46 protein-coding genes and 2 tRNA genes (2 of these 48 cut by a window edge) are annotated in these 57,671 nt (G+C 74.7%); 8 read left to right on the top strand and 40 right to left on the bottom strand.

What is annotated here, in order from left to right; all coding sequences use genetic code 11:
* From DQ239_RS09940 to DQ239_RS09845, 21 genes are all read right to left on the bottom strand, one after another.
* Positions 1 to 100 carry the 5' end (the start) of a hypothetical protein gene (locus tag DQ239_RS09940; RefSeq protein ID WP_113834240.1) on the bottom strand. It extends 653 nt beyond the left edge of the window, so 100 of the gene's 753 nt are visible here — the first part of the coding sequence; its start codon is at positions 98 to 100; its stop codon lies beyond the left edge, outside the window.
* Positions 97 to 1,317, bottom strand: a complete 1,221-nt coding sequence (locus DQ239_RS09935; RefSeq protein WP_113834239.1) for a glycosyltransferase family 1 protein — start codon at positions 1,315 to 1,317, stop codon at positions 97 to 99. The genes DQ239_RS09940 and DQ239_RS09935 overlap by 4 nt, the downstream gene beginning before the upstream one ends.
* A 76-nt stretch (positions 1,318 to 1,393) precedes the next feature.
* A complete protein-coding gene (locus DQ239_RS09930) occupies positions 1,394 to 2,518 on the bottom strand; it encodes a glycosyltransferase family 2 protein (RefSeq protein WP_113834238.1) in 1,125 nt (374 codons plus the stop codon).
* Positions 2,515 to 3,993: an oligosaccharide flippase family protein gene (locus DQ239_RS09925; RefSeq protein WP_147252066.1), complete on the bottom strand. Its 1,479-nt coding sequence runs from the start codon at positions 3,991 to 3,993 to the stop codon at positions 2,515 to 2,517. The genes DQ239_RS09930 and DQ239_RS09925 overlap by 4 nt, the downstream gene beginning before the upstream one ends.
* On the bottom strand, positions 3,990 to 5,210 hold the full coding sequence (locus tag DQ239_RS20125; protein ID WP_147252064.1) for a glycosyltransferase: 1,221 nt from the start codon (positions 5,208 to 5,210) through the stop codon (positions 3,990 to 3,992). Before DQ239_RS20125 ends, DQ239_RS09925 begins: the two co-directional genes overlap by 4 nt.
* Positions 5,207 to 5,791 carry an acyltransferase gene (locus tag DQ239_RS09920; RefSeq protein ID WP_113834236.1) on the bottom strand — a complete coding sequence of 195 codons (585 nt, stop codon included), beginning with the start codon at positions 5,789 to 5,791 and terminating at the stop codon, positions 5,207 to 5,209. The genes DQ239_RS20125 and DQ239_RS09920 overlap by 4 nt, the downstream gene beginning before the upstream one ends.
* Complete coding sequence (locus DQ239_RS09915) at positions 5,784 to 6,926, bottom strand: DegT/DnrJ/EryC1/StrS family aminotransferase (RefSeq protein ID WP_199582841.1); 1,143 nt, start codon at positions 6,924 to 6,926, stop codon at positions 5,784 to 5,786. The genes DQ239_RS09920 and DQ239_RS09915 overlap by 8 nt, the downstream gene beginning before the upstream one ends.
* Positions 6,923 to 7,639, bottom strand: a complete 717-nt coding sequence (locus DQ239_RS09910) for an acetyltransferase (RefSeq protein ID WP_113834235.1) — start codon at positions 7,637 to 7,639, stop codon at positions 6,923 to 6,925. Before DQ239_RS09910 ends, DQ239_RS09915 begins: the two co-directional genes overlap by 4 nt.
* On the bottom strand, positions 7,636 to 8,799 hold the full coding sequence (locus tag DQ239_RS09905) for a DegT/DnrJ/EryC1/StrS family aminotransferase (protein ID WP_199582839.1): 1,164 nt from the start codon (positions 8,797 to 8,799) through the stop codon (positions 7,636 to 7,638). Before DQ239_RS09905 ends, DQ239_RS09910 begins: the two co-directional genes overlap by 4 nt.
* Before the next feature lie 56 nt (positions 8,800 to 8,855).
* Positions 8,856 to 9,899 carry a Gfo/Idh/MocA family oxidoreductase gene (locus tag DQ239_RS09900; RefSeq protein WP_113834234.1) on the bottom strand — a complete coding sequence of 348 codons (1,044 nt, stop codon included), beginning with the start codon at positions 9,897 to 9,899 and terminating at the stop codon, positions 8,856 to 8,858.
* 114 nt (positions 9,900 to 10,013) lie between these two features.
* A complete protein-coding gene (locus DQ239_RS09895; protein ID WP_199582837.1) occupies positions 10,014 to 17,507 on the bottom strand; it encodes a DUF4082 domain-containing protein in 7,494 nt (2,497 codons plus the stop codon).
* Between the two features lie 32 nt (positions 17,508 to 17,539).
* On the bottom strand, positions 17,540 to 19,087 hold the full coding sequence (locus tag DQ239_RS09890; RefSeq protein ID WP_233489023.1) for a sugar transferase: 1,548 nt from the start codon (positions 19,085 to 19,087) through the stop codon (positions 17,540 to 17,542).
* Between the two features lie 314 nt (positions 19,088 to 19,401).
* Positions 19,402 to 20,430, bottom strand: a complete 1,029-nt coding sequence (locus tag DQ239_RS09885) for a GDP-mannose 4,6-dehydratase (protein ID WP_113834330.1) — start codon at positions 20,428 to 20,430, stop codon at positions 19,402 to 19,404.
* A 71-nt stretch (positions 20,431 to 20,501) separates the two neighbouring features.
* A complete protein-coding gene (locus DQ239_RS09880; RefSeq protein ID WP_113834232.1) occupies positions 20,502 to 21,566 on the bottom strand; it encodes a hypothetical protein in 1,065 nt (354 codons plus the stop codon).
* A complete protein-coding gene (locus DQ239_RS09875; RefSeq protein WP_199582835.1) occupies positions 21,559 to 22,824 on the bottom strand; it encodes an MFS transporter in 1,266 nt (421 codons plus the stop codon). Before DQ239_RS09875 ends, DQ239_RS09880 begins: the two co-directional genes overlap by 8 nt.
* A 112-nt stretch (positions 22,825 to 22,936) precedes the next feature.
* Complete coding sequence (pth, locus tag DQ239_RS09870) at positions 22,937 to 23,584, bottom strand: aminoacyl-tRNA hydrolase (RefSeq protein WP_113834231.1); 648 nt, start codon at positions 23,582 to 23,584, stop codon at positions 22,937 to 22,939.
* A gap of 8 nt (positions 23,585 to 23,592) precedes the next feature.
* Positions 23,593 to 24,288 (bottom strand): 50S ribosomal protein L25/general stress protein Ctc, encoded by a 696-nt coding sequence (locus DQ239_RS09865; RefSeq protein WP_113834230.1) that lies wholly within the window; start codon positions 24,286 to 24,288, stop codon positions 23,593 to 23,595.
* 127 nt (positions 24,289 to 24,415) lie between these two features.
* Positions 24,416 to 25,426 carry an adenylyl-sulfate kinase gene (gene cysC / locus DQ239_RS20890; protein WP_233489022.1) on the bottom strand — a complete coding sequence of 337 codons (1,011 nt, stop codon included), beginning with the start codon at positions 25,424 to 25,426 and terminating at the stop codon, positions 24,416 to 24,418.
* A 17-nt stretch (positions 25,427 to 25,443) separates the two neighbouring features.
* The gene (locus DQ239_RS09855; RefSeq protein ID WP_113834229.1) at positions 25,444 to 26,424 is read right to left on the bottom strand and encodes a ribose-phosphate diphosphokinase; all 981 of its coding nucleotides are present in this window, start codon (positions 26,422 to 26,424) and stop codon (positions 25,444 to 25,446) included.
* Positions 26,425 to 26,437: 13 nt separating this feature from the next.
* A complete protein-coding gene (gene glmU, locus DQ239_RS09850) occupies positions 26,438 to 27,931 on the bottom strand; it encodes a bifunctional UDP-N-acetylglucosamine diphosphorylase/glucosamine-1-phosphate N-acetyltransferase GlmU (RefSeq protein ID WP_233489020.1) in 1,494 nt (497 codons plus the stop codon).
* 51 nt (positions 27,932 to 27,982) lie between these two features.
* Positions 27,983 to 28,055 (bottom strand) — tRNA-Gln (locus DQ239_RS09845).
* A gap of 236 nt (positions 28,056 to 28,291) precedes the next feature.
* Between DQ239_RS09845 and DQ239_RS09840 the strand changes: the two genes are divergently transcribed.
* Both DQ239_RS09840 and DQ239_RS09835 read left to right on the top strand, forming a co-directional pair.
* Complete coding sequence (locus DQ239_RS09840) at positions 28,292 to 29,275, top strand: acyl-CoA desaturase (protein ID WP_113834228.1); 984 nt, start codon at positions 28,292 to 28,294, stop codon at positions 29,273 to 29,275.
* Positions 29,276 to 29,322: 47 nt separating this feature from the next.
* On the top strand, positions 29,323 to 29,931 hold the full coding sequence (locus DQ239_RS09835; RefSeq protein WP_113834227.1) for a TetR/AcrR family transcriptional regulator: 609 nt from the start codon (positions 29,323 to 29,325) through the stop codon (positions 29,929 to 29,931).
* Between the two features lie 7 nt (positions 29,932 to 29,938).
* On the opposite strand, the gene DQ239_RS09830 is transcribed toward DQ239_RS09835, so the two are convergent.
* The 8 genes from DQ239_RS09830 to DQ239_RS09795 form a co-directional block, all read right to left on the bottom strand.
* A complete protein-coding gene (locus DQ239_RS09830) occupies positions 29,939 to 30,862 on the bottom strand; it encodes a 4-(cytidine 5'-diphospho)-2-C-methyl-D-erythritol kinase (protein ID WP_113834226.1) in 924 nt (307 codons plus the stop codon).
* Positions 30,859 to 31,650 carry a 16S rRNA (adenine(1518)-N(6)/adenine(1519)-N(6))-dimethyltransferase RsmA gene (gene rsmA / locus DQ239_RS09825; protein WP_304542660.1) on the bottom strand — a complete coding sequence of 264 codons (792 nt, stop codon included), beginning with the start codon at positions 31,648 to 31,650 and terminating at the stop codon, positions 30,859 to 30,861. Before rsmA ends, DQ239_RS09830 begins: the two co-directional genes overlap by 4 nt.
* An 85-nt stretch (positions 31,651 to 31,735) precedes the next feature.
* On the bottom strand, positions 31,736 to 32,821 hold the full coding sequence (locus tag DQ239_RS09820; protein ID WP_113834224.1) for a resuscitation-promoting factor: 1,086 nt from the start codon (positions 32,819 to 32,821) through the stop codon (positions 31,736 to 31,738).
* Positions 32,822 to 33,123: 302 nt separating this feature from the next.
* Positions 33,124 to 33,963 (bottom strand): hypothetical protein, encoded by an 840-nt coding sequence (locus DQ239_RS09815; protein ID WP_199582833.1) that lies wholly within the window; start codon positions 33,961 to 33,963, stop codon positions 33,124 to 33,126.
* Between the two features lie 55 nt (positions 33,964 to 34,018).
* Positions 34,019 to 34,903, bottom strand: coding sequence for a TatD family hydrolase (locus DQ239_RS09810; protein ID WP_113834223.1), 885 nt, complete (start codon positions 34,901 to 34,903; stop codon positions 34,019 to 34,021).
* Complete coding sequence (gene metG / locus DQ239_RS09805) at positions 34,900 to 36,699, bottom strand: methionine--tRNA ligase (protein ID WP_113834222.1); 1,800 nt, start codon at positions 36,697 to 36,699, stop codon at positions 34,900 to 34,902. The genes DQ239_RS09810 and metG overlap by 4 nt, the downstream gene beginning before the upstream one ends.
* A 48-nt stretch (positions 36,700 to 36,747) precedes the next feature.
* The gene (locus tag DQ239_RS20335; RefSeq protein ID WP_113834221.1) at positions 36,748 to 37,392 is read right to left on the bottom strand and encodes a hypothetical protein; all 645 of its coding nucleotides are present in this window, start codon (positions 37,390 to 37,392) and stop codon (positions 36,748 to 36,750) included.
* A gap of 103 nt (positions 37,393 to 37,495) precedes the next feature.
* Positions 37,496 to 38,971 carry an amino acid permease gene (locus DQ239_RS09795; protein WP_113834220.1) on the bottom strand — a complete coding sequence of 492 codons (1,476 nt, stop codon included), beginning with the start codon at positions 38,969 to 38,971 and terminating at the stop codon, positions 37,496 to 37,498.
* A 71-nt stretch (positions 38,972 to 39,042) separates the two neighbouring features.
* On the opposite strand from DQ239_RS09795, the gene corA reads away from it, so the two are divergent.
* Positions 39,043 to 40,182, top strand: a complete 1,140-nt coding sequence (corA, locus tag DQ239_RS09790) for a magnesium/cobalt transporter CorA (protein ID WP_113834219.1) — start codon at positions 39,043 to 39,045, stop codon at positions 40,180 to 40,182.
* A 64-nt stretch (positions 40,183 to 40,246) separates the two neighbouring features.
* Here the strand turns inward: corA and DQ239_RS09785 are convergent, their stop codons facing one another.
* Positions 40,247 to 41,116 carry a hypothetical protein gene (locus DQ239_RS09785; protein ID WP_113834218.1) on the bottom strand — a complete coding sequence of 290 codons (870 nt, stop codon included), beginning with the start codon at positions 41,114 to 41,116 and terminating at the stop codon, positions 40,247 to 40,249.
* 125 nt (positions 41,117 to 41,241) lie between these two features.
* The gene (gene rsmI, locus DQ239_RS09780; RefSeq protein WP_113834217.1) at positions 41,242 to 42,081 is read right to left on the bottom strand and encodes a 16S rRNA (cytidine(1402)-2'-O)-methyltransferase; all 840 of its coding nucleotides are present in this window, start codon (positions 42,079 to 42,081) and stop codon (positions 41,242 to 41,244) included.
* Between the two features lie 43 nt (positions 42,082 to 42,124).
* Between rsmI and DQ239_RS09775 the strand changes: the two genes are divergently transcribed.
* Both DQ239_RS09775 and DQ239_RS09770 read left to right on the top strand, forming a co-directional pair.
* Positions 42,125 to 43,648, top strand: coding sequence for a phospholipid carrier-dependent glycosyltransferase (locus tag DQ239_RS09775; RefSeq protein WP_113834216.1), 1,524 nt, complete (start codon positions 42,125 to 42,127; stop codon positions 43,646 to 43,648).
* A 50-nt stretch (positions 43,649 to 43,698) separates the two neighbouring features.
* The gene (locus DQ239_RS09770; protein ID WP_113834215.1) at positions 43,699 to 44,493 is read left to right on the top strand and encodes an enoyl-CoA hydratase-related protein; all 795 of its coding nucleotides are present in this window, start codon (positions 43,699 to 43,701) and stop codon (positions 44,491 to 44,493) included.
* 9 nt (positions 44,494 to 44,502) lie between these two features.
* On the opposite strand, the gene DQ239_RS09765 is transcribed toward DQ239_RS09770, so the two are convergent.
* The 6 genes from DQ239_RS09765 to galU form a co-directional block, all read right to left on the bottom strand.
* Positions 44,503 to 47,325, bottom strand: a complete 2,823-nt coding sequence (locus tag DQ239_RS09765; RefSeq protein WP_113834214.1) for a PQQ-dependent sugar dehydrogenase — start codon at positions 47,323 to 47,325, stop codon at positions 44,503 to 44,505.
* A 201-nt stretch (positions 47,326 to 47,526) separates the two neighbouring features.
* Positions 47,527 to 47,600, bottom strand: a tRNA-Ala gene (locus tag DQ239_RS09760).
* Positions 47,601 to 47,676: 76 nt separating this feature from the next.
* Positions 47,677 to 48,378, bottom strand: a complete 702-nt coding sequence (locus tag DQ239_RS09755) for a hypothetical protein (RefSeq protein WP_233489015.1) — start codon at positions 48,376 to 48,378, stop codon at positions 47,677 to 47,679.
* Positions 48,379 to 48,566: 188 nt separating this feature from the next.
* Positions 48,567 to 49,133 carry a GNAT family protein gene (locus DQ239_RS09750; protein ID WP_233489013.1) on the bottom strand — a complete coding sequence of 189 codons (567 nt, stop codon included), beginning with the start codon at positions 49,131 to 49,133 and terminating at the stop codon, positions 48,567 to 48,569.
* A 52-nt stretch (positions 49,134 to 49,185) separates the two neighbouring features.
* Positions 49,186 to 50,589 carry a gephyrin-like molybdotransferase Glp gene (gene glp / locus DQ239_RS09745; RefSeq protein WP_113834211.1) on the bottom strand — a complete coding sequence of 468 codons (1,404 nt, stop codon included), beginning with the start codon at positions 50,587 to 50,589 and terminating at the stop codon, positions 49,186 to 49,188.
* Between the two features lie 124 nt (positions 50,590 to 50,713).
* Positions 50,714 to 51,634 carry a UTP--glucose-1-phosphate uridylyltransferase GalU gene (gene galU / locus DQ239_RS09740; RefSeq protein ID WP_113834210.1) on the bottom strand — a complete coding sequence of 307 codons (921 nt, stop codon included), beginning with the start codon at positions 51,632 to 51,634 and terminating at the stop codon, positions 50,714 to 50,716.
* Between the two features lie 26 nt (positions 51,635 to 51,660).
* Between galU and DQ239_RS09735 the strand changes: the two genes are divergently transcribed.
* Both DQ239_RS09735 and DQ239_RS09730 read left to right on the top strand, forming a co-directional pair.
* Positions 51,661 to 52,251 (top strand): 5-formyltetrahydrofolate cyclo-ligase, encoded by a 591-nt coding sequence (locus DQ239_RS09735; protein WP_113834209.1) that lies wholly within the window; start codon positions 51,661 to 51,663, stop codon positions 52,249 to 52,251.
* Positions 52,252 to 52,335: 84 nt separating this feature from the next.
* Entirely contained in the window at positions 52,336 to 53,859 is a 1,524-nt protein-coding gene (locus DQ239_RS09730; RefSeq protein WP_113834208.1) for a carboxyl transferase domain-containing protein, read from the top strand.
* Between the two features lie 15 nt (positions 53,860 to 53,874).
* Here DQ239_RS09730 and DQ239_RS09725 read toward each other — a convergent pair whose 3' ends face one another.
* Genes DQ239_RS09725 through chrA form a run of 3 tightly spaced genes read right to left on the bottom strand, consistent with a single transcriptional unit; the run spans position 53,875 to position 56,107 of the window.
* Positions 53,875 to 54,369: a MarR family transcriptional regulator gene (locus DQ239_RS09725; RefSeq protein WP_113834207.1), complete on the bottom strand. Its 495-nt coding sequence runs from the start codon at positions 54,367 to 54,369 to the stop codon at positions 53,875 to 53,877.
* 39 nt (positions 54,370 to 54,408) lie between these two features.
* Positions 54,409 to 54,702, bottom strand: coding sequence for a hypothetical protein (locus DQ239_RS09720; RefSeq protein ID WP_113834206.1), 294 nt, complete (start codon positions 54,700 to 54,702; stop codon positions 54,409 to 54,411).
* A gap of 28 nt (positions 54,703 to 54,730) precedes the next feature.
* Complete coding sequence (chrA, locus tag DQ239_RS09715) at positions 54,731 to 56,107, bottom strand: chromate efflux transporter (RefSeq protein ID WP_199582831.1); 1,377 nt, start codon at positions 56,105 to 56,107, stop codon at positions 54,731 to 54,733.
* Positions 56,108 to 56,216: 109 nt separating this feature from the next.
* On the opposite strand from chrA, the gene DQ239_RS09710 reads away from it, so the two are divergent.
* A protein-coding gene (locus DQ239_RS09710; RefSeq protein WP_113834204.1) for a SpoIIE family protein phosphatase crosses the window boundary here: on the top strand, positions 56,217 to 57,671 show its 5' portion. It continues 522 nt past the right edge of the window; only the first 1,455 of its 1,977 coding nucleotides appear in the window; its start codon is at positions 56,217 to 56,219; its stop codon lies beyond the right edge, outside the window.

Below are 57,671 nucleotides of genomic sequence, written 5' to 3'. Positions count from 1 at the left end.
TCGCGTACCCGGCGGCGCCCGCCAGCAGGGAGAGGACGACGGCCGGCACGAGCAGCCACCGCCGCCGGACGACGATCCGCCAGAGTTCCGCGAGACTCACGCGTCACCAACCTTCTCGAGCTCGGGGTCGTGGCAGGCGGCCTCGATGGCCGACACGACCGTCCGGTGGGCCGTACCCCACGTCACGTTCCGGACACTGTCAGTCACTCGTTGTGCTGAGACGTCCGCCGACCGGTCGACGGCGCGCTCCAGCGCCTCCGCCAGGGCAGCGGGGGTCGGCCGGCTCCACGCGACGAACGGGTTGTCCAGGTCGGCGCGCGAACCGCGCCAGTCGTTGACCACCGGGACGACACCGGCGGCGAGCAGCTCGTAGGCGATCAGCGAGATGTTCGTGAACGACATCGCCAGCCCCGCCGCACACCGGTTGTAGAGCTCGTTCAGCTCCGTCGGGTGCAGCCCGGAGTGGACCACCGCGGGGAAGGGGAGCTTCCGGGCGGCGATCCCGAAGGTGTTGACGACGACGTCCGGACGGCGCCGCGAGAACTCCTCCAGCGCCATGACGGCGAGCTCGAACCCGCGGCGCGGCGTCCCGGGCCGGGCGTAGAACACGACCTCCTCCCGCGCCCCGTGGTTGGTCACGCGGTAGACGTCCTGGTCGCAGCCGAACGGCAGGACCGTCGCCTCGAGCCCGAGCTGCTGCCGGAGCTCGTCGGCGACCATGTGCCCGACCGTGAGCATCCGGAAGCCGAACCGGTAGCTGTCCTCGGCGAGCTCGTAGGCCGACCCGCGCCCGTAGAAGTAGGGCTCGTAGTCCTGCGCGAGGTAGAAGCGGCGGCCGCGGACGTCGCCGTGGCGGGCCAGCACGTGCGCGGTCTGCCAGGCCGTCGCGATCCAGGCGTCCATGTCCGGCAGCCCGTCGGCGACGTCGCGCACCTCGGCGCGCACCCGCGGCCACCACCGGCGGATGACCTGCTCCCGCTCGGCCAGGCTCCCGGTGCCGGTGTCGTAGAGGTACAGCACGCAGCGGTGGCCGGCGGCCTCGAGCGCCTCGACCAGCCGGAAGATCGTCGTGTGCCCGCCGGACCCCGCGGCCGGGGGCGTGAGCACCCAGCCGATGTCGAGGGCACTCCCCCGCGGGCGCGTCCGCCCGTCCGGCCAGCTGGGCAGCCGCTGGGAGTCCGCCACGTCCGAAGCGCGCAGCATCAGCGGCTCCACCTCGACGCCGAAGCGGCGGACCGCTCGGCGGGTGAGCCGTTCGGCGACGCCGTCCAGGCCCTCGGCCCGCACCGTGCGCACCGCCTTGCTGAGCGCGCTCATCGATCCCCCCGCTTCCCGCCGGCGCACCGGCTCCGGTCCCTGTAGCTATCGGCATCCCGCGGCGGCTCTACAGGCCTCACAGCCCGGTCCGTCGCCAGGTGCGGTTCCGCAGCTCCGTCCGCGCCCGGTAGCGGAGCGCCCCGAGCAGCAGGCCCGGCACGAACCGCGCGCGGGCCGGACCGACCGCGAGGCACCGGCGCAGCCGCGGTCCGTGGCGCAGCCCGTCGAGGTCGGCCACCTGCCGGCGGGCGAAGGCCAGGTAGGCGTCGGTGGTGGCGTTACCGCCCCAGCCGCGGGTGATCGCCTGGCAGACGCGGGCCACGGCCTCCTCGGCCAGTGCCCTCCGCGCGATGCCGAGCAGCCGGGCGTCCTCGTCCGGATCGCCCAGGCCGTCGGTGAACAGCGTCGTGAACGCGTCGGCCCGCTCGTCCAGGTCGGTCAGGACGTCGACGTCCGTGGCGGAGCGGCTGCGGGGGTGCTCGCGGTGCCAGGCCTGGTCGGGTCCGGTGACGTAGCCGACGTCGCTGGCCCGGGCCAGCCGGAACCACATCTCCATGTCGTGCGTGTGCGCCAGGTCCCGCTGCCCGCCCACCTCGCGGACGACCGACGTCCGCATCAGCACCTCGGGAGAGGTGATGCAGTTGACGCCGAGGTGGCAGCGCTGCTCCAGCCAGCTCGCGCCCGACCAGACCGTCCACGACCGCACCCGGGTCCGCGCCGCCGGCGGGTGGTCGCCGTGGAAGTGCAGCGGCCGGCCGTAGACGATGCCGACCGTCGGGAAGGCCTCGGCCAGGGCGACGGCGCGCTGCACCGAGCCCGGCGTCAGCAGGTCGTCGGCGTCGAGCCGGATCAGGTAGTCGCCGGTCACCTGCGCCAGCCCGTCGTTGAACGTGGCCACCGGTCCCGCGTTCGCCGCGTGCGCGACCACCGTCACGCGGGGGTCGTCCGCGGCGAGGGCGCGGGCGACGGCGAGCGAGTCGTCGGTCGACGCGTCGTCCACGACGACGACGTCCACGGCCACGCCGGGCTGGTCCAGCGCGCTGGCGACGGCGGCCGGCAGGTAGCGCGCGTAGTTGAAGCACGGGATGACCACGGTCACCCGCGGCACGCCCCGGAGCTCCGGCACGTCCCGGCCGCGCACGGAGGCGACGACCTCCGGCCGGCTCGTGACGGCCCGGCGGACGACGCCCGCGGCGGTCATCGCTGCACCGCCAGGGCCGGCGACGGCTCGAGACCGGGCGGAGCGGGCTCGGGGTCCGACAGCCGTCCGCGCACCCACCGCTGGAGAACGGCGGCGTAGAGGAGGAGGGCCACCGTGCCGCCGGCGAGGGCGGCCAGGGCCGGGTGCCCGATCTGGGCGGTGACCTGCTGGCCGGCGAGGCCCGCGGGGGCCATGGCGAGCACCGGCTGCCACAGGCTGCCCAGGACGGCGCCGACGGGGGCACCGGCCCGGCGCAGCACTCCGAGGTAGGCCGGCAGGACCAGGACGACGCCGACGACGAGGTGCGCCCAGCCGGCACCGGCGAGGCCGCCCCACCGGACGCCCAGCACCATCGCCGGCACGAGGGCGATGGTCCAGGCCACCTGGATCCACAGCACGCCGGAGACCGCGCCGCGGGCGATGAGGAACGTGGCGAGCATGTCCAGGACGATGCGCAGCCCGCCGAAGAGCGCGAGGCCGGCCAGGGCCGCCGCCGACGGGGCCCAACGCTCGCCGTAGAGGACGGTGACCACCGGCAGGGCGAGGACGGCGAGCAGGACGCCGACGGGTGCGGCGGCGGCGGCCGAGAGCGCGGTGGCGCGGCGCAGCGCGGGTGCGGGGTCCTCGTGCTGCTGACGGGCGAAGGCGGCCAGCGTGACCGGGCGGATGGCGGCACCGATCGCCGTCATCGGCCAGGACGACACGTTGAAGGCCAGCACGTAGAAGCCCAGCGCGACGACGCCGGAGGTGCGGCTGACCACCACGTTGTCGATGTTGAGCAGCGCCCAGGACAGCATGTTGGCGGCCGCGAGCGGCAGCCCGAAGCGCAGCGCCGTCCGCGCGACGGCGCGGTCGAAGCCCCACACCGGGCGCATCCGCAGCAGGACGAACTGCAGGGTGGTGCCGGCCGCCTGGCCCACCAGCCGCGAGACCGCCAGGGCCATCGGACCGGCCCCGGCCAGCACGAGGCCGACGGCGACCGCGGTGGACAGCGCGAAGTTGACGCCCTCGCTGACGAAGAGCTTCTTCTGCTGGAAGTCCCGCGTCAGGTAGGCGACCGGGACGACGCTGGCGCCGCTGAGCAGCAGCGTGAAGGACAGCACCACGACGACCGGCGCGGCGTCGGCGCTGCCCATGGCCGTGGCCACCGGCCCGGCGGTGAGCACCATCGACGCGGTCAGGACCGCACCGCTGAGCAGGCTGAGCGTGGCGACCGTCGGTGCCCGCCGCTCGGGGTGCTCCGCGCGGACCAGGTCCGCGCCCATGCCGAGGTCGGTGAGGGTCATGAGGATCGCCTGCACGGTGAGGGCGACGGCGAAGACGCCGAAGTCCTCGGGCGCGAGCAGCCGGGCCAGCACGATGCCCAGAAGCAGGTTGCCCCCGCGCAGCAGCAGGCTGCTCAGCCCGCTCCACACCAGGCCACCCCGCACCTGGCCGCGCAGCGACGGCGACGTGGCCTCCACGGTGCCGGTCACCGTGCCACCGCCACGGCCGGCGCGGGCCTGCGGCGCTCGGCCAGCGAGCGCACGGCCGGCGAGGTCGTCACGGCCTTGAACTTGGCGACCTCGACGGCCGGTCCGGCGAGCCGCCGGACCCGGCCGGCCGCCGGCCACCGGTCGGCCACGGTGCGCCGGTAGAGCTGCTCGGTGCGCGCGGCCGCCCCGGCGAGGGAGAAGCGCTCGGTCACCAGCTGCCGCCCGAAGGCGCCCAGCCGGAGGCGCTCGCCGGCGTCGGCGAGCAGCGGCTCGAAGGCGGCGGTCAGGCGGACGACGCCGTCGCCGGCTCCGGCGCCGAACCAGCCCTGCTCCAGGAAGATCGGAGCGGTCGCCGGCGTCAGCAGCTCCCAGTAGCCGGCCGTGCCCTGCACGACGAGCGGCTTGGCGAAGGCCAGGCCCTTGAGCGCGGAGCTGCCCATGCCCAGGACGACGTCGGCGGCGTCGTACGCCGCGCGGGGGTCCAGCAGCGCGCCGGCGACGATCACCGTCTCCCGCCCGGTCCGCCGGTTCACGGCGTCCGCAGCCGCGCGCACCGCGGGCAGCGCGGGGCCGTCACCGGCCACGAGGAGGCGCACCGGGAAGCGCGCGGCGAGGGCCTCGACGGCCGCCACCGCCTCGAGCACGCCGGGTGCCTTGTCCAGGTCGGACGTCAGCCGGCACACGACCGAGAGCAGCAGGTCGTCGTCGCCGACGCCGAAGACCGAGCGCGCCCGGCGGGTGTCGCCCGGGGCGTTCAGGTCGGTGTCGATCGGGGGTTCCATCAGCTCGACCCGCGGATAGCGGGAGCGGGCGGACTCCTCGAGCTCGCGCGTGCCCACGACCAGCGGCACGTGCCGGGGCAGGAAGCCGGGCACGTCCATCGACAGGACCGTGGCCACCATCGGGGTGCCCAGCAGCAGGTGCGGCCCGAAGCCCAGGTCGGTGACCGGCCCCCACTCGTAGCCGTGCACCAGGTCGATGCGGCGCTCGCGCACCAGCGACGTCAGCGCGGCGACGTTGCGCCGCGACGGCCACGCCCCCTCCACCGGGGCCCGGTGGTACTCCAGCCCCAGCTCCTCGACCCGCGCGACGAGGTCGCCGTCGGGGCCGAAGAGCACCACCTCGTGCCCGGCGCCGGCTGCCCGGCCGGCCAGTTCGACGGCGTTGAGCTGGCTGCCCCCGATCTCCATGAGATGGGGGCAGACGAGGATCCTCATCCCGCTGCCGCCTCGGACTCGACCTCGCGCAGCCCGGTGCCGGCCGGCTCGAACGCCCGCCCGCAGCCGCACCGCAGGTCCTCGCCCAGGCGCTCGCCGCAGACGCAGACCCAGCCGCGGTGGACGGCGGGGTTGCCGGCGACGAACGAGTGCGCCGCGACGTCCCGGGTGACGACCGATCCGGCGGCGGCGAACGCGTGCGCACCGATCGTCGTCCCGCAGACGACGACGGTGCCCGCCCCGAGGGTGACGCCCTCCCCCACCACCGTGGGGAGCAGCGCCTCGGGGCCCTTCTTCACGTGCGAGCGCGGGCGCAGGTCGTTGGTGAAGAGCACGTTGGGCCCGAGGAAGGCGTCGTCCCCGACGTCCACGCCCTCGAACACGAGGACGGCGTTCTTCACCGTCACCCGGTCGCCCAGCCGCGCCCCGCCCTCGACGTAGGCGTGGTCGCAGATGTTGCAGTCGGCGCCCACGACGGCGCCGGGCATGACGTGCGCCCAGGCCCAGACCCGGGTGCCGGCGCCCACCTGGTCGCTCTCGCACAGCCCCAGCGGGTGCACCCGCACGCCGGCGTCACCCATCGCGGCGCTCCACGGCAGCGGCCAGGACCTCGGCGACGCGCTCCTGCTGGGCCGCGGTGATGCCCGGGAAGATCGGCAGCGACAGGATCTCCCCCGCCGCCCGCTCGGTGACCGGGAAGTCGCCCGCCCGGTAGCCGGCGCCGGCGAAGGCACCGGTCGCGTGCACGGGCACCGGGTAGTGGATGCCGGCCCCGACGCCGGCGGCGTTCATCCGGGCGAGCACCTCGTCCCGGTCGGCGACGCGCACGACGTACAGGTGCCACACGTGCTCGTTGCCCGGGGCGACCTGCGGGACCCGCACGCCCGGGATGCCGGCCAGCAGCTCGGCGTACCGGTCGGCGGCGGCGCGGCGCTCGTCGTTCCAGGCGTCCAGCCGGGTGAGCTTGGCGCGCAGCACGACCGCCTGCAGGGTGTCCAGCCGCGAGTTGAAGCCGAGGATCGGGTGCTGGTACTTCACCTCGCTGCCGTGGTTGATCAACATCCGGACCCGCCGCGCGAGCTCCGGGTCGTCGGTGGTCACGCCGCCGGCGTCACCGAACGCGCCCAGGTTCTTGCCCGGGTAGAAGCTCGTGCCGGCCGCCGCGCCCCAGCCGCCGATGGCGACGCCGTGGTGCGTGGCCCCCTGCGCCTGGGCGGCGTCCTCGACGACCACGAGCCCGTGCCGGTCGGCGATCTCCGTGATCCGGTCCATCGGCGCCATCTGGCCGAACAGGTGCACCGGCAGCACGGCGCGGCACCGGTCGGCGACGGCCTCCAGCGCGTCGGGGTCCATGAGCAGGTGCTCGTCGTCCACGTCGACCAGCACCGGGGTGGCGCCGATGCGGAGCACGGCCTCGGCGGTGGCGATGAACGTGTTGGCGGGCAGCGCGACGCCGTCCCCGACACCGATGCCGGCGGCGCGCAGCGCGAACTCCAGGGCGTCGGTGCCGTTGCCCAGGCCGATGCAGTGGGCGCGGCCGGTGTAGGCGGCGTACTCCTCCTCGAAGGCGCCGACGTCCGGGCCCTGGATGAACGCGGTGGTCGCCATGACCCGCGCGAAGCCCTCCGCCACCTCGGCGGCGATGCGGTCGCGCTGGATGCCGAGGTCCACGAGCGGGACGGGCGGCGCGGTGAGACGGGTGTCGATGGCGGTCACGGTCGTTCCTCCAGGAGCAGCGCGGGAGCGGATGCGGGTACTGCGGATCGGAGCGGACGGGCCGGCGAACCGGCCCAGGTCTCGCCGGCGGGCACGTCCCGGAGGACGACGCTGCCCATGCCGACGAGTGCGCCGGCACCGATGCGGCGGCCCTCGCGGACCAGCGCACCGGAGCCGAGGTAGGCGGCGTCCTCCACCACCACTCCCCCGGCCAGCCGGACACCGGCGGCGAAGGTGGCGGAGTCGCCGACGACGTCGTCGTGGGTGAGCACGACGTGCGGCATGACGGCGACGTGCCGGCCCACCTCGACGGCCGCGGTCAGCACGACGCCGGCGTGCAGGACGGTGCCCGCGCCGAGGGTGCTGTCGGGCGAGACGGAGGCCAGCGGGTGGACGACGGTGGCGTAGGCGGCGTCGGGCAGCCCGAGGCGGGCGACGAGCCGGGCGCGCGAGGTGGGGTCGGTGGGGTTGCCGACGCAGACCAGCAGGGCGGCACCGCGCTCGGCGTGGTCGTGGGCGTCCGCGCAGGGGCCCAGCACCGGCGTGCCGTCGACGAGCGTGCCGAGCCGGCGCGGGTCGTCGTCCAGGAACCCCGCCACCGCGTAGGACTCGCCGGCCGGACCCACCGCGGCGTGGCGGCGGACCAGCTGCACGGTCTCGCGGGCGAAGCCGCCCGCGCCGAGCACCACGAGCGGGCGAGGAGTGCCGGTCATCGGCCCATGACCTCGCGGAACACCGCGACGACCCGGTCCTGGTCGGCGTCGGTCATCTGGTGGTAGAGCGGCAGGATCAGGCTGTCGGCCGTCAGCCTCTCGGTGACCGGGAGCGACACCTGCGGCAGGTCGGCGCAGGCCGGCTCCAGGTGGGCGGCCATGATGCCGCGGCGCGGCGAGATGCCGGCCTCGGTGAACCGGACCAGCAGCTCGTCGCGGCCGATCGGGAAGTCCTCGGGGAGCAGCACCCAGCAGGACTGGAAGTTGCTCTCCCCCCATGCCGGGTCCTCGACCATCCGCAGCCCGGGCAGCGGGGCGAGCAGCTCGCGGTAGCGCGCGGCCAGCTCGCGGCGGCGGGCGACCATGGCGTCCAGCCGGCCCAGCTGCACCCGGCCGATGGCGGCCTGCACGTCGGTCATCCGGAAGTTGAACCCCGGCTCGAGGTACTGCTCGGGCGCCACGCTGCCGGTGGCGTGCCGCTCGGCGGCGCTGACGCTCATGCCGTGCTCGCGCAGCCGCCGGGCGCGGGTCGCGAGCTCGGGGCGGTTGGTCGTGAGCATCCCGCCCTCGCCGGTGGTGACGATCTTGCGGGGGTGGAAGGAGAAGACCGCGACGTCGGCGCTCGCCCCGACCGGCTCCCCGTAGACCGTCGTGCCGATGGCGCAGGCGGCGTCCTCGACGACGGCGATGCCGCGCGGGGTGAGCAGGTCGTAGATCGGCCGGGTCTCGGCCGGCATGCCGCCCTGGTGCACGACGATCACCGCGCGGGTGCGCTCGGTGAGCACCGCCTCGATCGACGCCGCGGTGACGTTGCCCGTGGCCGGGTCGACGTCGGCGAAGACCGGGGTCGCGCCGACGTAGCGCGCCGAGTTCGCGGTGGCGATGAAGGAGAAGGAGGGGACGACGACCTCGTCGCCCGGCCCGATGCCCAGCAGGTGCAGGGCCAGGTGCAGGCCGGTGGTGCAGTTGGAGACCGCCACCGCCTCGGCGGCACCGACCCGGCGGGCGAACTCCTCCTCGAAGGCGCGCACCCGGGGGCCCTGGGCCACCCAGCCGGACCGGACGGCCTCGGCGGCGGCGGTCGCCTCCTCCTCCCCCATCCACGGCACCATCACCGGGATCGCGGGCAGGGTGGCGGCCGGTTCGGTCACCGTGGTCATGGGAGCTCCTCGTGCTGCGTGGTGCGGGAAGGTGGACGACGACGGCGCGGAGCGCCTCAGTCGCGGGCCACGGGGACGGCGACGCCGTTGCCGCGCAGGCTCTCGCTCGCGGCCTCCAGGAGCGCGAGGACGCGCAGGCCGGAGCGGCCGTCGGTCAGCGCCGGGCGGCCCTCGGTGATCGCGGCGGCGAACTCGGCCATCATCGAGCGCAGCGCCTCGCGCTCCGGCAGCGCCGGGGCGACCATGTCGCCGATCCGGTAGGAGATCCGCGTCTGGTTGCGGACGTCGACCCCGAGGGTGCTCGGGTCGTTGGCCTCGACGCTGCGGTCGTAGACGGCCAGGCGCTGGGCGGGGTTGAGGTCGTCCCACACGACGGTGCGCTGCGAGCCGCCGATGATCGTCGTCCGGATCTTGGTCGGCGACAGCCAGTTGACGTGCACGTGGGCGATCGCGCCGTTGGACAGCTCGATCGAGAGGTGGGCGACGCACACCTGGCCGACGTCCAGCGGGTCGGAGCCGCGGGCCGCCACGCTCACCGGGTGGATGCCCTCCGGGAGGACGGAGTCCAGGATCGACAGGTCGTGCGGCGCGAGGTCCCAGATGACGTCGACGTCGGACTGCACGAGCCCGAGGTTGATGCGCACCGAGTCCAGGTACTGCAGGGTGCCCAGCTCGCCGCCGCGCAGCAGCTCGCGCAGGTGCGAGACGGCGGGCGTGTAGCAGTAGGTGTGGTCGAGCATGAGGACCACGCCGGCGTCCTCGGCGGCCTGCACGACCTTGGCGCCGTCGGCCCAGGTCGCGGCGAGCGGCTTCTCGACCAGCACGTGCTTGCCGGCGGCGATCGCGGCCAGGGCGATGTCCACGTGCGTGGCGGCCGGCGTCGCGATGGCGACGGCCTGCACGCGCGGGTCGGCGAGCACGGCGTCGAGGTCGCCGCTGACCTGGACGGTGCTGTACTGACCGAGCACCTCGCGGGCGCGGGCCTCGTTGAGGTCGCAGAGGTACTCCAGCCGCAGGCCCGGAGTGGCCTGCGCGTTGCGGACCAGGTTCGGCCCCCAGTAGCCGGCTCCGATGACAGCGATGCCGATCGGTGTGCTCACGGTGTTCTCCCCCAGGTCGACGCGCGGGTGCGCTCCGTCAGTCTGGGTCAGTCGCCACCGTGTGTGACCGGTTCAGCGGGATGCCGTAACCCGTTGGGGTACCGCTCGGAAGGGTCAGCCCGCCGCGGTGAACGCCCAGGTGAACGGGGCGAGCACGTTCCCGGACGCGTCCGTCGCGCCCCGCACCGTCACCCGGTACTGCTGCCCGGCGGTGAGCGGGGACGTCGGGGTCAGCCGGGCGGTGAGGGTCGCCGGGTCGTACGAGACGGCACCCGGGACGTTCCCTCCGTCGGCCTTGCGCAGCTCCAGCACGACGCCGGTCACCCGCTCGCTGAACGTCACGGCGGGCTGGCCGGCAGCCGTCGAAGTCACCGACGGGGCGACGGAGTCACGGTCGGCGCCGGCCGGGGCGGTGCTCACGACCACCACGTCGACCCAGAAGTCCGCCCCGGGCACGGCCGTGGCCGGGATCGTCCCCGCGGCACCGGTCGCGGCGGCGTGGCTGCCGGCCTCGAGGACGCCGGCGGTGCGCGGACCGGCCGGTGCATCGGACACCGCGTGCACCGCACCGCGCGGCACGGTGTAGCTCACGACGTACGCGACGCCCGGGGCCACGGCCAGCGGCTGGCCGAGACGGGCCTCCTGCCACCCCGCCGTGGGCGCGGCCGGCAGGCGCACCGTCGCCACCCGCTGCCCGTCGGCCCACAGCGACCCGACGCGCTCGTCGGCGGTGGTGGCCGGCGCGTACCAGCGCACCGCGGTGATCCAGCCCGCGCCGGTCGCCCGGAAGTGCAGCCCCAGCTCGGCCGCGGACCCCGCGGTCAGCAGGCGCTCCTCCGGAGCGGCGGCCGGGGCGTCCTGCGCACCGAAGAAGGAGGCGGGAACGGCGGCCGTGGTGGTCGTGGCCGTCGTGGGAGCCGTCGTGGGAGCCGGAGCCGGTGCCGTCGTGGGAGCCGGAGCCGGTGCCGTCGGTGCCGGGACGGCCGCCGCGGTCGCGGTCGGAGCGGCGGCGGTCGTCGCCGTGACCTTCGCAGCCGCGCCGGTCGTCGTCGTCAAGACGACGTCGACCCAGAAGTTGGCGCCCGCGGCGGCGGTGGCCGGAAGCCGGCCCGCCGTACCGGTGACCCCGTTCGCCGCCGTGCCCGAACCGTTGGCCGGAGCCGTCAGCGGGCCGCTGGTCCTCGCGGCGGTGAAGTAGCTCGCCGTCTGCGCCCAGCGCCCGCCGGGTGCGGTGTAGCTGACGACGTACTGGGTGTTCGCCGCGATCGTCACCGGCGCCGACAGCGTGGCGGTCTGCCAGCCCATCAGCGACTCGTTCTGGAAGGTCACCGTGGCCAGCCGCGTGCCCGCCGCGTTCCACAGCGAACCGGTGTGCGTGCCGGTGCCCCCGAGCGGCTTGTAGAACCGGAGGGCGGTGACCTGACCCTCGGTCGCCGACCGGAACTTCATCCCGACCTCGGTCGCCGACCGGCTCGACACCGCCAGCACGGGCGGGGTGTCGGCCGCGGTGAACAGGCTGCACGGGCAGTTCCAGGCGGTGGTGAACGACCACGTGTACGGCGAGGCCAGGGCGTTGCCCGCGAGGTCGGTCACCCCCGTGACGGTCATCGTGTGTGCGGTGCCGAACGCCAGCGCCGCGGACGGCGTGAACGTCACCGCGCGGTCACCGGCGGCGGCCAGGGTGCCCGCCACGGTGGCCGTGCCGGCCTTGAGCACGACCGACCCCGAGGTGGCGCGGATCGGCTCGCTGAACGTCACCGTCACCGGGCTCGACGGCGCGACGTCCGTGGCCCCGGCGGCCGGCGTCACCGAGGTGACCGTGGGCCGCACCGTGTCGGCGGTGGTGAACGTCGACGTGAACGGGGTGGCGAGCGCGTTGCCGGCCAGATCGGTCACCCCGGTCACGGTCAGCGTGTGCGCGGTGCCCGACGCCAGCGCCGCGGAGGGCGTGAACGTCACCGCGCGGTCACCGCTGGCGGCCACGGTGCCCGCCACGGGCGTCGTGCCGGCGGTCAGCACCACCGACCCCGACGTCGCGCGGACCGGCTCGCTGAACGACACCGTCACCGGAGCGGTCGCCGCCACGCCGGTGGCACCGGCGGCCGGCGACACCGAGGTCACCGTCGGCCGCACCGTGTCGGCGGTCGTGAACGACCAGGTGTACGGCGCCGCCGCGGCGTTGCCGGCCAGGTCGGTGAGGCCGTTGAGCGTGACGGTGTAGGTCGTGCCGCCCACGAGCGCGGCGGTCGGCTGCACCGTGACCGTGCGGTCGGCCGTGGTCACCGACGTCGCCACCGTGGTGGCGCCGGCGGTGAGGGTCGCCCGCACCAGGTCGGCACGGACCGGCTCGCTCACCGTCGCGGTGATCGGCGCCGCGACCGCGACACCGGTGCTGCCCGCCGTCGGCGTCACCGAGCTGACGGCCGGCGCGGTGACGTCCGCGGTCGTGAACGACCAGGTCGCCGGCGTCGCCGTCGTGTTGCCGGCGGGGTCGGTGCCCCGGGCGCTGACGGTGTAGGTGGCGCCGCCGTCGAGAGCGGCCCGGGGCTGCGCCGTGGCGGTGGTCCCGGCGGCGTCCAGCGTGACCGTCACCGGCACCGCACCGGACGGGCCCGTGACGGTGAGGTCGGCCGAGGAGATCCGCTCGCTGAACGTCGCGGTCACCGGCGCGGTCGGCGCCACCCCCGTCGCGTCCGCCGCCGGGGCGCTCGCCACGACCGACGGTGCGACCGTGTCGACCGGGGGTTCCGGCGTGGACAGCGTGGTGGTGAACACCGCGTCGACCCAGTAGTTGGTCGCCCCGTAGGAGTTCTGCGGGAAGGAGGAGGGACCCCCATAGGCGTACAGGCCGTTGCCCGCCACCGACGAGCTGGCCGGCGCCTCGAGGGGCGCGCTGCCGGCGCCCGTGCCGTCGAAGTAGCCGGCGTCGGCGGCGTAGTGCCCGTTCGGCGCGTGGTAGGAGACGACGTAGGTGCTGCCGGCCGTGACCGCCACCGGGGCGGCGAAGACCAGCTGCTGCCAGCCCTCCGCCGTCTCGTCGACGAACACCCCGCTCACCAGCCGCTGCCCGGTCGACGACCACAGCGTCCCCGTGTGGCTGCCGGTGTCGCCGGCGCCCTTGTAGAAGCGCATCCCGGTGATGAAGCCGTCGGACGCGGGGCGCAGCCGCATGCCCAGCTCCACCGCGCCCGGGTCGTCGGCGGCCGGCGTCGTGGGCCTCGCGGTGCCGAACACCGTGCACGGGCACGCGCCCGACTCGGCCCCCGCCGTCCGGAAGGACAGCGAGTAGGACGACGCCATGCGGTTGCCCGCGGCGTCCCGGGCCTCGGTGACCACCGCGGTCACCGACGCCCCCGCGGGCAGCGCGGAGCCCGGGGTGAAGACCACGGCCCGGTCACCCGCAGGAGCCAGCGCACCGGCGACGGCGGTGCCGCCGGCGCTGACCTGCACGCGGGCGGAGCCGGCCGCGATCGGCTCGTCGAAGTCGAACCGGATCGAGGTCCCGGTGTCGACCTCGGTGAAGCTCTGCCCCGGGGAGGTGCCGGTGACGGTCGGTCCGGTCACGTCCGCGGGCTCGGCCGTCACGAACACGGCGTCGACCCAGTAGTTGGTCGCCTCCCACGTGCCCTGCGGGAACGTGGACGGACCGCCGTAGGCGTACAGGCCGTTGCCGGCTCCGGACGAGCTCGCGGGCGCCTGCAGCGGCGTCGTGCCGGCGCCCTTGCCGTCGAAGAACCTCGCGTCGGCCGCGTAGCGCCCGTTCGGTGCGTGGTAGGAGACCACGTAGGACGTGCCCGCCGTCACCGCCACCGGCGAGGCGAACGTCAGCTGCTGCCAGCCCTGCGCCGTCTCGTCCACGAAGGTGCCGGTCGCCAGCCGCTGCCCCGAGGTGGTCCAGAGGGTGCCGGTGTGGGTGCCGGTGTTGCCGGTGCCCTTGTAGAAGCGCACGCCGGTGACGAAGCCGTCGGCGGCGGTCCGGAACCGCATGCCCAGCTCCACCGCGCCGGTGTCGGTCGACGCGGCCGTGCCGGGCGCGGCGGCGCCGAGCACCGTGCACGGGCAGCCGCCCGCCGCGGCGGTGGTGAAGCTCCAGCCGTGCGTGCCCGCCTGGACGTTGCCGGCCACATCGGTCGCACCGCTGAGCTCGGCCGTGTAGACCGCCCCCGGCCGCAGTGCCGCGGCCGGGGTGAAGGTGACGGTGCGGGTGGTGGCGTCGTAGGCCGTCGTCCCGGCGACGACGGTGGTGCCGTCGCGGACCACGAGGCGCGCGGAGGCGGCCGAGACGGGCTCGGACAGGACGGCGCGCACGGTCGCCGTCGTCGCGACTCCGGTGTCGCCGCTGCCGGGCGCCGTCGCCGTCACGGTGGGCGCGACGGTGTCGGCGGCGGGCACGTACACCACGTCTACCCAGTAGTTGGCGTTGCCCGGCTGGTCCGGGAAGGCCGAGGCCCCGTAGCGGTAGACGCCGTTGCCGCCGGAGGTGCCACCGGCCAGGGCCGTCAGGGGTCCGGTGGTGACGCCGTCGGCGAGGCCGGCGTGCGTGTAGGAGTAGTAGCCCGCGTCGGTGTGGTACGAGACGACGTAGGTCGTGCCGGCCGTCACCGGCACCGGCCGGTCGAAGCGGATCTGCTGCCAGCCGCTGCTGGTCTCCGCCGTGGCGGTGGCCCGGGCGAGCTCCTGGCCGGTGGCCGACCACAGCGTGCCCGTGTGGACGCCGGTGTTGCGCGGACCCTTGTAGAAGCGCACGCCGGTCACGGTGCCGTCGGCGGCCGCGGAGAAGCGCATGCCGAGCTCGAGCGCGGCGGCCTCCTCCACGCCCACGACGGCCGGGACGGCGGTGTCGTCCCAGATGCTGCAGGGGCACACGCCCGGGACCGCCGGTGCGCCCATCGTGGTGAACGACCAGGACAGCGGCGTGGCGAGGCTGTTCCCGGACAGGTCCTGCGCGCCGCCGAAGGTCGCGGTGTACCGGGTACCGGCCGCGAGCTCCTGGGCCGGGGTGAAGGTGGCGGTCCGGGTGGCTGCGTCGTAACGCACCGCACCGGCGACCGGCCCGCCCCCGGGTGCGGTGACGGTGCCGGTGATGCTCTCCGGCCGCACCGGCTCGTCGAACACGGCGCTCGGGGTCGCCGTCCGGGGCACGCTGGTGCTGTCGGGGAGCGGCCCGCCGACGGTGGCGACCGGTGGGCGCGCGTCCGCCGGGGCGCCGGTGGTGAACACGACGTCGACCCAGTAGTTGGTCGCACCCCAGGTGTCGGCCGGGAAGCCGGCCGAGCCGCTGCGGTAGACCCCGTTGGGGCCGCCGTCGCCGTTGCGCAGGGCCTGCAGGGGCTCGTTGACGACCGCCGCGCCGGCGAAGAAGCCGGCGTCGGCCACGTAGGCGCCCGTGGGCGAGTGGTAGGACACCACGTACGGCGTCCCCGCGGCGATCGCGACCGGCACGGGGAAGGTCAGGGTCTGCCAGCCCGACGCCGTCTCCGAGGTGAAGGTGCCGGTGGCCAGCTGCCGGCCGTCGGTCGACCAGAGGGACCCGGTGTGCGTGCCGGTGTCACCGGCGCCCTTGTAGAAGCGGACACCGGTGACGTAGCCACCGACCGAGGACTGGAAACGCGTGCCGAGCTCGAGCGGCGCGGCGTCGCGCACCGGCGCGGCCACGGGCTTGGCCGACGCCGGCCAGATGGAGCACGGGCAGGAACGCTGGCCGACGGTGGAGTCGAAGCCGACGGGCTCGGACAGGCGGGCGCTGTCGTCGACGGCGCGGACCCGGACCTCGAGCGGTCCCGAGGCGGTGGGCGTGTACGTGTAGCTCCAGTCGGCGCGGCCCTGGGCGGGGTGCCAGGTCTTCCCGCCGTTCACCGTCACCTCGACGCCGGCCACGATGCCGCCGCCGTCGGTGGCGGTGCCGGAAATCGTCACCGGCGAGCCGACCACGGCCTTGGGGTCCTTCGGCGAGGTGATGGTCACCGTCGGCGGCGTGGTGTCGGTGCTGGGCGATGCCGCGACCAGGCCCGACCGCAGGGTGCCCGGCTGGATGCCCATGTCGGCGAACAGGTTGACCGTGGCCTGCTGCATGGCGGTGCTCTCGACCTGCAGCCCGCCGGTGTGCGTGTCGTCGAGGCCCCACGACCACTGCACGGTCCCCGCGCCGAAGACCAGCGCGCCGCTGGCTGCGCGGTAGAGCGTGAGCGAGTGCGTCGCCTCGCCCGGGGCGTAGTTCACGCCGTAGTCGTCCTGGAGGACGTCGGGCTCGGCCACCTGGACCGTCGTCAGCGACAGCTTGGCCAGGCCGGCGGGCCGAAAGCCGTTGTCGACGTCGGAGTCCCACTCGTAGCCGAGGGTGCCGTCACCGAAGGTGTAGGTCTCGCCGGCCTCCAGGTCGGCGACCGCGGTGTTGCGCCACAGCCGTGCGGCGCTGAACTCGGCGGGGACGGCGATCGCGTCACGCCGCCGGCCGTACTCGCCGTTGACCTTGAACTGCTGGCCGATGAGGGAGTTCTCCGGCTCGACGCCGGCCGGTCCGAACCGGGGGTCCCGCCACGTGCCGGTCCACTCGCCGGAGGGGTCGGTACGGGCGCCGTCCAGGCTCTCCTTGTAGCTGACCAGACTGCGGTAGGCCTGCCCGGACCCGTCGATCGAGGGCTCCCAGCGGACCCGCCACCACATCTCGTTGCCGCTGAAGAACGCCAGGTCGACGCCCGCGTCGCGAGCCTTGGTGACGTTGGCCCGCTGCGCTCCGGACCAGTACTCGTCGTGCCCGACGGACAGGAAGGAGCCGTGGTTGGTCAGGAGGTGGCCGAGCCGGTCGGTGTCGACCCCGGCCTGGTAGGAGACGTCGTACCCGTTGGACTCCAGGAACCGGATCATCGGGTACTCGGCGTACATGAGCTTGGCGGTGGTCGCGTTGACCTCGAGGGGGCGGTTGTAGCTGACCTTGTGGGCCCGCCCGGCGCCCCCGGGGCCGTTGCCGTAGTAGAGGTTGGCCCCGCCCCACGCGTTGTAGGCGGCCCACGTGGTGTCCGACGTCTGGAACAGCACGTCGGAGCGGCTGTCGTCGTCGCGGACGACGAAGGTGATCTGGTTCGTGGCGTCGCGGTCCTCGCGGCGCAGGTTGGCCACGTACACACCGGAGACCGCGGTGGTGGGCACGGACCAGCTCGCCGAGACCGCCCAGTTGCCGCAGTCGACCATGCCGGAGGTGGCGTCGCGCCGGCACTCGGGCTGCGCCTGCGGCAGCTGCGCGGTGGGCGCCAGCGTGGTGACGAAGCGGCCACCGGTGCCGCCGTACCAACCCAGCCGGTAGATGTCGATGGCGTACTTCGTCGAGTCGGTGCGGACCTTGAAGTCCACCCGGCCGCCGAGGTCGGTGCTGATGTCGGTGGTGAAGCCCTCGATGCTCGTGTCCAGCGACACCTCCCACGCCGTCGTCCCCGGGCGGGTGTTCTCGCACGCCACCGGGTTCTCGACCGGCGCGGCGCACGGGTCGACCGCGGCCTGGGCCGGGGCGGCCGGCAGCACCGCGAGGCCACCCGCGGGGAGGGCGGCGACGACGAGGACCAGCAGGGCGCGCTGCAGGCGCGACGCGACGGTCCGGCGGGGGGTGGGGTGCACGGTGGCTCGCAGACGGTGGTCAGGACGGCGCATCAGTACGCGCCGCGGGCTCGGAGGACCGCGGATCCGGTCTTCCACAAGATCATCAGGTCCAGCAGGAGGGACCAGTTCTCGACGTAGCGGAGGTCCAGGCGGACCGACTCCTCCCACGTCAGGTCGCTGCGGCCGGACACCTGCCACAGTCCGGTGAGGCCCGGCTTGACCAGCAGCCGCCGGCGGACCGAGTCGTCGTAGAGGGCGACCTCGTCCGGGAGCGGCGGGCGCGGGCCCACCAGCGACATCTGGCCGCCCAGCACGTTGAGCAGCTGCGGGAGCTCGTCGAGGGAGAACCGGCGGAGGATCCGGCCGACGCGCGTGACGCGGGGGTCGGCGGCGATCTTGAACAGCAGGCCGTCGGCGTTCTCGTTCAGCGCGAGGAGGGCGGCCCGCTGCTGCTCGGCGTCCACGACCATCGTGCGGAACTTGAGCATGCTGAACTCGCGACCGTCCCGGCCGATGCGGACCTGCCGGAACAGCACCGGGCCGTCGCTGTCCAGCCGGACCGCCAGGGCGATCGCCAGCAGGACCGGGGCCATGGCGAGCAGCGCCAGGCCGGCACCGAGGCGGTCGACGACCTCCTTGACCAGGCGCTTGGAGCCGGTGAACTCCGGCTCCTCGACGTGCAGGAGCGGCAGCCCGACGAACGGGCGCATGTGCATGCGGGGACCGGCGACCTCCATCAGGCCGGGCGCCACCAGCAGCTCGACGCCGCTCCCCTCGAGGTCCCAGGACAGGCGGCGGAGGTAGGCCGCGGCCGTCTCGCTGGAGCTCGTGACGGCGACGGCGTCGACGCCGAGCGAGCGCACGCTCCGGCTCACGTGCGAGAGGTCGCCGACCACCGCGATGCCCTCGGCCCGCAGCAGGTGGGCGTCGTCGGGGTTCGGCACGCACGCCGCGAGGATCTCCATGCCGTAGTGCGGGTCCTGGCGCACCTGGCGGACGAGCTCGAGCACGGAGCGCTCCCGGCCCACGGCGATGACCGTGCGCATGCACCGTCCCTGCAGGCGCACGGCGTGGAGCCGGCGGCGCAGGCCGTAGCGGCCGAGCGCGCTGAGCACGACCGCGCCGGGGATGGCGAGGACCACCAGACCCCGGGCGACCTCGGCGTCGAGGGCGTAGGAGAAGAAGGCGACGACCGCCATGACGACCAGGCCGGCCTGCGGCAGGCTGCGGAACTCCTCGCTGCCGGCCCCCAGCGTGCCCCGCTCGTACCCGCCGGCGAGGTGGACCACCACGACCCAGCCCAGGGGGAAGAGCAGCAGGACTCCGGCCACCGCCACGGCGGGGGCGACGTCGGCAGGACGGAGGAGGTGGGTGGCGCCCAGGGCGAGCAGCATCGCGACGAGGTCGGTGAGGACCGCCGAGGCGGCGTAGCGCTGCATCCAGCGGTCCCGCGGCCGAGGAGCCGCGTCGGCGTCCGCGCGGACGGCGCGGGCACCCGGTGCCTCCGGCGCCAGCACGGATCGGTCGCGCTGGACGGGAAGCAGGTCCGCCGCCGGCGCCTGCGCGACGGCCGGTACGTCGGCTGTCCATCGATCCACGGTGCTCACTGGTCCCCCAACCACTGGCGTCACACTGCGTCACGCGCGGCCGTGGCGGCAGGAGGGGTCCGGACAGCGTCCTGGTGACGCTTCGTCGAACTGTTCCCCCTGCGCCGACGACGCTGCGTGGCGATTGGCGTCAAGACCATCAAGTACCGGAGCCCGCGGCAACGGTCTGTGACGAACAGCCCCTGAAGGGGTGAGAAAAATCGTGACTCTGCGACTACGGTCTGTGATTGACTTGGCCGGCTGGAGCCGGGATCGCGAACGGGGGCCGCACCTCGCGGCACGACCCCCGTCTGGCGCGGGTCCGGTCAGACGCCGACCGGCACTCCGCTCCAGTTGCGGTCCTCGATGCGCGCGAGCATCTCCTCCGGCGACTGCGGTCGCGACCGGAACCAGGCCACGAGCTCCGCGATCCCCTCCTCGAAGCCCACGCGGGTCCGGAACCCGGTCAGCCCGTGCATGACGGTGGAGTCGACGAGGAGCCGCCGGACGTCGCCGGGGCGGGGCTCCAGGTGCTGGGCGACCAGCTCCGAGGCGCCGGCGTACCGGGCGACCAGCCGGCAGAGCTCGTTGATGGTGATCTCCGAGCCCGAGCCGAGGTTGACGGTCTGCCCCACCGCGGCGTCGGACTCGCCGAGCATCGCGAGGCCCGCGACGGTGTCGGTCACGTGGGTGAAGTCGCGCGTCTGCTCGCCGTCGCCGAACACCAGGGGCGCCAGCCCGCTGAGCACCCGGACGATGGTGCGCGGGATGACCTCGCCGCTGTCGCCCTCGAAGTGGCTGCGCGGTCCGTAGGTGTTGAACGGCCGGGCCACCACCGTCGGCATGCCGTGGGTGCGGAACATGGCGCGCGCGTAGGCCTCGCCGGCGAGCTTGCTGCCGCCGTAGACGGTCTCCGGCCACGTGGGGTGCCGCTCGTCCATCGGGGCGTACTGCGCGGTGCCGAACACCTCGCTGGTGCTCACGTGCACGAACCGGGAGGTGCGCGCCGCCCGTGCCCGCTCGAGCAGCAGCAGGGTGCCCTCGGCGTTGACGCGGTGGTTCTCGAACGGGTCGTGCAGGCTGTGCCGGACACCCAGGCAGGCGAGGTGGAAGACCACGTCCACGCCGTCCAGGGACCGGTCGACGGTGTCCTCGTCGCAGATGTCACCGACCTCGACCGCGAGGCGGGCGTCGTCGGACACCCCGTCGAGGTTCTCCAGGGTGCCGTTGCGCAGGTTGTCGAGCACCCGCACGTGAGCAGCCCCCCGGCGGAGCAGCAGCTCCTCGACGAGGTGGCTGCCGATGAACCCGGCTCCGCCGGTGACGAGCACGCGTGCGCCGTCCAGTGTGGTCATGGTCATTCCCTTCGGGTCAGCACCCAGCATGGAGCAGGCGCGGGGTGCACCAGAAGGAATTGCCGGACCGTCTAACCCTCAGGAATGACGACCGACGGCGATGCCGCGTCGGGGATGAGCAGCGTGGGCGCCCCGCCGTCGACCGGCGACGACCAGACGTCGAAGTCCACCGAGGACGACACCCCGCGCCCGACCGCGTACAGGACGGTGTCGTCGTCCAGCCAGGCCACCTGGTCGTCCACGAGCCGCCCCTCGCCGAGGGGGACGGCGGGCCGCCCGTCGAGGTCGCCCTCGGCCAGCCCCGCGGCGACGAAGTGCTCGTTGCGGGACTCCGGGTCGACCTCCTTGTAGACGACGGTCCGGCCGTCCGGCGAGACCGACGGGCACCCGCCCTCGGTCCCCACGACCTCCATCGTCCGGGTGCCGACGTCGCCCTTCACCAGGAAGATCCGGTCGCCCGTGCCCAGCGTCGCGTAGAAGCCCGGGCCGTCACCGATGAAGCTGACCCCCCAGTAGTTGCGGTCGACGGCGGTGATCTCCTCGCCGTCGCGCACCGTCGTCCACGTCTCCAGGTTGCCCAGCGAGGTGCGCGTGGTGAGGTCGGTGATCAGCGTCTCGGTGGAGAACTGCGCGTCGGTGTAGGCGTGCCCGCTGACGAAGACCGTCGAGGCACCCCAGCTCCCGCCGGCCGAGACGCGGGCCCGGCTGGGCACGCCGCCCACCTCCGCGGCGCCGACCTCCCGCAGCTGCTCGTCGAGGAAGACGGCCCGGTAGGTCGTCAGCATGCCGGTCACCTGCTGCAGGCAGAGGGCTCCGGACGGCGTGGCCGAGATCCGGTCGCAGGCGACGTCGACGATGGCGCGGGGGCCGGTCGGGTCGTCCAGCGGGATGAGCGCCACCTTGCCGAACGAGGGTCCGGGCGCGGTGTTGCGCACGACGAGGTGCGGCACCTCCAGCACGTCCTCGACCTGCAGCCGCGACGTCGCCGCCTCCCGGTCCGCGGCGGCTTCGGCGGCCGCGGCGTCCCGTGAGCGCTGCACCAGCAGGTAGGTCGCGAGTGCGGTCAGGCACAGCAGCACGACGACGCCGAACGCGAGCGTCCGGCGGGTCGGGGACGCGGGGGCGGGATCAGGCATCGAGGGGCTCCCTCGTCGAGGACGGATCGACGGTGCGCAGCAGAATCCAGGCCACCGGCAGCGCGACCAGCAGGGCCAGGGCGAACGCGACCAGGGCCCGGTGCTGGTCCCACGCGGTCCAGAGCAGGCCGAAGAGCACGGCGGAGAACAGCCGGCCGGCGGCCACCGCGGTCTGCGCGAGGGCGATGCCGGAGCCGCGCAGGTTCGGGGCGGTGAGGCCGGCCGCGATGGCAGCGAGGACACCGTCGGTGGCCGCGTAGTAGATCCCCAGACCGCCCAGCACCGCGGCGACCAGGACGGCACCGCCCACCAGGCTCGTGTCGACGAGGAGCAGCACGTAGGTCACCAGCAGCGCGACATGGCCGCCGAGCAGGACCGGGATGCGGCCGATCCGGTCGGACAGCCGGCCCAGCGGGACCGCGAGCACCAGGTAGACCGCTGCCGTGCCCACGAACAGGAGCGGGAAGTACGTGGCCTCGACCGCGCCCCGGTCGCGGAGCAGCAGGTAGACGAAGCCGTCGCTGACGGTCAGCAGGCCCAGGACCAGGCTGACCAGCGTGACCCTGCGCATCCGGGCGTCGGCGAGGAGCCCGCGCAGGGACCGCAGCCGGACCGGCGCCTCGCCGGACCGCGGCACCCGGGGACGCTCCCCGACGAAGGCCCACAGCACCGCGCAGCCGAGGACGGCGAAGGCGAAGCTGGTCACGAAGACGCTCTGGTAGTCGCCGGGGAGGTAGAGCAGCAGGGCGAACGCGAGCAGCGGCCCCGCCAGGGCACCCGCGGTGTCCATCGCGCGGTGCACGCCGAACGCCCGGCCGAGGAGGGCGGGCGGCACGGAGTCGGAGATCAGGGCGTCGCGCGGAGCCGTGCGCAACCCCTTGCCCGTGCGGTCGACGGCGAGCACCGCCGCCAGGCCACCGGGGCCCGTCGCGGCGAGGAGGCCGAGCTTGGAGACGGCGGACAGGCCGTAGCCGACCTGCGCGGTGGCCTTGGGGCGGTCGAACCGGTCGGCGGCGTACCCGCCGAGCAGCCGCACCAGCACCGACACGCCCTGGTAGAGACCGTCGAGGAAGCCGAAGGCCAGCGGCGAGAGGCCGATGGCCAGCGTGAGGTACACCGGGAGCACCGCGGCCACCATCTCCGAGGAGACGTCGGTGAGCAGGCTGACCGTGCCCAGGGCGAGCACGGTCCCACCGACGCGCTGCGCCGGGGCGGTGCCGACCGGGCCGGCGGGCAGGTCGCGGACGGAGGTGTACACCGCGCGTTCCCCCTGGGCTCGTCATCCGTCGCCGACGGGCTGGTCGGCTAACAGATGGTATGCGCCCGCTCACGCAGCGTCTGTCATTGCACACCCCAAGGGGGCAGGCAGCTCAGCTCCGGGGGTGGACCTCGTTCTGCGCGGCCTCCAGGCCACGCGCCAGGAGCAGCTCGGTGGCGTCGGCCGCCTCGACCAGCAGCAGGTCCAGCTCCTTGCGCTCGGTCGAGGAGAAGTCCTTGAGGACGAAGTCGGCGGGGTCCTGGCGGCCCGGGGGGCGGCCGATCCCCACCCGCACGCGCAGGTAGTCCTTCGACCCCGTCGAGCGGGTGATCGAGCGCAGCCCGTTGTGCCCGCCCTCGCCGCCACCCCGCTTGAGCCGCACCACGGAGAAGTCGAGGTCGAGCTCGTCGTGCACGACGACGAGGTCGGTGACGGGCAGCTTGTGGTAGTCCAGCAGCGCCCGCACCGGGCCACCCGACTCGTTCATGTAGGTCAGCGGGCGTGCCAGCACCACCCGGCGGCCGGCCAGCCGCCCCTCGCCGCTGACCGCGCGCGAGCGGGCGCCCTTGCCCGGCGAGAGCCGGACGCCGGCCCGCTCGGCGAGCACGTCGAGCACCATCGCGCCGACGTTGTGCCGGTTGCCGGCGTACCCGGGCCCGGGGTTGCCGAGGCCGACGACGAGGAAGGGGCCCTCGCCCGGAGAGGACGCCGCGGGGGCGCCGGCGGTGCCGGCGCCCCCGCGGGTCGTGCTGTCGGTCAGCGGATGCCTCAGTCGTCCGAGGAGTTCTCGGCCGCGTCCATCGACTCGCCGCTGCCCTGGTCCTGCGGCTCCGGGACGACGTCGCCGTCGGCGTCGGACTCCTCGCGCTCGATGCCGGCCTCGGCCTCGGCGGCCTCCAGCTCGGCCTCGAGGGCCGCCGCACTCGGCGCGGCCATCAGGTTGACGACCAGCGCCTCGGGGTCGGTCAGCAGCGTGGCGCCCGAGGGCAGGGCCAGCTCGCCGGCGGTGACGCCCTGGCCGGCGCCGCGGCCGGTGACGTCGACCTCGATCGACTCGGGGATCGCGGTGGCCGCGACCTCGACCGACACGGTGTTCAGCTCGATGCTCACCAGGGTGTCGACGTCGGTCTCGCCCGTGGTGAGGACCGGGACGTCGACGGTGACCTTCTCGCCACGGCGGACGATGACGAGGTCGACGTGCTCGTGCACGCGCTTGATCGGGTCACGCTGCACGGCCTTGGTGAGGGCCAGCTGCTCCTTGCCGTCCAGCACGACGGTCAGCAGGGCGTTGGACCCGCCGTTGCGCAGCGCGGCGGCGAACTCGCGGGCGGGCAGCGACAGGTGGACGACGTCCTGGCCGTGCCCGTAGAGGACGGCGGGGACGCGGCCGGCCCGGCGGGTCCGGCGAGCGCTGCCCTTGCCGAACTCGGTGCGGATCTCGGCCTCGAGGCGGAAGTCAGCCACGGTGGTGTGCTCCTAGCGAAGAGGGTCTGCGTGCGTGCCGGCGACCGGTCGCAGCGCACCCTGGGGGCACACGCACGTCGATCACGGAGCGGTCGGACCACTCCCTCGCCGGGCAACGGACCCCAGGCTACCGCAGGTGCGCGAGCACCTGGCGGGCGCACTCGTCGACGCTGCGGCCGCGCGTCTCGACGGTCACCTCGGCGTCGACCGGGACCTCGTACGGGTCGCTGATCCCGGTGAACGACGGGATCTCCCCGCGCCGGGCCCGAGCGTAGAGGCCCTTGCGGTCGCGCTGCTCGCAGTCGGCCAGCGACGTCGCGACGTGCACCAGCACGAAGCTCCCCGGTCCGGCCTGGGCCTCCACCTCGCCGCGCACGGTCTCCCGGACCGAGGCGTACGGCGCGATGGGCGCGCACACCGCGATGCCGCCGTGCTTGGCGATCCGCGCGGCGACCCAGCCGATCCGCTCCACGTTCGTGTCCCGGTCCGCGCGGGAGAAGCCCAGCCCGGCCGACAGGTGGTTGCGGACCTCGTCGCCGTCCAGGAGCGTGACCCCGCGCCCCTCCTCGACGAGGAGCTCGACCACGCGGGCGGCGATCGTGGACTTGCCCGCCCCCGACAGGCCGGTGAAGAACAGGACGGCGCCGCCCCGGTGGCCAGCGGGCTGAGCATCCACCCGGGTGCCCAGCAGCGTCGCACCGTAGGCCTCGGCCACGACCGGCCAGCTCACCTCGGGGGCCGCCGCGGTGACCGGCACGAAGACCAGCTCCACCTCGCGACCGCCCGCGCGGACCGCCGTCCACTCGGCCGCGGCCGCCGACAGCGCCGCCGAGTCGGCCGACGTGCCGGCCGCGGGGACCAGTGCGAGCACGTGCGCGGGCAGCTCCGACGGGTCGGCGGGCGGCGACCCGACCCACGCCGTCCGCGCCTCCTGCCGGGTCACGGCGGACGGCGGGCGCCAGCGCGGCACCTCGACGACGACCAGCCGGCCCTGCTCGCGGACCGCCACCAGCACGCCCTGCGCGTCCTCGTAGGCGTCCGCCGGCGGCAGCTCGGGGGCCGCGTTCCCCAGGCCGAAGGACCAGCGGGCGAGGGCCGCCACCTGGGCGTCGCCCAGCCGGAATCGGGTCTCGGGCACGGACGGGGGTGCGGGGCTCAGCTGGCGCCGTCGAACAGCGAGGTCACCGAGCCGTCCTCGAAGACCTCCTTGATCGCGCGGGCGAGCAGGGGGGCGATCGACAGCACGGTCAGCTTGCCGAACTGGCGCTCGGGCGCGATGGGCAGCGTGTTGGTCACGATGACCTCGCTGACCTTGCTGTTCTGCAGCCGCTCGGCGGCCGGGCCGGACAGCACGCCGTGCGTGGCGGTGACGATCACGTCGGCCGCACCGGCGTCGAAGAGGGTCTCGGCCGCCTTCACGATCGTGCCGCCGGTGTCGATCATGTCGTCGACCAGGATGCAGACCCGGCCCTCGACCTCGCCGACGACGCGGTTGGCGACCACCTCGTTGGCGACCAGCGGGTCACGGGTCTTGTGGATGAAGGCCAGCGGGGTGCCGCCGAGCTTGTCGCTCCAGCGCTCGGAGACCCGCACCCGGCCGGAGTCCGGCGACACGACGGTGATGTCGCGGTCGCCCCAGCGCTCCTGGACGTGGTTGACCAGCAGCTCGAGGGCGAAGAGGTGGTCGACCGGGCCGTCGAAGAAGCCCTGGATCTGGGCGGTGTGCAGGTCGACGGTCATCAGCCGGTCGGCGCCGGCGGTCTTGAACAGGTCGGCGACCAGGCGGGCGGAGATCGGCTCGCGGCCGCGGTGCTTCTTGTCCTGCCGGGCGTAGGGGAAGAACGGGGCGACGACGGTGATCCGCTTGGCCGAGGCGCGCTTGAGCGCGTCGACCATGATCAGCTGCTCCATGAGCCAGGTGTTGATCGGCGCGCTGTGGCTCTGCACCACGAAGGCGTCGCAGCCGCGCACCGACTCCTCGAACCGCACGAACAGCTCGCCGTTGGCGAACTCGTAGGACGCGGTCGGGGTGGGCGTGACCCCCAGGTGCCCGGCGATCTCGTCGGCCAGCTCGGGGTAGGCCCGGCCGGAGAAGAGCATCAGGCTCTTGTTGGTGGTCTGCCGGATCGCGCTCATGGCTTCGCTGTCCCTAGCTGTCGTGGTCCGCCCCGATGTTCTTCGGTGCGTTGGTCCCGGAGCCCTCCGCCCGGCCGTCGGCCGCTGCTGCGGCCTCCGCGGCGGGGCTCCCCGGCCGTCGGCGGCGCACCCAGCCTGCCACATTCCGCTGGGGCGCCCGTGCGACGCCGATCGCACCCGGGGGGACGTCGGAGGTGATCACCGAGCCCGCGGCGGTGTACGCGCCGTCCCCCACGGTGACCGGCGCCACGAGCATCGTGTCCGAGCCGATCCGCGCGTGGTCGCCCACCGTCGTGCGGTGCTTGGCCACGCCGTCGTAGTTGACGAAGACCGTGGCGGCACCGATGTTGGCGCCCCGGCCGATGGTCGCGTCGCCGACGTAGGACAGGTGCGGCACCTTGGACCCCTCGCCCACCTCGGCGTTCTTGGTCTCCACGAACGCCCCGGCCTTGCTGCCGCGGCCCAGCCGGGTGCCCGGCCGGAGGTAGCTGAACGGGCCGACCGTGGCCTCCGGCCCGATCACCGCGCCGAGGCAGTGCGAGCGGACCACGCTCGCGCCGTCGTCGACGACGCAGTCGACGAGGGTGGTGTCCGGCCCGACCACCGCGCCCGAGCCGATCGTCGTCGTCCCCCGGAGCTGGGTGCCCGGCTCGAGGACGGTGTCGTTGCCCACTGCGACGGTGACGTCGACCCAGGTGGTCTGCGGGTCCACCACGGTCACCCCGGCGCGCATGAGGTCGTCCAGCACGCGGTCGTTGAGCGTGCGCCGCCGCTCGGCGAGCTCGCGGCGGTCGTTGCAGCCCAGGACGTCGTCCGGGTCCTCGGCGCGCACCGCGGCGGTGGGCGCCCCACCCTCGACCAGCGGCGCGAGCGCGTCGGTGAGGTACTGCTCCCCCTGCGCGTTCGACGTCCCGAGCCCGGCCAGCACGCGCCGCAGCGTGCCGGCGTTCGCGACGTAGACGCCGGCGTTGACCTCGCGGATGGCGCGCTGCTCGTCGGTGGCGTCCCGCTCCTCGACGATGGCGCGGGGCGCACCCTGCTCGTCGCGGACGATGCGGCCCAGCCCGGTGGGGTCCTCGACCTCGGCGGTGAGCACGGTGAAGACGCTGCCCGCCGCGTCGTGCGCCGCGACGAGCGCCTCGAGCGTGCCGGTGGTGAGCAGCGGCGAGTCGCCGTTGAGGACGAGGACCGGGCCCTCGAGGTCGGGGACTGCGGCCAGCGCCACCTCGGCCGCGTGCCCGGAGCCCAGCTGCTGCTCCTGCACGACCGCCACCGCGGCGGGGGCGATCTCGGCGAGGTGCGCCTCCACCTGGTCGCGGCCGGAGCCGACGACGACGACGGTCGTGCCGGCGCCCAGCGGTGCAGCGGCGGCGAGCACGTGGCCCACCAGGCTGCGCCCGCCGAGGGTGTGCAACACCTTCGGCGTCGACGAGCGCATGCGGGTGCCCTGACCGGCGGCGAGGACGACGACCCCGGCGACGGCCGGCTGCCCGGCGGGGCGGGACACGGGCGGAACCTGGCTGGCCACGGATCTCCTCGGACGGTGACGGCGAGACAGCTGGGGGACTCGGACTCGAACCGAGACTGCACGGCTCCAAAGGCCGGCGGGCTGCCGATTACCCCATCCCCCACCCGCGGCGCCGGCGGGCGGCGTCGCGGAGGTGCCCGCGCGGGACCGGCACCCGGTGCGAGCCTAAGGGCCCGGCGGCGCGCGGGGACACCACCGGGGACCGCGTCGGGGCGCCCTCCCTGCTCCCGTCCGGGTGAGCGGAGCCGCTTACGGTCCCGTAGGTTGTGGCCACGTAGCCCGGAGCACGACGGTCCAGACCGCGCCCGGAGCGCACTCGCAGACATCCCAGGAGTTCATTTGTCCGCTCCCGCACTCACCCGGCCCACGGCTCCTCCCCGCGCCGAGCCCTACGCCGGGTTGCCGGCCAACGCCATCGGCCGGCGCAAGAGCACCCTCGAGATCGTCACGCTCTACGTGATCGTGCTGGTGCCCTTCGTCGCCCTGGCCGCCGTCCTGCCCGCGGTGTGGGGCTGGGGCATCTCGTGGCTCGACATCGGCCTGGCGGTCGGCTTCTACTACTTCTCCCTCCTGGGCATCACCGTCGGCTACCACCGGCACTTCACGCACGCCTCCTTCAAGAGCCGGCGTCCGCTGCGGCTGGGCCTGGCGGTCGCCGGGTCGATGGCGATCCAGGGCCCGGTCAACCAGTGGGTCGCCGACCACCGCCGGCACCACGCCTTCGCCGACCGCGCGGGCGACCCGCACTCCCCGTGGCGCTACGGCACCGACCTGCGCTCGCTGCTCAAGGGCATGTTCCACGCCCACCTGGGCTGGCTGTTCGACCGCCGCAAGACCAACCAGCAGCGCTACGCCCCCGACCTGCTCAAGGACGGCGGCCTGGTGTTCATCAGCCGCACGTTCGTGGTGTGGGCCTTCCTCAGCCTGGCGCTGCCCGCCGTCCTCGGCGGGCTGATCACCGGCAGCTGGGCCGGTGCGTGGTCGGCGTTCTTCTGGGCCGGGCTGGTGCGCGTCGCGCTGCTGCACCACGTCACCTGGTCGATCAACTCGGTGTGCCACGTGGTGGGCAACCGCCCGTTCCAGTCCCGCGACCGCGCCACCAACTTCTGGCCGCTGGCGATCCTCAGCGGCGGCGAGTCCTGGCACAACCTGCACCACGCCGACCCGACGTGCGCCCGCCACGGCGTGCTGCGCGGCCAGATCGACATCAGCGCCCGCGTGATCTGGGTGTTCGAGAAGCTGGGCCTGGCCTCGAACGTGAAGTGGCCCGACCCGGTGCGTCTGGCTGCCAAGCGCCGCGTCGAGGCCCCGGCCGCGTCCTGAGCGAGCACCCCGCACCCGCGGCCGGACCACCCCGGCCGCGGGTGCGGATGACCGGTGCGCAGCGCCGCCAGCAGCTGCTCGACGTCGCCCGGGAGCTGTTCGGCCGGCGCGGCTTCGAGGCCACCTCCATCGAGGAGATCGCGGCGCACGCCGAGGTCAGCAAGCCGGTGGTCTACGAGCACTTCGGCGGCAAGGAGGGCCTGCACGCCGTCGTCGTCGACCGGGAGATGCAGCACCTGCTGGGCCGGTTCACCGCGGCACTGTCGGACCCCGGGCATCCCCGCGAGCTCCTGCAGCGGGCCGCGCTGGTGCTGCTCGAGTACATCGAGTCCGACACCGACGGCTTCCTGGTGCTCACCCGCGACGCCCCGGTCACCAGCGGGGTGGGCAGCTACCCGTCGCTGATCGGCGAGGTCGCGCACGAGGTCGAGCACATCCTGGCCGAGCACTTCGGCGCCCGCGGCTACGACCCCGCGCTGGCGGCGCTGTACAGCCAGGCGCTGGTCGGCATGGTCGCCCTCGTGGGCCAGTGGTGGCTGGACACCCGGACGCCGGACAAGCGCGACGTCGCCGCGCACCTGGTGAACCTGGCCTACAACGGCCTGTCCCACCTCGACGTCCGTCCCGGGCTGGTCGAGGGGCCGTCGGGCGGCTGACCCCCGCTCAGCCCACGAGACGGGCGCCGGGCACGGGCCCGGAGACCACGCGCAAGGTGCGGAAGACGCCCTCGCCGGCGAGCGTCGCGGCCAGCCGCACGGCGGCCGGCCCGTCCTCGGCCAGCGCCGCGATCGTCGGGCCCGAGCCGCTCACCAGGGCACCGAGCGCTCCGGCCTCGGTGGCCGCCCGCAGCGCCCGCCCCAGCTCGGGCCGCAGCGCCAGGGCCGGCGCCTGCAGGTCGTTGCCCAGCGCCGCCGCCACCGCCGCGGCCGGTCCGCTGCGCAGCGCCGCGATCACCGGCTCGGCCGGGAGCAGATCGCTGCCGTCGGGCACCCGGCCCGCGTCCCGGAGCCGGTCCAGCTCGGCGTAGACCGACGGCGTCGACAGCCCCTCCCCCGCGATGCCGAGGACGAGGTGGAACTGCGGCCCGGCCAGCACGGGGGTCAGCCGCTCGCCGCGCCCGGTACCCAGCGCGACGCCGCCGAGCAGGCTGAACGGCACGTCGCTGCCCAGCCGGGCCGCCAGCTCGAGCAGGTCGTCGCGGTCGGCCCGGGTGCCCCACAGCGCGTCCAGCGCCACCAGGGCCGCGGCCGCGTCGGCGCTGCCGCCGGCCAGCCCGCCCGCCGCCGGGATGGACTTGGCGATCTCCAGCTGGGCGTCGGCCGGCACCCCGGCGTGCTCGGCCAGCAGCTCGGCCGCCCGCCAGACCAGGTTGCGGGAGTCGGTGGGCACGACCTCGGCGTCCTCCCCGGCGACGGCGAGGGTCAGCCCCTCTCCCGGCCGCGCGGTCACGACGTCGAACAGCGAGACGGCCAGGTAGACGGTGCGCAGCTCGTGGAAGCCGTCGGGGCGCAGCGGCCCTACGCCGAGCAGCGCGTTGACCTTGGCGGGCGCACGGGCGGCCACGGCGTCCGCGGGTGCCGGCGTCACGGCGCCACCGGCTCGGTGGCGGCCAGCCGGGCGAAGTCGGTCACCGACAGCTGCTCGCCGCGGGCGGCCGGGTCGATGCCCGCCGCGCGGAGCCGGGCCTCGGCGGCGGCGGGGCTCCCGGCCCACCGGGCCAGGGCCGCGCGCAGGCTCTTGCGCCGCATGCCGAAGGCGGCGTCGACGACGGCGAAGGTGGCCGCCCGGTCCCCCGGCGGCGGTGGTCGCCGGACCAGGCTCACCAGCCCGGAGTCGACGTTGGGCTCGGGCCAGAACACCCGCCGCCCGACGTTCCCCGCCCGGCGCACCTCGCCGTACCAGGCGGCCTTGACCGAGGGGACGCCGTACGCCTTGTCCCCGGGGTGCGCGGCCAGCCGCTCGGCGACCTCGGCCTGCACCAGGATCAGCGCGCGGTCCAGGGTGGGCAGCAGGTCGAGCAGGTGCAGCAGGACGGGCACCGCCACGTTGTAGGGCAGGTTCGCGACCAGCGCGGTGGGCGGCGGCCCCGGCAGCTCGGGAAGGCGCAGCGCGTCGGCGGTCACGACGTCCAGGCGGTCGGCCAGGTCGGGCCGGCGCTCCGCCACGGTGCCCGGCAGCAGGCCGGCCAGCCGCGGGTCGATCTCGACGGCCACCACCCGCTCGGCGGCGGGCAGGAGCCCCAGGGTCAGCGAGCCGAGCCCGGGGCCGACCTCCAGGACGACGTCGTCGGGGCGCACACCCGCCGTCCGCACGATGCGGCGGATCGTGTTGGCGTCGTGCAGGAAGTTCTGCCCGAGGGTCTTGGTGGGCCGCAGGTCCAGCTGCTGGGCCAGCTCGCGGATCGCGGCCGGACCCAGCAGCCCGTCCGGCTGCTCGGCGTCGGTGCTCAGCTGCGCCCGATCAGAGGTTCTTGCCGCAGTGCGGCCACTGGCCGGCGCCGGAACGCTTGTAGAGCAGCTGCGCGCGGTAGGTCTGCTCGTCGGCGCTGGCCTGCGACGGGAGGCCGGTGCCCCCCACGGCCTGCCAGGTGCCGACCGAGAACTGGTACAGGCCGTGGTACTTGCCGGTGGAGCTCACCGCGTTCGGCCGGCCGCCGGACTCGCAGCGGGCGAGGGCGGCCCAGTCCAGACCGTCGGCCTCGGGGCTGTTGGCCGGGCGGGCCTTCGTGCCCACGGTGACCTGCTCGGTGACCGGCTCCCGGGCGACGGTGGTGTCCAGCTCCTCGCGGGCGGTCTCCACGCCGTCGGTGATGGTGACGCGGTAGGTGATCGTCTTCTCGCCGTCGACACCCTCGGTGGTGACCTCGCGGTCGCCCTCGAACGCCTCAGGGTCCTCGGTCTCCACGACCTCGTGCGGCACCGGCACGGTCTCGGTGATCTCGTCGATGCGGACCCGGAAAACCTGGATGCGCATGTCCTGGGCCAGCGGCTGCTCCAGGTCGACGCTGGCGGTGTCCACCTCGCCCAGGGCGATGCCCTCCGCGGCGAGCAGGTCACCGGCGGTGGCAGCGGTCGTGGTCACGACCCGCTCCTGGCCGTCGGCGACGAGGACGACGGCCTTGGGGGTGATGACCTCCAGGCTCATGCCGTCCAGCGGGAGGCGCTCGCTGCGGCTGGCCGACAGCACCAGACCGTCGGCCCGCAGGCCCAGCTGGTCGAGCGCCTCGTCGACCGACAGCGCGGTCACGTAGATCTCCTGCTCCACGCCGTCGACGCTCAGCTGCAGCGGACGCGCGCGGGTGAGCACGATCGTGTCGCCGTCGCCGACCGGCTCCTCGGCCGCCGGAAGCAGGACGTCGTGGGACGCCGGCTCCAGGCCCTCCTCGTCCAGCACCTCGGCGACGGTGTCGGCGTAGGTGCCGATCCGCTGGGCCTGGCCGTCGACGGTGAGGACGACGGACTTCTGGGCGACGAAGAAGGCCAGCGTCCCGCCCACGAGTCCGAGCAGGACCAGGGCGAAGAGGCTGAGGCGGAGCGAGCGGCGCACGGCACATCCAGGGGTCATGGAACCCGGGCAGGAGGAACGGGCGGGCCGCGAGGACGGCACGCCCGTCGAGGTCCCGTCCTCCACCCCGGCTGACGGTCACGACACGATAACGAGCACGGAGAGTGGAGCAACGATGCGAGACGAGTGAACCAGACCGTCGCCATGTCGCTATGTGGACGCGCCGACACGTGGAGTGACAGCCATGCCGCGGGGATGCGCGTCCCGGCTCCCCCGGCCCGTCAGGCGCCGGTGAGCAAGCCCACAGGGTGAACCGGTGCCGTCCGGGGCACGCGGCCCGGGGCTCAGCCCGCCAGGGCCCGGGCCCCGGCGCGCACCGGCCGGGCCCAGGTCAGCAGGAAGACCGCGACGGCGAGGCCGGACAGGAGCGCCGAGAAGCCGGCGGCCACCAGCGCCACGGGCAGCAGGTCGAAGTGCTCGGTGATCCGGTCCCCCAGGTCGATCCCCGCGGCCAGCAGCAGCACGCCGAGCGGCAGCAGGCCGAGGACGCTCGCGGCGGCGGTGGCCAGGTGGGCGGTCCAGGTGCGCAGCGCCTCGTCGACGGGCACGTCCGCGCCCGTGGCGGGCAGCGGACGCCGGACCGCGCGCAGCAGCGCCACCTCCGCCAGCAGCCCGGCGACCAGCGGCACCGCCACCGCCGTCCCGGCCACGGTCGCGTCGAGCTCCCCGGCCGACCACGACCAGACGGCGGCGACGACCGCGCCGACGACCACGCCGCGCATCGTCCACACCAGCCAGGGCGAGACGAGCTCGGCCCGGCGGGGACGGCGCACCGGCTGGGCCGGCGCCCACCGCGGCCGGGGCCGGGTGACTTCGGCGAGCAGCACCCCGGCGAGCAACCCCAGCACCAGCACCGGAACCCACAGGAAGACCGACGCCTCACCCAGCGCGACGACGCTGCCGACGATCCCCGCCAGGCCCAGGAACAGGCCCAGCCGGCGCCAGCGACGCCCGTGCGCGGCCTGCGCGGCCAGTGCGGCGGTGCCCTCGGCGGTCGGGTCGGCCAGCTCGACGGAGCCACCCGCCACCGCCCGCCGGTCCCCCGCCCGGGCCCATTCCCGGCCGAGGAGCACGCCGGGCACGAGGACGGCGACGAACAGCACGACGGCGATCAGACGGCCCACGGCTCGAGTGTCCTCTCTTTCCCTGTGCGCCCGGGGTGCGTCGCCCCTGCGACTTCTACCAGGCCCCGAAGACCCGTTCGGCGGTCGCGGTGAGGGTGCCGCAGAGCTCCTCGAGATGGGTACCGGTGGTCTCGGCGAGGGCCCGGACGGTGTGCGGGACGAGACGGGAGGCGTTGGGCCGGCCGCGGTGCGGCACGGGGGTGAGGAAGGGCGAGTCGGTCTCCACCAGCAGCTGGTCCGGCGGGGTGAGCGCCGCGGCCTCGCGCAGGTAGCCCGCGTTGCCGAAGGTCAGGGTGCCGGCGAAGGAGAGCACGAAGCCTCGCTCCACGCAGGCCTTCGCGAACACCGCGTCCCCGGAGAAGCAGTGGAAGACGGTGTGCTCGGGCGCGCCCACGTCGTCCAGGACGCGGAGGATCTCCTCGTGGGCGTCCCGGTCGTGGATGACCAGCGCGATCCCGTGCCGCTTGGCGATGTCGATGTGCGCGCGGAAGGACGCCTCCTGCGCGGCCCAGCCCTCCGGGCCGGTGCGGAACCTGTCGAGGCCGGTCTCCCCCACCGCGCGCACCCGCGGCTGCGCGGCCAGCCGGTCGATCTCGGCGAGCGCGTCATCGGTCGCCTTCCCGGCGCCGGCCTCGTTGGGGTGCAGGGCCACGGCGGCGAGCACGCTCGGGTGCCGGGCGGCCAGCGCGGCCGACCAGCGCGACGAGGCGACGTCCACCCCGACCTGGACCAGCCGGGTCACGTTGACCGCCGCGGCGGCGTCGATCTCGGCGTCCACGGCGGCGTCCGAGGCCCACTCGCCGTGCTCGTCGTCGGCCGGCCGCTCCCCCAGGACGATGTCCAGGTGGGTGTGGCTGTCCAGCGCCGGTGCCGGCAGCGGCTCCGGCGACGGCGGCGGCTCGCCCCGCCGGTTCGCCCGGGAGGACGCCGACCGACTCACTGCGCCTTCTCCTCCAGCCGGGCCAGCTCCTCGGCGACGATGGACTCGTCGAGCTTGGTGAAGATCGGCTTGGGCGGCGCGAGCGGCGTCCCCGGCGCGGCCAGCGGCGTCGAGGCCCACGCCGCCTGCCCCTGGTCGTAGGGGCCGGTGATGATCGGGTACGGCGAGCCGTCGTCGAGGTCGGTGACCTCGTGGATCTCCGGCGCGACCGACCACACGCCGTCCCCACCCAGGAGCTCGTGCACCTGCTGGGAGGAGTGCGGCAGGAAGGGCGTCAGCAGCGCGTTGCAGTCCTTGATCGCCTGCAGCGCGGTGTGCAGCACGGTGTCCCGGCGGGCCGGGTCCTCCTTGAGCTTCCACGGGGCCTGGTCCGACAGGTACTTGTTGGCCTCGCCGACCACCCGCATCGCCTCGGTGATCGCCGCCTTCTGCCGGTTGCGCGAGAGCAGGTCGCCGACGGGCGCGAAGGCACCGCTCGTGGTGGCCAGCAGCCCGCGGTCGGCGTCGGTCAGCTCACCGGGGGTGGGCACCGCCCCGACGTTCTTGGCCGCCATCGAGACCGTCCGGTTGACCAGGTTGCCCCAGCCGGCGACGAGCTCGTCGTTGTTGCGGCGCAGGAACTCCGCCCAGGTGAAGTCGGTGTCCTGGTTCTCCGGGCCGGCGACGGCGATGAAGTACCGCAGCGCGTCGGCGTCGTAGCGGGAGAGGAAGTCGCGGACGTAGATGACGACGTTGCGGCTGCTGGAGAACTTGCGGCCCTCCATCGTCAGGAACTCGCTGGAGACCACCTCGGTCGGCAGGTTCAGCCGGCCCAGCGACCCCGGCGTGCCGCCCTTGTCGCCCTCGCCGTCGTAGCCGAGCAGCTGGGCGGGCCAGATCTCGGAGTGGAAGACGATGTTGTCCTTGCCCATGAAGTAGTAGGCGTCGGAGTCCGGCGTCTGCCACCACTGCCGCCACGCCTCGGGGTCACCGGACCGGCGGGCCCACTCGATCGACGCCGACAGGTAGCCGACGACGGCGTCGAACCACACGTAGATGCGCTTGTCCGGCCGGTCCACCCAGCCCTCGAGCGGGACCCGCACACCCCAGTCGATGTCGCGGGTGTAACTGCGCGGCTTGAGGTCCTCGAGCAGGTTGACGCTGAAGTTGAGGACGTTGGGCCGCCAGCTCTTCCGGGTGGCCAGCCAGTCGCCCAGCGCCCGGGCGAACGCCGGCAGGTCGAGGAAGTAGTGCTCGCTCTCGACGAACTTCGGCGTCTCCCCGTTGATCCGGCTGACCGGGTTGATCAGGTCGATGGGGTCGAGCTGGTTGCCGCAGTTGTCGCACTGGTCGCCGCGCGCACCGTCGTAGCCGCAGATCGGGCAGGTGCCCTCGATGTAGCGGTCGGGCAGCGTGCGGCCGGTCGACGGGCTGATCGCGCCCAGCGTCGTCTTCGGGAAGACGTAGCCGTTCTTCAGCAGGCCGAGGAAGATCTCCTGGCTGATGGCGGCGTGGTTCTGCGTCGTCGTCCGGGTGAAGAGGTCGTAGCTGAGCCCGAGCGACTGCAGGTCGCCCACGATGATCCGGTTGTTCCGGTCGGCGATCTCCCGGGGCGTGACGCCCTCGGCGTCGGCAGCCACCGTGATCGGGGTGCCGTGCTCGTCGGTGCCGCTCACCATCAGCACCCGGTTGCCGTTCATCCGCTGGAAGCGGCTGAAGACGTCGGAGGGGACTCCGAAACCGGAGACGTGGCCGATGTGCCGCGGGCCGTTGGCGTAGGGCCAGGCGACCGCGGTCAGGATGTGGCGATCACTCACGCCGTCAACAGTACGGAGCGCCGTCCAGCCGGTTCCCCGGCAGTGCGGTCAGGGCTGGTAGACGGTGGTGGCGGCGGTCTCGCCGGTCCGCACCTGGTCGTCGACCGGGCCGAGCAGCGCGACCGCGCCGAGGGCCAGGCCGATGAGACCGAGCGTCGCCGTGGCGAGCACGCGGTACGTCGTCGCCGGGTCGGGACGGCGCTCGGAGGGGCGCGGGCCGGCCGCGACCCAGGCCACCGCGGACGGCGACCCGGCGAGCAGCAGCTTGACGACGGGGACCGCGACGGCCGGCAGGAACCCCGTGGGCAGGGTGAGGGGCGTGACCACCAGCAGGGCGCCGGCCACGGCCCCGAGCCCGAGCTCGGCGACGGCGACACGGACCAGCAGCCGCCGGCTCGACCCGTCGATCAGCGCGGCGCCACCGGCGGCCGACGCGACGATCCATCCGGCGAGGGCCACGAGGACGAGCGCGAGCACCGGGCCGGCCGGGCGCGCGGAGGCGGTGAGCAGCGTGTCGAGCCCGTGCAGCGCGACGGCGAGCAGACCGACCGCCTGGACGATCGCCACCAGACCGGCGACCAGCGCGGGCACCGGCACGCGGTGGGTGGACCCCAGGGCAGCGGTCAGGCGCGCGGGCAGCACCAGGCGCGGACGCGCGAAGGTGTCGCGGACGTCGTAGACGCTGATCGCCACTGGGATCTCCTGACCGGTGCGGTGCTGTTCACCGGTCTGCTCGTCCCGTCCGAGCGCCGGCTGTAGCGCCTCGGCCGCGTTCCACCCGGTCGGGTGAGCAGGCTCAGCCCACCGGCGCCGGCTCCTCCCGCGACAGCCGGCTGTGGCGGCGGCCGTAGACGGCGTAGACGACGAAGCCCAGGGCCATCCACGCGAGGAACCGCAGCCAGGTGTCACCGGGGAGGTTGAGCATCAGGTAGAGGCAGGCCAGCGCGGACAGGATCGGGACGACCGGCATCAGCGGCACGCGGAACGCCCGGGGCAGGTCGGGACGGGTGCGCCGCAGCACGATCACCCCGATCGAGACGAGCAGGAACGCCGCCAGGGTGCCGATGTTGACCAGCTCGGCCAGCTCGCCCAGCGGCACCAGCCCGGCGAGCACCGTCACCAGCAGCCCGGTGGCGATCGTGATGCGGTACGGCGTCCCGTACCGGGGGTGGACGGCGGCGAGCCACGGCGGCAGCAGCCGGTCGCGGCTCATCGCGAACAGCACCCGCGACTGGCCGAGCATCAGGATCATCACCACCGAGGTGAGCCCGATCAGCGCGCCGATGCTGATGAGGGTGGCGAAGAACTCCAGGCCCACGGCGGAGAACGCCCCGGCCAGCGGCGCCTCGGGGTTCAGATCCTGGTAGTTCTGCATGCCGACGACCACCAGCGACACCGCGATGTAGAGCACGGTGCAGATCGCCAGCGAGCCGAGGATGCCGCGGGGCACGTCCCGCTTCGGGTCGCGGGTCTCCTCCGCGGCGGTGGCCACGATGTCGAAGCCGATGAAGGCGAAGAACACGATCGAGGCGCCGGCGACGACCCCGCCCCAGCCGTAGGTGCTGGGCAGCACGCCGAACAGCGTCTGGATGAGCGGGGCGTGCAGCCCGGAACCCTCCGGATCGGCGGGCTGCGCCGGCGGGACGAACGGCGTGTAGTTGTCGGCCTGGACGTAGAAGACGCCGACCGCGACGACGACGAGGACCACCGCGACCTTGATCGCCACCACCACGGCGTTGAACCGGCTGGACACCTTGATGCCCGCCACCAGGACGCCGGTCATGGCCAGCGCCAGCACCATGGCCGGCACGTTGACCGCCCCCTCGCCGCTCAGCCAGCCCGGCGCGGTCAGCCCGACGTCGTCCAGCAGCTGCGCGAGGTAGCCCGACCAGCTCGACGAGACCGCGGCCGCGCCGATGGAGAACTCGAGGACCAGGTCCCAGCCGATGATCCAGGCGATCAGCTCGCCGAACGTCGCGTAGGAGAAGGTGTAGGCGGAGCCGGCCACCGGGACGGTCGAGGCGAACTCGGCGTAGCAGAGCGCGGCCAGCGCGCAGACCACGCCCGCGACGAGGAACGAGACCGCGACCGCCGGGCCGGCCTGGTCCTGCGCCACCACGCCGGTGACCACGAAGATTCCGGCGCCGATGACCACGCCCACCCCGAAGACGGTGAGGTCGAGTGCGGAGAGGTTCTTCTTGAGCCGGTGATCCGGTTCGTCGGTGTCCCGGATCGACTCCTCCACCGACTTCACCCGACGGTTGGATGCCACGGTTCCTCCTCGACGTCGACCCGGTCGGGCGCGCCTAGGCTTCGGGGGCCCGCAACCGAGGAGATGCCCCGATGAGCAGCGCCGACACGTCGTCCCCAGCGTCGACCCCGCCGCTGCCGGACCGCGCCTCGCCCACCCCTGCGCAGGAGAGCTCGCGCCCCGGCCCCCGGCCCCGGCCCGCCGGCCGGCAACCGCGCACCGCGACCCGCCGCGAGGGGGTCGACGCCGTCGTCGACTGCGCCGTCTACGTCGACGGACGCCGTCAGGCACCGGTCGAACCCGGGGACGCGCTCCGCGTGGCGCGCGAGCAGGGCGGCTTCGTCTGGCTGGGGCTGTACGAGCCGACGGAGGAGGAGCTCGGCGCGCTGGCGGAGCAGTACGACCTGCACCCGCTGGCCGTGGAGGACGCCGTCTTCGCCCACCAGCGCCCGAAGCTGGAGCGGTACGACGACGCGCTGTTCATGGTGCTCAAGACCGCGACCTACGTGGAGCACGAGGAGCTCACCGCGACCAGCGAGGTGGTCGACACCGGCGAGGTGATGGTCTTCCTCGGTGCGCACTACGTGATCACCGTGCGGCACGGGCACCACGGCGAGCTGGGCGACCTGCGGCACCGGCTGGAGGAGCAGCACGACCTGCTCTGCCTCGGGCCGGCCGCCGTCCTCTACGCCGTCTCCGACCTGGTGGTGGACACCTTCGTCGAGGTCGCCGGCGCCGTGGAGGACGACGTCGACGAGCTCGAGGCCTCGGTCTTCAGCTCGTCGCGCACCGACGACGTCGGCCGGCTCTACCAGCTCAAGCGGGAGCTCATGTCGCTGCGGCGGGCGGTCTCCCCGCTGGAGGTGCCGCTGCAGAAGCTGGCCGAGCGGCAGATCGACGTCGTCCCGGAGGCGATGCGCTCGTACTTCCGCGACGTGCTCGACCACGCCATCCGCGTCCGCGACCAGGTGGCCGGGCTGGACGAGCTGCTCACCTCGATCCTGCAGGCGTCGCTGGCCCGCACGCAGATGGCCGACAACGAGGACATGCGACGGATCTCCGCGTGGGCCGGCATCATCGCCGTCCCCACCGCGATCGCGGGCATCTACGGCATGAACTTCGAGCACATGCCCGAGCTGGGGTGGCGCTACGGCTACCCGGCGGTGCTGCTGGTCATCGCGCTGGCCTGCGTCCTGCTGCACCGCGGCTTCAAGCGCAACGGCTGGCTCTGACCCCTGCGGGCCGTTGCGCCCTTATCCACCCCTCACCACCTCCGAGACGTGGGCCAGCGCGCACTCACCCGAGGGCGCGCGCGATCCGTGCGATCAACGCGGCCGGGTCCCGGAGATCGGCCGCGGTCACGAAGACCACGCTCCAGCCGGCCTCGCGCAGAGCGTTGAGCCGGCGTCTGTCGCGCGCGAACTGCCCGGGTTCGCCGTGCCACAGCCCGTCGTACTCGAGGGCCACCTTCCGCTCCGGCCAGGCGAAGTCCACGCGAGCCACGAACCGGCCCTGGTGGAGGACGCGGAACTGGGCGACCGGAACCGGCAACCGGCTGCGCCCGATCAGCAACCGCACCCTCGTCTCAGGTGGGGACTCGGCCAGACCGTCGGCAAGCCCTGCCACGCGACGGCCCCGCGCTGACCCCGGCCCGCAGGCGACGTCCGCCCGCTGCCGCACCGCCTCCAGGTCCACCACGCCGGCCGCGATGAGCTGGTCGACGGCGGCGACGGCGTGGTCCGGCGGAAGGACGCTCGCGAGCCGCAGCGCAGTGGCCGCCGGGGACGAGACCCTCAGCCCGCTACGACGCCGGACGTCGGTGGCAGGCAGGGCGGCACGCCGCGTGTGCAGGCCGAGCACGCGGACCATGTGGGAACCGGGAGGCAGGGTCAGCTCGACGTCGTCGTCCGGGCCGGCGAGGTCGACACCCCACAGGACGGCGGCGCTGCGACCGGTGACCACCGCGCCAGGCAGCCGGAGCAGCGCCGCCTCGGCCCTGAGGGCATGCGTGACCGGGACGTCGCGATGCACGTAGACGCCGTGCACCAGCCGTCGCCAGGTCGCCCCCTCGAGCTGGCGCAGCGACAGCAGGCCCGCGGCGACGGCGGACGAACCGAGGAACGGCTTCTCCTCCAGCTGTGGTGGAACGCGGGCGGGCCGGGGCACCGCAGCACCGTGCCGGATCGACGGCCTCCACCGCCGAGGTCGTCCACAGGGTCACGGCCATTGCGCCCTTCCCCACCTCTCTCCAGGGGTCCACGCGTGGAAAAGGGCGCAATCGCCGCCGGGGGTCAGGGGGACTTGGCGGCGACGACGGCGTCGTAGACGACCCGGCGCGGCATGCCGGTGCGCTCCACCACGGCCCGGATCGCGTCCTTGCGGGTGGCCCCGGACGCCTCCTCCGCGGCCACCTCCGCCGCCAGGTCCGCCGGCGTGAGCTCCACCGTCCGCTCCGGCGCCCCGCCCACCACCAGCGTGATCTCGCCCTTCACGCCCTCGGCGGCCCACTCCGCGAGCTCGGCCAGCGGCCCCCGGCGGATCTCCTCGTAGGTCTTGGTGAGCTCCCGGCAGACCGCGGCGGGCCGGTCCGCGCCCAGCACCGCCGCGGCGTCGGCCAGCGCGTCGGCCAGCCGGTGCGGTGACTCGAAGAAGACCATGGTCCGCCGCTCGTCGGCCAGCCCCGTGAAGCGGGCCCGCCGCTCCCCCGCCTTGCGCGGCAGGAAGCCCTCGAAGCAGAACCGGTCCACCGGCAGCCCGGAGACGGCCAGCGCCGTCGTCACCGCGGAAGGTCCGGGCACCGACGTGACGGCGATCCCGGCGTCGATCGCGGCCCGCACCAGCGTGTAGCCGGGGTCGGAGACCGAGGGCATGCCGGCGTCGGTGAGCAGCAGCACGGTCGCGCCGTCGGCCAGGGCGCTCATCAGCCCCGGGAGCCGCTGCTGCTCCACCGACTCGTGGAAGGTCACCACCCGCCCGGTGAAGGTGACGCCGAGGTCGGAGGCCAGCCGGTGCAGCCGGCGGGTGTCCTCGACGGCCAGCACGTCGGCGGTCTCCAGCACCGAGCGCAGCCGCGGGCCGACGTCCCCGGGCTGCCCGAGAGGCGCCCCACCGAGTACCAGCCGCCCGCTCACGTCGCGAAGCCTGTCATGCCGCCCCTCCCCCTACGCTGGCCGCATGGCGGTGCTGGCACCCGAGCGGGAGGAGCGGGAGCCGCCGCCGCGGACGCCCGCGCCGGTCCGCCGCCGGCTGCCCGCCCGCCCGCGCCGCGACCGCACACCGCCGCTGCCCGGCGACACGAGGCTGTCCTGGCTGCTCACCGCGGCCCTCGGGGTGCTGACGCTGATCAGCCGCCTGGTCGGGATCGGCTATCCGAAGGACCTGCTCTTCGACGAGGCCTATTACCCGCCGGAGGCCGCGGAGCTGCTGCGCTGGGGCTACGAGTACAACCGCGGCTACACCTTCATCGTCCACCCGCCGCTCGGGAAGTGGCTGATCGCGAGCGGTCAGGCGATCTTCGGCGACGACTCCTTCGGCTGGCGGTTCCCGAGCGCGGTGGCCGGCACGATCGCCGTCGTCGTCCTCGTCCGGCTGACCCGGCGGCTGACCGGCTCGACGCTCCTCGGGCTGCTCGCCGGGCTGCTGCTCGCCCTGGACGGCTTCTCCTTCACCCTGGCGCGGATCGGCCTGCTCGACGTCTTCCTGCAGACCCTCGTCCTCTCGGCGGTCGCCTGCCTGGTCGTCGACCGGGACCGCGTGCGCGCCCGCATCGACGCCGCCGGGGAGCGCGCGGCCGACGGCTTCCGGCTCGGCCCCCGCGGCTGGCGGATCGCGGCGGGGTTCCTGTTCGGCTGCGCGTGCGCGGTGAAGTGGAGTGGCATCTGGTTCCTGGCCTTCTTTGCGGTCGCCTCGCTGGTGTGGGACCGCGCGGCCTGGCGGGACGCCGGTGCGCCAAGGCCCACCCGCCGCGCCGCGCGGTACGGCTTGCCCGGGGCGGTGTGGGCGCTGGGCGCGGTGCCGGTGCTCACCTACCTCGCGAGCTTCACCGGCTGGTTCCTCGGCGAGACCTCCCAGGGCAAGGCCTGGGCCCAGCAGAACCCCGACACCGCCTTCCCGTTCGTCCCCGACGCGCTGCGCTCGCTGTGGCACCAGCACGCGGAGTGGCTGCGCTTCCACAACGGGCTGTCGACGCCGCACCCGTGGGAGTCGGGCCCGTGGTCGTGGCTGGTCAACGGCCGGCCGATCCTGCTGTGGAACCCGCAGGACCTCACCGACGACGCCGGCGAGCCGGTGGTCCGCTACATCCTCATGGTCGGGACGCCGACCCTGTGGTTCCTGTTCGTGCCGGCGATGGTGTGGCTGGTCTGGCGCCGCCTGGCCCGGCGCGACCCGGCCGCCGGCGTCGCCCTCACGGCACTGGCCGCCGGCTGGCTGACCTGGCTGGTGAACACCGACCGGACGATGTTCATCTTCTACCTGGCGCCGGCGCTGCCCTTCCTGGTGCTGGCGGTGACGTTGCTGCTGCAGGACGTGCTCGGCCCGCCCCGGCCGGGCCCCCGGCGCACCGTCGGCCTGGCCGCCGTCTGCCTCTACGTCGCGGTCGTCGGCCTCACCTTCGCCTTCTTCTGGCCGGTGCTCACCGGGGAACCGCTCAGCACCGCGGAGTGGCTGCGGCGGATGTGGTTCCCCTCCTGGTTCTGACCGGGCGCCCTACGGTGACCGCACCAGCGGCACCCGGAGGGACGACCACGATGACCGACGCCCAGCCCCGCCCGCACGTGCTCACCGATCTCGACGGCGACGTCTGGCGGATCACCCTCGACCGGCCGGAGACGGGCAACGCCCTGACGCCCGCGCTGGTCGCCGACCTGCTCGCCGCCGTCCGCGCCCGGCCGGAGCGGGCCCGGGTCGTCCTGCTGCTGGCCAACGGGCCGCGCTTCTGCGTCGGCGGTGACATCGACTCCTTCGCCGGGGCGCCCGACCCCGGCGCGTTCGTGGGCCGGCTCGCCCACGACTGGCACGAGGTCATCCGCGCCCTCCTCGCCTGCCCGGTGCCGGTGGTCGCCGGCGTGCAGGGCGCCGTGGCCGGGGCCGGGGTCGGGCTCATGGGCGCCTGCGACCTGGTGATCTGCGCGCGCACGACGAAGATCCGCCCGGCCTACGGCGCCATCGGGTTCTCCCCGGACGGCGGGACGTCGTGGGCGCTGACCCGGGCCCTGGGCGCCCCACGGGCGCTGGACCTGCTGCTGACCAACGGGGTGCTGACCGCGGCCGAGGCGCACCTGTCCGGGCTCGTCGCCCGCCTGGTCGAGGACGACGAGCTGCGGGCGACCGCCGAGTCGGTCGCCGCCGAGATCGCCGACGGCCCGGTGCGGGCCATGGTGCGCACCCGCGCCCTGGTCCGCACCGCGGCGATCCGCACCCTCGAGGAGCAGCTGGACGACGAGGCGCAGCTCATCGCCGAGTCCGCCGCCGACCCGGAGGGGCGGGAGGGCGTGCGGGCGTTCGTCGAGAAGCGGGCGCCGGACTTCCGCACCCCCCGCTGAGCTGCCCGCTCAGTAACGCCGGTCGACCACCCGCCCGGTCGACGCCGTCCAGGTGATGTAGCCGCGCTCGAAGTCGGTCCGCCGGCCACCGGGGATGGCGAACTCGTCACTGGTCGGGTAGCCCAGGTAGGACTGCTCCCAGCCGAGCGCGGCCCAGCGGTCGCGGATGAGGCCATGCACCTCGTGCGCCCCGGTCCGGGGGCTCCAGTACACCGAGCCGCCCTCGAAGTGGTTGTACCGCCCGACGAGGTCCGGCGTCGGCAGCTCGCTGGTCCGCGGGAAGCCGAGGAGGCCCGCCTCCCAGCGGAACTGCCCCCACTTCGCGTAGATGGCGCCCAGCACGCTGCGCGCCCCGAGCCCCGGCGCCCAGTAGATGCCACCGTTCTCGAAGGAGTTGTACCGCCCGCGCTGGTTCGGGGTCGGCCGCTCGTCGGTGCGCGGATAGCCGTGGGGTCCCCGTTCGAAGCCCGTCGTCCGCCACTGCCGCAGGATCGCGCCGTGCACCACGTGGGCGCCGGTGGTGGGCGTCCAGTAGAAGTGCGCCTCGTCGAAGGTGAACGCGTTGAACCGGCCCCGCCCGTCGGGGGTGCGCCGCTCGTCGGTGCGCGGCGCCCCCCAGACGCGCTCGGCGCCGGTGGCGTCGAACGCCGCCAGGATGGAGCCGTGGACCTCCCGGGCGCCGTGGGCGGGGGTCCAGTAGATGCGTCCGGCGGCGTAGTCGCGCGCGCGGAGGGAGCTGTCGCCCCGCTCGGCCCCGACCGGCGCGCCCAGCAGGGCCCGCAGGGCGGCGTCGGAGGAGTACCGCAGGTCGATCGGCGTCGTGTACTCGGCCCGCAGCGTCAGGTCGGAGTCGGGCATGACGACCTGCCGTTCCCGCGGCTGGCCGTCGCTCCAGCGCGTGAAGGTCGCCACCCCGTCCCCGGCCACCGTCGGTGCGCTGACCGAGATGCGGGCGCCCGCCGTGACCTGGGCCGTGGCCCGCGGCGTGCCGTTGACCGTGACCGCGCTGGGCGGCGTCGACGCGATGGTGAGCGTGCGCAGCTGGGGCAGGGCCACGAAGATCTGCTCGGCGCGGACGCCGAACTCGTCGGTGGCGCTCGCGGTGATCTGCAGCCGGGTGTCGTCGCCGTGGTCCTCGAACGGCACGTCGTAGCGGTCACCGGTGAACGACGGCCCGGGGTGGTCATGGCAGTAGCCGCCGCTGCAGTGCACGAGGACGACGCTCCACGTCACCGGGAGGGGGACGCCGTCGTCCACCGCCGTGGCCGAGAGCTGCACCCGCTCCCCCACGACGTACCGCTCGGTGGCCGGTGGCGCGACCAGGGTGAGCGTCGGGACGCGGTTACCCGGGACGACGGTCAGCGTCGAGGTGCCCCTCGCGCCCTGGGAGTCGGTCACCGTCAGCCGTGCGGTCAGGGGCTGGGTGCCGGTGCCGCCGTAGGTGTGCGTCACCCGGACGCCGGTCGCCGTGGTGCCGTCGCCGAAGTCCCACGCGTAGGTGAGCACGCCGCCGTCGAGATCGGTCGACCGGCTCGCGTCGAAGGTGAAGGTGCGGTCCGAGACCGGGTCGCTGGTGATGACCGCCTCCGCCGTCGGCGGGCGGTTGCCGGCGGCGTAGACGAGCCGCTTGAGCCGGCTGCCGCCGATGTCGGCGTAGACGATGTCCCCGTTGCCGGCCGTGCCGAACTTGACCGGGAGCCCGTTCTCGACGCCGAACCCGTTGGCCTCCGGTGCGCGCACCAGCCGGCCCTGGGCGTCGTAGCGCAGCGTGTACACCCGCTGGGAGGCGTAGTCGCCGAAGAAGTAGGCACCGCGGTACTGCTCGGGGTAGGACGCCCCCGTGTAGACGACGCCCCCGGTCACGCTGGTGCCCATCGGGCCGTGCACGTAGGTGTAGAGCGGCGCGGTGTTGGTCTTGCCCGCGCAGCCGGGCAGGTCGCGGTACCCCGGGGTCTGGGTGTTGCCCTCCCAGCAGGGCCAGCCGTAGTTGGCGCCCGGCCGAACCAGGTTGATCTCCTCCCAGGTGTTCCAGCCGACGTCACCCACGACCGGCGCGCCGGTGGCGGGGTCCAGGCTCAGCCGGAAGGGGCTGCGGAAGCCGCTGGCGTAGACCCGGCTCCGCCACGACGACGGCGCGGCGGCGTCGTAGAAGGGATTGCCGGCCACCCCGCGCCCGTCGGGCAGGACGTGCAGCAGCTTCCCGTAGCCGGTGTTGACGTCCAGCGAGCGCAGCGCCGCGGCGTCGACGAACCGGAAGTCGGCGGCGTCGCCCATGGTCACCCAGAGGGTGCCGTCGGGGGCGGCGATGATGCCGGTGATGGTGTGCACATCGGACCCGATCGGCAGGTCCCACACCACCCGTTCCCCGGACAGCGACGTCGGCGTCGTCGCGCTCACGACCGTGAACGCGCTCAGCCGCATCGTCCACTGGTTGTTCACCATCAGCGTGCGGGCCAGGTAGATGACCTTGGAGGTGTTGTAGTCGTGCGCGACGGCGATGCCGCTGAGCCCGAGATCCTGATTGGTGACCACGGGCAGGGTGGCCAGCGTGCGGACGGTCGCGCCGTCCGCGGACACCCAGGCGACCCGGCCGTTCTTGCCCGTCGTGAAGTAGCTGCCGTCCGGGGCGAAGGCGAAGTCGGTGAGCAGCTCGCTCTGGCCGCTGGGCATGTCGCGGACGGCGAACCCCGGCGGCAGGGACGGCGCGGCCTGGGCGGTCCCCTGCGCCACGACGAGGCCCGCCGCCACCATGACCGCCACGACGACGACCCGCACCACGGCCGCCAGCGCGCCACCCGTTCGCGTGCGCTGCCGCGCCGCATCTGCCCTCATCACCCGGGATGGGTAGCAGTCTGTAACGGCGAACCACAATCGCGCAGGGGACATCCCCTGCCCGATCGGGGCTGAGGCGGCCGGACTTCCTGAGCGTCGTCACTCTGGGTGACCAGGCGACGCCGGGCCCGCGCGTTCGCCGGGCTCGGACGTACGAACGCCGCCGGGCGGAGGCCCGACGGCGTTCGTGTCCTGCTGGGGTGGAGCTGAGGGGAGTTGAACCCCTGACCCCCTCGATGCGAACGAGGTGCGCTACCGGACTGCGCCACAGCCCCAGTGCCGACGACTTTACCGTGCCGCTCGCCGGACGCCACCACCGGGCGGCACCCGGCGAGCCGGGACGGCGGACCGCTACAGGTTGGCGACCTTGCGGGGGCGGTACTCGTCGATGTCGGCGAACCCGATGTCGTCGTCGTCCAGGCCCACGACGGCGCTGTGCTGCCAGCCGGCCGGGGCCGGGGTGCGCGCGGCGACGACGCGGCCGCGGAACTGGGCCACCGGCGCCAGAGGCACGCTGGGCAGCGGCAGGCTCGGCAGGGCCTCGGCGGCCACGGTCTCGCGCACCTCGGGCGCCGGGCGCGGCGCCGGCGCGGGCGCGGGCCGCGGCTCGGGCAGGGACGCGGTGCGCAGCGCCTCGCGAGCCGCGGCCCGGGCTGCCCGGCGGGCGGCGAGCCGCTCGCGACGGGCCACCTTGCGCAGCACGAGCACGTACCCGACGACGGCGAGGTCGAGGACCAGCTGGGCGATCCACAGCCAGGGGCTGTACGCCAGGGCGCCGACCAGCGCGACGACGGCGAGCGCGACCAGGCCACCCAGGGTGCGGCGGCGCAGCGCGTGCACGTCGACCTTCAGCTCACCGCTGGTGAACAGCGCCTCGCGGTCGATGGACACCCGCTCGGTCTCCGCGTGCGCGACGGGGCCCGTCGCACGGCGGCGCTGCAGCGTCCGACCCGAGTCGGCACGCACCGTCCGGTCGTCCTGCGCGTCGCCGCGGGTCACCACCATGGGGACCAGCACGACGAACCAGAGGACGACCAGAGCTGCCAGGAGCACGCCTGATCCCACTTCGAACACCACCCGTCACATGAGTCACTCGCGAGGGCGAGGTTATGCAGACGGCCACCCCATTCGAGGGAGGCGCGCGGCGTGTCGCTGATCAGTCGTGTGACTGGTGTGACGAGCGGGCGGCGTGTCGACACGGGAGAGACGGTGACCGGTGCGCCACCGTGCTAGCGCGCTGGTCACGGCGCCGCGCCGTCCCGCCAGCGGGCCAGGGCGCCGCGGGGCAGGTCGTCGGCCAGCAGGGCGTAGGCCAGGTGGTCCCGCCACTCCCCGTCGATGTCCAGGTAGCGGCGCAGCACGCCCTCCCGGGTGAAGCCCAGCCGCTCCACCAGGCGCCGGCTGGGCTCGTTCTCCGGCCGGATGTCGGCCTGCAGCCGGTGCAGCCCCATCGCGCCGAACGCGTGGTCGCAGACGAGCGCCACGGCGAGGGACCCCATGCCGCGGCCGGCGACGCCGCGGTCGATCCAGTAGCCGAGCCAGCCCGACCGCATCGCTCCGCGCACCACGTTGTCCACGGTCACCTGCCCGGCGAGCCGGCCCTCGACGCGGATCGCGAACGGCACCGTAACCCCCGTCCGCGCCCGGCGTGCCAGGGCGCGGCGCATCGCCCGGTAGGCGGCCGGGCTGTGCCGGGCGGGCCAGGACTGGCCGGACGTGGGCTCCCACGGCCGCAGCCACTCCTCGTTGGCGTTCCGCAGCCGGCTCCACTCCGCCGCGTCCCGCCGGCGCAGCGGGGAGAGCTCCACCGGCCCCCAGCCCAGGCGCGCCGGCCAGCCGGGGTGCGGGACGGGTTCCAGCTCAGCCGCCGAGCAGTAGGGGCATGACGGTGACGAGCGCGCCGGCGGCCACCTCGGTGACGTCCTCGTCGATGACGATCAGGCAGTTGGCGCGCGCCATGCGGGCCAGCAGCGCGTCGGTGCCGTCGCCCACCGGCTCGACGACGTACCCGCCGTCCGGGTGGCGCATGACGGTGCCGTGCAGGTACTGGCGGTAGCCCAGCGGCGAGACCAGCGGCTGTCCGGCGACGGCCTGGACGGTGCGGCGGAACAGCTGCCGCTTGCCCAGCATCAGCCGGATCGCCGGGCGGACGAACACCTCGAACGCCACCAGCGCCGCGACCGGCTCGCCCGGGATGCAGATGACCGGGACCTGGTCGCGGCCCAGCCGGCCGAAGCCCTGGACGGGGCCGGGGTGCATCGTCACCTGCCGGAACTGCATCTGCCCCAGCTCGGCCAGCACCTCCTGGACCATGTCGAAGCCGCCGGGGGCGAAGGTGCCCGCGATGAGCACCAGGTCGCTGCGCAGCAGCTGGCTCTCGAGCACCTCGGTCAGCCGGCGCCGGTCGGTCGGGAGGATGCCGGAGCGGTAGGCCTCGGCGCCGGCGTCCCGGGCCGCCGCGGCGAGCGCGTAGCTGTTGACGTCGACGACCTGGCCCGGTGCCGGTGCGGTGCCGACGTCGACCAGCTCGGTGCCGGCGCACAGCACGGCGATGCGCGGCCGGGGCCGCACCGCGACGCGCTCCCGGCCGACCGCGGCGAGCAGGCTGATCTGGGCCGGGCCGATCGGCGTCCCCACCTGGACGGCGGGATCGCCGGGGGCGACGTCGTCACCGGTGCGCCGCACGTAGCCGCCGGCCGGCGGGCCGGCCAGGACCTCGACGCGCACCGTGCCCTGGTCTGTCCACACAGCGGGGACGACGACGTCGGCGCCCGCCGGCAGCATCGCGCCGGCCGCGACGCGGACGGCCAGGCCCGGGCCGATGGACGACGGGACGCCGGCGCCCGCGACGCTCTCGCCGACGACGGCCAGCGACACGGGTGCGTTCGGGCGCGCGCCGGCGACGTCCTCGGACCGGACGGCGTACCCGTCCAGCGCGGCCTGGTCGAAGGCGGGCAGCGCGCGCTGGCTGATGACCTCCTCGGCGCACAGGAGGCCCTGGGCGTCCAGGACGGCGAGCTCGATCGGGTCGGGCTGCGGAACGCTGGCCAGGATCTCGTCGAGGTGTCGCTCCACCGTGCAGATCACCGACAGCGGCACGGACTCCGCGGGGGGCAGCGGGACGACGCCCTCGGTGACCGACCGCGGGGTAGGCAGCGGCGGGACCTCACCGGGCGGCCGCACGGGGCCGTCGACGAGCTGGGTGTCCCGGATGCCCGGGATCGGCCCGCCCGCGCCGTCCGTGCCGTCGTCCTTGCCGGTCATCCTCACCACCACCGTTCTGCCGTGCCGTCCGCCCTTCGGCGGCACCGCTGCGCGCGGCAGCACCCGCCCCGATCGGGAGCGGGCGCGGTGCCCCGCGGCCCGATGGTGCCCCGGCGGACGCCGCTCAGGACGACGACGCGCCCTCGGCGGGCAGCTCCGTGACGAACTCGTGCAGCCAGCTGCGCAGCGGCGGGCCCAGGTCGTCGCGCTCCACGGCCAGCCGGATGACGGCCTTGAGGTAGTCCAGCTTGTCGCCGGTGTCGTACCGGCGGCCGCCGAACACCACGCCGTGGACGGGCTCGCCGCGCGCCACGAGGGTGGCCAGCGCGTCGGTCAGCTGGATCTCCCCGCCGCGCCCGGGCTCGGTCGCGCGGAGCACGTCGAAGATCTCGGGCGCCAGCACGTAGCGGCCGATGATGGCCAGGCTGCTGGGCGCCTCTTCGACCGGCGGCTTCTCGACCAGGCCGGTCACGGTCACGACGTCGCTGCCCTCGGCACCCGGCTCCACTGCCACCGCGCCGTACTTGTCGATGTTCTCCATGCCGACGTCGAGCAGGGCGATGACCGAGCCGCCGTGCTCGGCCTGGACCGCCAGCATCTGCTCGAGCAGGTGGTCGCGGGCGTCGATGAGGTCGTCGCCCAGGAGGACGGCGAACGGCTCGTCGCCCACGAACGCCGCCGCCTGCAGGACCGCGTGGCCCAGGCCGCGCGCCTCGCCCTGGCGGACGAAGTGCACCTGCGCGAGCTCGGTCGAGGCGCGGACCGACTCGAGCCGGCCGGCGTCGCCCTTCTTCTCCAGCGCCGCCTCGAGCTCGGGGGTGCTGTCGAAGAAGTCCTCGATGGCGCCCTTGTTCCGCCCGGTCACCATGAGGACCTCGGGCAGACCGGCGCGCGCGGCCTCCTCGACGATGTACTGGAGGGCCGGCCGGTCGACGACCGGGAGCAGCTCCTTGGGCACGGCCTTGGTGGCCGGCAGGAACCGGGTTCCCATCCCCGCCACCGGGATGACGGCCTTCCGTGCAGGCCGGGTGCCCTGACTGGTCATGGCGGCAGCCTAACTAGCCTGCGGCCATGACTCCTGGCCGAGATCCGGCCGCCGCCAAGACGACGCTCCGCGACCGGGTCCTGGCGGCCCGGCGCGCGCGCCCGCCCGCCGAGCGGACGGCGGACTCCGCCGCGATCGCCACGGCCCTGCTCGAGGGCCTGGCGGGGGCCCGCACCATCGCCGCGTACGTGCCGGAGGAGACCGAGCCCGGGCACGGCCGGCTGCCCGCGGTGCTCACCCGGCTGGGCGCGCGCGTGCTGCTGCCCGTCGTCGCGCCCCGGGGGCGCGAGCTGGCGTGGGCGGTCGACTCCGGCCGCACGGTCCCGGGGCGGTTCGGCCTGCTCGAGCCGGTCGGCCCGCGGCTGGGCGCCACGGCGGTGGGGACGGCGGAGGTGGTCGTCGTCCCGGCGCTGGCGGTGTCCCGCGACGGGGTGCGGCTGGGGCGGGGTGGCGGCTACTACGACCGGGCGCTCCGGCTGGCCCGGCCGGGCGCCGTCGTCGTGGCGCTGGTCTTCGACGAGGAGTTCCTCGACGACCTGCCGTCCGAACCGCACGACCACCGGGTCACCGCCGTCGTCACCCCCTCGGGCGGGTGGCAGCAGCTCGCCGGCGGGTGACCTCCCCGGGGTCGGTGTCGGCCGCGGGACCGCCGCCCGGAATCATCGGCGGACCCTGTGCCCGATCCGTCGAACGGAGCTCCGATGCCCTCGCCCTCGCGGCTGGATGCCCGCGCGCTGCGCGACCTGGTGCTGGACCCGGGGTCGTGGCGGTCGTGGGACTCCCCCATCGCGGCCCGCGACGTCGGCGAGGCCTACGCCCGCGAACTGGCGGCCGCGGCGGAGAAGACGCGCCAGGACGAGTCGATCATCACCGGCGAGGGGCTGCTGCGCGGGCGGCGCGTCGCGGTGGTGGCCGGTGAGTTCGGCTTCCTCGCCGGCTCCATCGGGGTGGCGGCGGCCGACCGGCTGATCGCCGCCGTCGAGCGGGCGACCGAGGAGGGGCTGCCGCTGCTGGCCGCGCCCGTGTCGGGCGGCACCCGCATGCAGGAGGGCACCGTGGCCTTCCTGCAGATGATCGGCATCACCGCGGCGATCGCCCGGCACAAGCAGGCCGGGCTCCCCTACCTCGTCTACCTGCGCAACCCCACGTTCGGCGGGGTGCTGGCCTCCTGGGGCTCGCTCGGGCACGTGACCATCGCCGAGCCCGGCGCCTCGATCGGGTTCCTCGGCCCCCGGGTCTTCGAGGCGCTGTACGGCGAGCGCTTCCCCGAGGGCGTGCAGACCGCGGAGAACATGGCCGAGCACGGGCTCATCGACGCCGTCGTCCCGCACGAGGAGCTCGCCGAGGTCGCCGACCGCGCGCTGCGGGTGCTCGCCGCCCGGCAGACCTGGCACGTCGACGTCGCGTCGGCCGACCGGCCGGGTCCGGACGACGGTGCCGCCGACGACGCCGGTGCGCCGCGCAGCGCGTGGGACGTGGTGACCGCCTCGCGGCGGACCGACCGTCCCGGGGTGCGCCGGCTGCTGCGCACCGCGGCCACCGACATCGTGGGCCTGTCCGGCACCGGCGCCGGCGAGAAGGACCCGGGCCTGCTGCTGGCGCTGGCCCGGTTCGGCGGGGCGCCCTGCGTCGTCCTGGGGCAGGACCGGCGCGGCCAGTCGCTGGCGGCGCCGCTGGGCCCCGCGGCGCTCCGCGAGGCCCGCCGCGGCATGCACCTGGCGCAGGAGCTGCGGCTGCCCCTCGTCACGCTCATCGACACGCCCGGCGCTGCGCTGTCCCGCGAGGCCGAGGAGGGCGGGCTGGCCGGGGAGATCGCCCGCTGCCTGCAGGACCTGGTGATGCTGCAGGCACCCACGCTGGCGGTCCTGCTCGGGCAGGGCACCGGCGGCGGGGCGCTGGCCCTGGTGCCGGCCGACCGGGTGCTCGCCGCGGCCAACGGCTGGCTGGGGCCGCTGCCGCCGGAGGGGGCCTCGGCGATCGTGCACCGCGACACCGACCACGCCGGCGAGATGGCGGAGGCGCAGGGGGTGCGCGCCACGGACCTGCACCGGGCGGGGATCGTCGACCGCGTCGTCCCGGAGCGGCCGGACGCCGCCGACGAGCCGACCGAGTTCTGCCTGCGCCTGGGCCGGGTGCTCGGCGAGGAGCTGGCCGGCCTGCTCGGCCGGGACGACACCGAGCGCCTCCGCACCCGGCTGCACCGGTACCGCCACCTCGGCCGCTGAGCCGTCCGGGGGCGGTCAGTCCGCGAGCTCGGCGCCCTCCCGGACGCGGCGGCTGTGGTCGGGGTCGAGCCCGTCGAGCACCGCCGCCAACGCCTGCCCCAGCAGCCGGGTCTGCTCGGTGGTCAGCGGGTCGAACAGGGCCGCCCGGACGGCGTCGACGTGCCCGGGGGCCAGGCTGCGGACGACGTCCCAGCCGGCATCGGTGAGGACGGCGCGGTTGCCGCGACCGTCCTCGGCGGCGCGCTCCCGGCGCACCCAGCCCCGCTCCTCGAGCCGGCGCACGGTGTGGGACAGCCGGCTCTGCGACTGGTTGGCCCGCCGCGCGAGGTCGCTCATCCGGCGGCTGCGGTCGGGCGCCTCGGACAGCATCGCCAGGACGACGTAGGCGGCGTGGCTGATGCCGGCGTCGCGCTGCAGCTGGGCGTCGAGGGCGCGCGGGAGCAGCTCGGCCACCGAGAGCCAGGTCCGCCAGGTCCGCTGCTGCTCCTCGTCCAGCCACTGCTGCGCCACGGATCGACCGTACTGCTCACCTCCCGGGCCCCGACGTCGTCACGGCCGGGGATTCACGCGGGTCCAGCCGCGGTCGTCCCGGCGGCCGCCCAGCCCGGCCCGGCACCGGCGGCAGACCTCGCGCACCTCCTCGGCGTGCCGGCCGCTCTCCGGCTGGACGTCGGCCCACGTCACGTGTGGGAAGCGCCGCAGCCGCGACCGGTGCAGCGAGAGCCCGCAGACGGTCTCGTTGCGCCCGGGCTGCCAGCCGTGCACCTCGCCGGCCGGGTAGCGGACGCCGTCGTCGGGGTCGATCCACTGGTCCGTGGCCGCCCCCGCGCTCCCTGCTGCCATGACCGGCCCGTACCCCGGGGCGGCCGGGTCAGGCCAGCGGCAGCCCGGCCAGGCCGGCGGCGAGGCCGAGCAGCGCGCAGACGCCCAGGGTGCGCAGCACCGACCACTCGAGGCGGAACAGCAGCGCGGCGGCGACCAGGGCGATGGCCAGCGGCACCGGCCGCAGCGTCGTCAGGTCGGGCAGCTCGAGGGCGAGCGGGCCGCCGTCGACCGCCACCGTCCCGTCGAACAGCGTGTGGACGGCGAAGTAGACGCCGAGGTTGGCGATCACGCCGACGACCGCGGCGGTGATGCCGGTCAGCGCTGCAGACAGCGCGCGGTTGCCGCGCAGCCGCTCCATGTAGGGCGCCCCGAGCAGGACGAACAGGAAGCTCGGCACGAAGGTCACCCAGGTGACCAGCAGCGAGGCCAGCACCGCGGCCACCCACGGGTCGAGGTCGCCGGGGTCGCGGTAGGCACCCAGGAACGCGACGAACTGGACCACCATGATCAGCGGCCCGGGCGTGGTCTCGGCCAGCGCGAGGCCGCGCACCATCTCGCGCGGGGCCAGCCAGCCGTAGACCTCCACCGCCTGCTGGGCCACGTAGGCCAGCACCGCGTAGGCGCCGCCGAAGGTGACCACCGCCGCGCCGGAGAAGAACAGCCCCTGCTCGGTGAACACGCTCCCCGTGCCGGTCAGCAGCGCCACCGCCGCGACGGGCAGCGCCCAGACCAGCAGCCCGACGAACAGCACCCGGACGCTGCGGCGGGCCGACGGCGCCTCGTCGTGCAGCACGTCGTCGGCGACGACCGGCGCCGGACCGTCGTCCGGGACGTCGGAGGACGTCGGCTGCGGGAGGGCGGCGGGCCGCCACCGGCCCAGGGCCCACCCGGTGAGGCCGGCGAGGGTCACGACGACCGGGAAGGGGACGCCGAACACCGCGAGCGCGACGAACGACGCGACCGCGAGCGCGACCAGGGCCCCGCTGTCGAGCGCCCTCTTCCCGACGCGGATCACGGCCTGCACGACGATGGCGAGCACCGCCGCGGCCAGTCCGGTGAACACGGCGGTGACGACGGTGGTGGTGCCGAACCGGACGTAGATCACCGACAGCGCCAGCAGCGCGACCACGCCGGGCAGGACGAACAGCCCGCCGGCGACCAGCCCGCCGCGGGTGCCGTGCAGCAGCCAGCCCACGTAGGTGGCCAGCTGCTGGGCCTCGGGGCCGGGCAGCAGCGTGCAGTAGTTGAGGGCGTGCAGGAAGCGGCGCTGGCCGATCCACCGCTTCTCGTCGACCAGCGCGCGCTGCATGACTGCGATCTGCCCGGCCGGGCCGCCGAAGGTCTGCAGGGAGATGAGGAACCAGGTCCGCACCGCGGCACCGAACGGGACGCCGTGCTGGTCGGTCGCGGTCCGCTGGTGCACGTGGTGATGCAAGCGGGGGCGCACCGACCTGTCCAGGGCGAGCCGTGGTGAATCGCCGTGACTCCGGGTATGGCCCGGCCGCAACGGACCGGCGAGCAGAGGTGCACACGTGAGGGATTCGAGCGGCGGCGAGGAGCTGCGCTCCCGCGTCGGGGACGCCGAGGCGGTGCGCGCGGCCTTCGAGGAGATGCCGTTGCTGCTGATGAGCACGGAAGGTCCGGAGCACGCGTTCGTGGCGGCCAACGCCGTCTACCGGGAGTTCGTCGGGAAGCCGGCGTTCATCGGCATGCCGGTCCGCGAGGCGATGCCCGAGCTCGCCGGCCAGCAGGTCGTCGAGATGTTCGACCGGGTGTACGCCACCGGGGAGCCGCAGACGTCCCGCGAGTGGCGGGTGCAGCTCGAGCGCGAGGGGGCCGACGAGGTCGAGGAGGTGTACGCCGACTTCACCTGCGTGCCGCGCCGGACGCCGGACGGCACGGTGATCGGGCTGCTCGCCTTCGCGACCGACGTGACCGAGCGCGTCCGCGAGCGCCGGGCGGCGCAGGAGCGGGTGGACGAGGCCCAGCAGCGGTACCACGACGCCCGCGACGTCGTCACCGCGCTGCAGGAGGCGCTGCTGCCCACCGCGCTGCCGGTGCTGCCGGGGGCCCGCATCGCGGCGCGCTACCTCGTGGCCGCCGAGGACCAGATCGCCGGCGGCGACTGGTTCGACGCCATCCCGCGCGCCGACGGCAGCGTCGTCCTGGTCGTCGGCGACGTCGTCGGGCACGGCGTGACCGGGTCGGCCGCGATGGGTCAGCTGCGGGCGGTGCTGGCCGACGCGCTGGCCACCGACGACGACCCGCTGGTCGCGCTGACCCGGGCGGACGCGTTCGCCGCGCGCACCCCGCTGCTGCGGGCCACCACCCTGGCCATGGTGGTGCTCGACCCGGCGACGGGCACGCTGAACCACGCGAACTGCGGCCAGCCCCCGCCGCTGGTCGTCGGGCCCGACGGGGCGACCCGGTTCCTCAGCGGGACCGGCACCGGCCCGCTGGGCACGGGGTCGGTCCCGGTGCTGGCAGAGGACGCGCTCGCCGCGGACGAGGTGGTCCTGCTCTACAGCGACGGGCTCATCGAACGTCCGAACCGCACCCTCGAGGACGGCATGGTGGAACTGGCGACCGTCGCCGCCGACGCCGCCGCCAACCGGGCGCTCCCGCTGCACGCCCCCACCTCCCCCGCCGAGCGGATCTGCCAGCTCACCGTCGAGCTGCTCACCCGCACCGGCTACGCCGACGACGTCACGGTGCTGGCCGCCCACCGCCTGGCCGGCCCCGTGCCGCCCCTGGACCTGCAGACGTCGACCACCGTCGAGAGCATCCGGCAGCTGCGGCGCGACCTCGACGCGTGGCTCGACGCCCTCGACCCGGCCGACAGCGACCGCGTGGCGCTGGAGCTGGCCGTGTGGGAGGCCGTCGCGAACGCGGTCGACCACGCCTACCCGCCCGAGGAGCCCGGTCCCGTGCGGCTGCAGGTCATGCTGGGTGTCGACGGCGTCCTGGAGTGCCGGATCAGCGACCGG

It is taken from the genome of Blastococcus sp. TF02-09 (assembly GCF_003319105.1).
GTDB lineage: Bacteria > Actinomycetota > Actinomycetes > Mycobacteriales > Geodermatophilaceae > Blastococcus.
Note: the sequence above shows the minus strand (reverse complement) of the source record. Positions and strands in the feature narration are given on the sequence as shown.

Bases quoted from the DNA above. Each gene is read 5' to 3' on its own strand.
- DQ239_RS09930 (WP_113834238.1), bottom strand. From the start codon at position 2,518: ATGACCGCCGCGGGCGTCGTCCGCCGGGCCGTCACGAGCCGGCCGGAG.
- DQ239_RS09935 (WP_113834239.1), bottom strand. From the start codon at position 1,317: ATGAGCGCGCTCAGCAAGGCGGTGCGCACGGTGCGGGCCGAGGGCCTG.
- DQ239_RS09775 (WP_113834216.1), top strand. From the start codon at position 42,125: ATGGCGGTGCTGGCACCCGAGCGGGAGGAGCGGGAGCCGCCGCCGCGG.
- corA (WP_113834219.1), top strand. From the start codon at position 39,043: ATGAGCAGCGCCGACACGTCGTCCCCAGCGTCGACCCCGCCGCTGCCG.
- DQ239_RS20125 (WP_147252064.1), bottom strand. From the start codon at position 5,210: ATGAGGATCCTCGTCTGCCCCCATCTCATGGAGATCGGGGGCAGCCAG.
- DQ239_RS09765 (WP_113834214.1), bottom strand. From the start codon at position 47,325: ATGAGGGCAGATGCGGCGCGGCAGCGCACGCGAACGGGTGGCGCGCTG.
- DQ239_RS09910 (WP_113834235.1), bottom strand. From the start codon at position 7,639: ATGACCGGCACTCCTCGCCCGCTCGTGGTGCTCGGCGCGGGCGGCTTC.
- DQ239_RS09735 (WP_113834209.1), top strand. From the start codon at position 51,661: ATGACTCCTGGCCGAGATCCGGCCGCCGCCAAGACGACGCTCCGCGAC.
- DQ239_RS09880 (WP_113834232.1), bottom strand. From the start codon at position 21,566: ATGCCTGATCCCGCCCCCGCGTCCCCGACCCGCCGGACGCTCGCGTTC.
- DQ239_RS09885 (WP_113834330.1), bottom strand. From the start codon at position 20,430: ATGACCACACTGGACGGCGCACGCGTGCTCGTCACCGGCGGAGCCGGG.
- glp (WP_113834211.1), bottom strand. From the start codon at position 50,589: ATGACCGGCAAGGACGACGGCACGGACGGCGCGGGCGGGCCGATCCCG.
- DQ239_RS09855 (WP_113834229.1), bottom strand. From the start codon at position 26,424: ATGAGCGCGATCCGGCAGACCACCAACAAGAGCCTGATGCTCTTCTCC.
- DQ239_RS09835 (WP_113834227.1), top strand. From the start codon at position 29,323: ATGACCGGTGCGCAGCGCCGCCAGCAGCTGCTCGACGTCGCCCGGGAG.
- DQ239_RS09920 (WP_113834236.1), bottom strand. From the start codon at position 5,791: ATGGGTGACGCCGGCGTGCGGGTGCACCCGCTGGGGCTGTGCGAGAGC.
- DQ239_RS09770 (WP_113834215.1), top strand. From the start codon at position 43,699: ATGACCGACGCCCAGCCCCGCCCGCACGTGCTCACCGATCTCGACGGC.
- DQ239_RS09905 (WP_199582839.1), bottom strand. From the start codon at position 8,799: ATGACCACGGTGACCGAACCGGCCGCCACCCTGCCCGCGATCCCGGTG.
- DQ239_RS09730 (WP_113834208.1), top strand. From the start codon at position 52,336: ATGCCCTCGCCCTCGCGGCTGGATGCCCGCGCGCTGCGCGACCTGGTG.
- DQ239_RS09720 (WP_113834206.1), bottom strand. From the start codon at position 54,702: ATGGCAGCAGGGAGCGCGGGGGCGGCCACGGACCAGTGGATCGACCCC.
- galU (WP_113834210.1), bottom strand. From the start codon at position 51,634: ATGACCAGTCAGGGCACCCGGCCTGCACGGAAGGCCGTCATCCCGGTG.